Below are 55876 nucleotides of genomic sequence, written 5' to 3' on the forward strand. Positions count from 1 at the left end.
AGCACGGTGGTGATGGCAGCCGTCAGCGTCGTCTTGCCGTGGTCCACGTGACCAATGGTGCCCACGTTCACGTGCGGCTTGGTCCGCTCGAATTTCTCTTTTGCCATTGCAAATACCTCTGTGTAAAGAACAAAGCCCGTGTGGGTTTAACGTCTCCGGCACGAGCCCGCCACGGGCAGCCGGCTCACCGCAGACAGCGGCGCCGAAGACAAGACATGCCCCGCGCACCACCCTCTTCCCTTCCAGGGCTGCCAAGGGTCCGGCTTTGCCGGCCCAAAGGCAGCGTCCCCTAGAGGGGAAGCGGCGAAGCCGCGCAGGGGTGGACTCAATTACTTGGCGCGCGCCGCGATGATGGCTTCGGCCACGTTGCGCGGGGCTTCGCTGTAGTGCTTGAACTCCATGGTGTAGGTGGCGCGGCCTTGCGTCATGGAACGCAGCGTGGTGGCGTAGCCGAACATTTCGGACAGCGGCACCTCGGCCTTGATGGCTTTGCCGCCGCCAGGCAGATCGTCCATGCCTTGCACCATGCCACGACGGGAGGACAGGTCACCCATCACGGTACCGGCGTAGTCTTCCGGCGTCTCGACTTCCACGGCCATCATGGGCTCGAGGATGACCGGGTTGGCTTTCTTGCAGCCTTCCTTGAAGCCGAAGATGGCAGCCATCTTGAAGGCCTGTTCGGAGGAGTCCACGTCGTGGTACGAACCGAAGTGCAGCGTGACCTTGACGTCCACCACAGGGTAGCCGGCCAGCACGCCGGTGTTCAGCGCCTCTTCCACGCCCTTTTGCACAGCGGGGATGTACTCGCGCGGCACCACGCCACCCTTGATGGCATCGATGAACTCGAACCCTTTGCCCGGCTCGTTGGGTTCGATCTTGAACACCACGTGGCCGTACTGGCCCTTACCGCCGGACTGACGCACGAACTTGCCTTCGGCCTCTTCGACGGTGCCGCGGATGGTTTCGCGGTAGGCCACCTGCGGCTTGCCGACGTTGGCTTCCACGCCGAACTCGCGCTTCATGCGATCGACGATGATCTCCAGGTGCAGCTCGCCCATGCCGGCGATGATGGTCTGGCCAGACTCTTCGTCGGTCTTGACGCGCAGCGAGGGATCCTCGGCAGCCAGGCGCGACAAGGCGATGCCCATCTTTTCCTGGTCGGACTTGGCCTTGGGCTCGACGGCCTGGGCAATCACGGGCTCGGGGAACACCATGCGCTCCAGCACGATCGGGGCGGCAGCGTCGCACAGGGTTTCGCCGGTGGTCACTTCTTTCAGGCCCACGCAGGCAGCGATGTCACCGGCGCGAATTTCTTCCACTTCCTGGCGGTTGTTGGCGTGCATCTGCACGATACGGCCGATGCGCTCCTTTTTGCCCTTGACCGAGTTGAGCACCGTGTCGCCCTTGCGCAGCACGCCCGAGTACACACGCACGAAGGTGAGCTGGCCGACGAAGGGGTCGCTCATCAGCTTGAAGGCCAACGCAGAGAGTTTTTCCTCGTCGTCGGCTTTGCGGCTGGCGGGCTGCTCGTTGTCGTCGGTGCCGGCCACCGGCGGGATGTCCACCGGCGAGGGCAGGAACTGGATCACGGCATCCAGCATGCGCTGCACGCCCTTGTTCTTGAAGGCGGTGCCGCAGAGCATGGGCTGGATTTCCACGGCGATGGTGCGCTGACGCAGACCAGCGATGATTTCTTCCTCGGACAGTTCGCCGCTTTCGAGGTACTTGTTCATCAGTTCCTCGGAGGCCTCGGCCGCCGCCTCGACCATCTTCTCGCGCCACTCCTGGGCCTGGGCTTGCAGGTCGGCGGGGATGTCGCGGTATTCGAACTTCATGCCTTGGGAGGCTTCGTCCCAAATGATGGACTTCATCTTGATGAGGTCCACCACGCCCTGGAAGTTGTCTTCAGCGCCAATGGGGATGACGATGGGCACGGGGTTGCCCTTGAGGCGGGTCTTGATTTGCTCGTAGACCTTGAAGAAGTTGGCGCCGGTGCGGTCCATCTTGTTGACGAAGGCCAGACGGGGCACCTTGTACTTGTTGGCCTGGCGCCACACGGTTTCGGACTGGGGCTGCACGCCACCCACGGCGCAGTACACCATGCAGGCGCCGTCGAGCACGCGCATGGAGCGCTCCACCTCGATGGTGAAGTCCACGTGGCCCGGGGTGTCGATGATGTTGAAGCGGTGCTCGGGGAAGTTGAGATCCATGCCGCGCCAGTAGCAGGTGGTCGCGGCGGAGGTGATAGTGATGCCGCGCTCTTGCTCCTGCTCCATCCAGTCCATGGTGGCGGCACCGTCGTGCACCTCACCGATCTTGTGGTTCACACCGGTGTAGAACAGGATGCGCTCGGTGGTGGTGGTCTTGCCGGCGTCGATGTGGGCCGAGATACCGATGTTGCGGTAGCGCTCGATGGGCGTGGTACGTGCCATGAAAAGTTTCTCCGAAAAATACAGGCAAAGCCCGCCACCCCTTGTGAGAGTGCAGCGGGCTTGCGACGCGATAGGCGCGGCTTAGAAGCGGAAGTGGCTGAAGGCCTTGTTGGCCTCGGCCATGCGGTGCACTTCGTCACGGCGCTTCATGGCGCCGCCACGACCTTCGGTGGCTTCCAGCAGTTCGTTGGCCAGGCGCAGCGCCATGGATTTTTCGCTGCGCTTGCGGGCGGCCTGCTTGATCCAGCGCATGGCCAGCGCCTGGCGGCGCACCGGACGCACTTCCACCGGCACCTGGTAGTTGGCGCCACCGACACGGCGGGACTTGACTTCCACCAGCGGCTTGACGTTGTTGATGGCGGTGGTGAAGAGTTCCAGCGGATCCTTGCCGGTTTTCTTCTCCATGGTTTCGAGCGCGCCGTAGATGATGCGCTCGGCAACCGCCTTCTTGCCGCCCTCCATGATCACGTTCATGAACTTGGAGAGCTCGACATTGCCGTACTTGGGATCCGGCAGGATTTCACGTTTAGGGACTTCGCGACGACGTGGCATTTGAAACCTCTGTTTGCTTCAGTTGGCACCGCTTCCGGCGGCACCCCGAGAGCCATACCCGACTCTCACTTACTCGACCCACGCACGCGATGTGCGCTGAGGGTCACTACGCTTGAGCGCCTGCCAGCAGGGCATTCAAGCACCGATGTGTGTAGGCGGCATGACGACCGCCGGCACGACAAGACGAAGACGACCGATCAGGCCTTCTTGGGACGCTTGGCGCCGTACTTGGAGCGGGCCTGCTTGCGGTCTTTGACGCCCTGCAGGTCCAGCGAGCCGCGCACGATGTGGTAGCGCACACCCGGCAAGTCCTTGACACGACCGCCGCGCACCAGCACGACGCTGTGCTCTTGCAGGTTGTGGCCTTCACCGCCGATGTAGGAAATGACTTCGAACCCGTTGGTCAGGCGCACCTTGGCGACTTTACGCAGCGCGGAGTTCGGCTTCTTGGGCGTCGTGGTGTACACGCGGGTGCACACGCCACGGCGCTGGGGGCAGTTTTCCATGGCCGGGCTTTTGGATTTGGTCTTTTCGACCACCCGGCCGTGGCGCACGAGTTGGTTGATGGTTGGCATTGAAACGTCCCTAAACGTTTGAACAAGAAATACAAAACCCTTCGGAAAATTCCGAAAAGCCCTCTACTGTAGCACGGCAGGGCTTGCGCCGCAAGATGTTTGCGCGGCCTGCCGCGCCTGGCGAGCGAGGGTCAGCGCAGCCAGAGGCGAATCGCGCCCCAGAGGCGCCCGAAGAAGCCGGCTTCGCGCACCGTCTCCAGCACGAACAGCGGCACCTCGGTCACGGCTTCGCCGCTGGCGGTGGTGATGCGCAGGGTGCCCAAGGGCTGGTCTTTGAGCAAGGGGGCCACGAGCGGATCGGTGCGCAGCACCTCGGTGCGCAAGTGGGCCGCCTGGCCGGCCGGCACGGAGACCACCACCCCCTCGGGCCGCCCGAGCTTGACGGTGGCGGCCTGACCTTTCCACACCGGCGGCTCGGCCACAGGCTGCCCCGGCGCGAACAGGCGCACCGCCTCGTAAGCGGAAAAGCCCCAGTTCAGGAGTTTCTGGCTTTCGGCGGCGCGGGCGTTTTCGCTGGCCGCCCCGAGCACGATGCTGAGCAGTCGTCGCTCGCCAGCCGCCCCTTCGCCCAGGCCGCTGAACTGGCGCCGCGCGGTCGCCACCAGGCAGTACCCGGCAGCGGCGGTGTAGCCGGTCTTGAGGCCGTCGACCGTGGGGTCGCGGAACAGCAGCAGGTTGCGGTTCATGTCATTGGCCGCTGGCGTGCCCGGGTAGCGGTAGCGCTGGATGGCGTAATACGGCACGTACTCGGGGAAGTCCTTGATCAGACGTGAAGCCAGAATGGACAGGTCGCGGGCGGTGGTGACATGCCCCGGGGCGGTCAGGCCTTCAGGGTTCATGTAGCGGGTGCGGGTCATGCCCAGGGCCCGGGCCTGCTGGTTCATCAGCTCGACGAAACGCTCCACCGAACCGGCCACCCCTTCGGCCAGCGCGACGGTGGCGTCGTTGCCAGACTGCACGATCATGCCTTTGAGCAGGTCTTCCACCGGCACCTGCATGCGCGGCTCGATGAACATGCGCGAGCCGGGCATGCGCCAGGCGCGCTCGCTCACGGGGAAGGTCTGCTCCAGCGTGATGCGCCGGGCACGCAGGGCATCGAACACCAGATAGGCGGTCATGAGTTTGGTCAGCGAGGCCGGCTCGACTTCCATGTCTGGGTCGCGAGCGGCCAGCACCTGGTTGGTAGTCACGTCCAGCAACAGGTAGGCGCGAGCCGCCACCTCGGGGGGCTCGGGCAGGCGGGCCAGCACGGTGGCCGGCCAAACCAGAATCAGCAGCCATGCCCAGAACAGGCGGGAACGGGAGCAGGCAGAGGCAAAAGCAGCAAACACTTGAACGATCCGTTTCAAAGCAAGCAAAACCATGGGCAGGGAACAGAAGGCGGTATCGGGCGGCAAATCAGAGACCCGCACCGTCACAGGCGCGCAGATGCCTTTGCACCAGCGCGCGCAGCAGGGGCAGACGCCCGTGAAAGAAATGCTCGACCCCAGGAACAACCGTCACCGGCAAGGATTGGGGGCGCGCCCAGTCCATGACGGCAGACAGGGCGACGGTGTCGTCCTGCTCGCCGTGGATGACCAGCGCCCGCTCGTGAAGTTCCTCGGCCAGCGGCGGCAAGGCGAACCGGCTGGCCGCCGCGCCTACCAGGACCACGGAAGACGGCGCGCGCCCAGCCGGCAGATGCCGCAGCGCCTCGGCCGTGACGAAGGCGCCGAAGGAAAAACCGGCGACGGCCAACGGCCCCTGCGGAGCCAGGCGTTCGAGGACGGCCAGCCAATCCAGCGTCTCGCCACGGCCTTCGTCATACACGCCCTCGCTGCGGCCAACGCCGCGGAAGTTGAACCGCACTGCGGTCCAGCCACACTGGACATGGGCCCGCGCCAGGGTCTGCACCACTTTGTTGTGCAGGGTGCCCCCGTAGAGCGGGTGGGGATGGGCAATGAGCGCCACGCCCGCACCCGCACGGGGCTCGGCGGGGCGGTCGAGCGCCACTTCGAGCATGCCCGCCGGGCCGTCGATCAGCAAGGTTTCAGTGTGGGCGTTCACAGTAGATCCGCGCGCCTCGGGCATCAACGACCGACCCCGGGCGGCACGAGCAATCGCTCGACGACGACACCGTCCTTGAGGTGGCTCTGGACGATTTCGTCGATGTCGGATGCATCGACATAGGTGTACCAAACCCCTTCCGGATAGACCACGGCGACCGGACCGGCGGCGCAGCGGTCCAGGCAGCCGGCCTTGTTGACACGAACCCGCCCAGGCCCGGCCAACCCCAGCGTCTTGACCTGGGCCTTGCAGTGCTCGAAAGCCGCCTGCGCGCGGTGATCGGCGCAGCACGCTTCGCCGTTGGCGCGCTGATTGACACAGAAAAAGATGTGGCGCTGGTAGTAGCCGGCGGGGGCGGGGGCGTCGTTCATGGGTGTCGATTGTAGAAGGGCGATGGGCGGCGCAGGGTCAGACGCAGCCCCACCCCCATGGCGGCGTAGGGCCACAACCACCCCAGCCATTGCGACAGCCCATGGAAATGAATGAAGCGCCCCTGCTCCCAGATTTGCAACGTCTGGGCGAAATACGGCACTTCGGGCGCGCGGTTGAGCACGCCCAGCGCGAAACTCCAAGCCAGCAGCGAGAGCACGGCCGCGGCGCGGTGCCCAATGGCCAGGCTGAAGGCGGTCATGGCCGCGGCGAAAGTCAACCCCAAGGCCACCGGCGGCGTGAACCAGGCCCAGGCGTGGCCGGGGCCATACGTGAGGCTGGCCGACAGCACCTCGGCCCCCAGCACCACCGGCACCGACAACAGCATGAACACCAGGCGATGCAGCCGCCCCCGCAAGAGCGCGAATGCCAACAGCATCGGGGCCCACACACACAGCGCCACCACCACCGCTTCGGTCAGCGGGCTCAGGGGCGCCGTCAAGCCCGGCTGCGGCACCCAGCCCTCCAGGATGGAGTCTTGCGTCAGCCGCAACAGCGCCGCTTCCAGCCGCGACCAGACCTGCCCCAGTCCATACGGCACCGATGTCGGATAGAGCAAGGCCAACGGCCACAAGCCCAGCACCAGCACGCCGCCGTGGGTTCTGGGCACCAGCGCGGCCTCCCGAAACGCGGTCCAGGGCCCAAACCAGCGCCAGCGCAGCATGAGCAGGGCCAGCGTGGCCCCGAGCACTCCCCCGGCGGTGTTGAGCATCCAGTCCACCTGCGAGGGCACCCGCTGCAACAGATAGCTCTGCGTGGCCTCCATGGAGAAAGAGACCATACTGGGCAACGCCATGCCCGCCAGCCAGGCGCCCTCCCCCCGCCCGGTGCGGGCCACCGCCAGCGTGATCAGCCAGCCCAGCGGCATGTAGCCCAGCAAATTGCTGACCACGTCGAAGGTGGTCCAATACTGCGGCCAGGGTGCCCACAGGAAAGACCAAGGCCGGATGCCCTGCGAGCGCCAGCCGGTGAACGGATACAGGCTGGCATAGACCACCAGCGCCAGGTACGCCAGCGACAACGGCCAGGCCAGCGACCAGCGCTGGGCAGGCGGCGCAGCGACAGGCGAGGGGGCAGGCAAGGGCCTCATGCCTCGGAGGGGGCGACCGGTGGCTTCAGAACGGCTTGACGACCACCAGCACGACGGCCACCACCATCAGCACCACGGGAACCTCATTGAACCAGCGGAACCAAACGTGGGAGCGGGTGTTGCGGTCGGCCTCGAAGGCGCGCAGCAGGCGGGCGCAAGCGTGGTGATAGCCCAGCAGCAGCAGCACGACCAGCAGCTTGGCATGCATCCACCCATTGCCCGGCCCGCGCCCGATGCCATAGCCCAGCCACAGCCACAATCCCAGCGCGAGCGCCGGGATGGCCAGCAGCGTCATGAAGCGCAGCAGCTTGCGGGCCATGAGCAGCAGGCGCTGGCGCTCCGCCACGCTGCCCGGCGCCACCATCGCCAGATTGACGAAAATGCGCGGCAGATAAAAAAGCCCAGCAAACCAACTGGCGATAAAGACAATATGGAATGATTTGACCCACAGCATCCGGCTAGTGTAGCCAAGCCACCCTCCTGCATGAGCCTGTCGATGAGCACCCCGCCCCCTCCCCCCTGGCAACCCGTCGGCGAGATACTCAGCGCCTCGGGCGAGGCGCCTTTCTGGCACATGCGCGAGGAGCGGCTGTATTGGATCGACGTGCCGCTGCGCCGCATCTGGCGTTGGCATCAGCCCAGCGGCCACACGGAACACTGGGATCTGCCGCAGCCCGTCACCGGCATGGCCCCCTGCCGCAGCGGCGGCCTGCTGCTGGTGATGGGCCAGGGCCTGTGGCACGCCGCCGCCTGGGGCGACACGCCTATGCCCCTGGCCGACGCGCCGGCCGGCGCCCCCGCGGGCTCGATCCTTCGCGGCGGCCGCTGCGACCCCTGGGGACGCTTCTGGCTACAGCAGGGCACGCCACCGGCCTCGGGCCGCCCGGGTCAAGGCACTCTGCACTGTCTGCCGCCGCGCACCACGCCCCGCCCGGCCCTGCTGGCCGTGCGCCGCGGGGTGCCAGACATCCAGGGCTGGGCCTGCTCGCCCGATGGGCGCCGCGTCGTCTGGTGCCACCCGGATGGGCACGTGATCGAAGAAGCCGTGCTGGGCAACCCGGGGCGCTGGCCGCCTGAGCTGGGCATGCCGATCACGCTGGCCCGATTCGACCGCCCACGCCCGGGCGCGAACCTGCCGCTGCCTGGCAAGCCCAGCAGCGGCGCCATGGACCAGCAGGGCCGCTATTGGGTGGCGCTGGCCGATGCGGGCCGCGTGGTCTGCCTCGACGCCCAAGGCCAGTGGCTGAGCGACATCCCGGTGCCGGCCCTGCAACCCAGCGGCCTGTGTTTTGGCGGCGCCGACATGCGCACCCTGTTCCTGACCACCGCCCGCGCCCACCGCAGCGAGACGGAGCTGGTCCGCTACCCGCGCTGCGGCGGGGTGTTCGCCCTGGCGGTGGACACCCCGGGGCTGCCGACGGCGGTGTATTGGGACTGAAATGGCGTGTTAAAAAAATTCACGCCAAAGCCCTGAGGGCGCCGATACGATGGCGACCATGCCGCAAACCACCGCGCCCACCACCTCCCCATCCACTCAACGCCCCTTGGCGCCTGCCGTGGCCGACTGGATCGAGCAGATCCAACTCGCCCGCCGGGAGCGACGCCAACTCTGCATCCAGGGGGGCGGCACCAAAGCCTTTCTGGGCACCGCAGCGGCTGGCGCCGACAGGCTCGATACCCGGACACACCGCGGCATCGTGGCCTATGAGCCCACCGAACTGGTGCTGACGGCCCGTGCCGGCACCCCGCTGACCGAGATCGAAGCCGCCTTGGCCGAGCACGGTCAGCACCTGGCGTTCGAGCCGCCCCGCTTCGGGCCCGCCACGATCGGCGGGGTGGTGGCCGCGGGCCTCAGCGGCCCGGCGCGCGCCAGCGTCGGCGCGGTGCGCGATTTCGTGCTGGGCGTGCACCTGGTCAACGGACGCGGCGAGTACTTGGAATTTGGCGGACAGGTGATGAAGAACGTGGCCGGCTATGACGTCAGCCGCCTGCTGGCCGGCAGCCTGGGCACGCTGGGGGTGATGGCCCAAGTCTCCCTCAAAGTGCTACCAGTGCCACCGGCCGACGCCACCCTGCGCTTCGACATGCCCCAGGCCGAGGCCCTGCGACACCTGGCCCGCTGGCGGGGGCAGCCACTGCCGCTGCAGGCCAGCCTGTGGCAGGCTTCGCCCTCGGACGCTCCGCACGCCCCTGGCCTGTACCTACGCCTGCGCGGCGCCCGGGCGGCGGTCGAATCGGCCTGCGAACGGCTGCTGCGCGAAGCGGGGGGGCAGCGGCTCGAGACCTGGGATGGGTGGGAACGCTGCCGCGAGCAGAGCCTGGACTTTTTTGCCCATCCCGCCTCCGCGCAGTGGGCATTGTGGCGCTTGTCGGTGGCGCCGACCCACCCGCCGCTCGACTTGCCCGGGCCGACGCTGATCGAATGGCACGGCGGGCTGCGATGGGTGTGGGCGCCGGTGGCGGAAAGCACCGCCCTGCAAAGTTTGGCCGAGCGGGCCGGCGGCCACGCGACGCTGTTCCGGCCGCCGGCCACCGGCGCGGCGGCCCTGCCGCGCCATGCGCCGCTGCCACGGCCGCTGCACACCTTGCATCAGCGGCTCAAAACCGCTTTCGACCCCGACCACGTCTTTACCCCCCTGCCCTGGACCGCCCAGGCCTGAGCCCCCCGCCACGCCATGCAGACCCAACTCTCGCCCGAGTACCAAGGCACGCCCGACGGGCGCACCGCCGAAGCCATCCTGCGCAAATGCGTGCATTGCGGCTTTTGCACCTCCACCTGCCCGACCTACCAATTGCTCGGCGACGAGCTCGACGGCCCGCGTGGCCGCATCTACCTGATCAAGCAGGTGCTCGAAGGCGCCACCCCCACGCGCGCCACGCAGCAACACCTCGACCGCTGCCTGACCTGCCGCAACTGCGAATCCACCTGCCCCAGCGGGGTGGAGTATGGCCATCTGGTGGACATCGGCCGCAAGGTGGTGGAAGCCCGGGTGGAGCGGCCGCTGACCGAGCGCGCCTGGCGCTGGGTGCTGAAAGAGGGGCTGACCTCGCCGCTGTTCGCTCCGGCCATGAAACTGGGGCAGCACGTGCGCGGCCTGCTGCCCGAGACCCTGCGCGACAAAGTGCCGGCGCGACAGGAGGCCGGCCATTGGCCCACCCGCGCCCATGCCCGGCGCGTGTTGATGCTCGAAGGCTGCGTGCAGCCCGCCATGATGCCCAACATCAACACCGCCACCGCCCGGGTGCTCGATGCCGCGGGCGTGCAGGTCATCCGGGTGCCTCAGGCCGGCTGCTGCGGGGCCGTGCGCTTTCACCTGAATGATCAGAGCGGCGGGCTCACACACATGCGGGCCAACATCGACGCCTGGTGGCCTTGGGTGCGCCCAGATGCCCCCGAGCCGGTGGAAGCCATCGTGATGAACGCCTCGGGCTGTGGCGTCACGGTCAAGGAATACGGGCACCTGCTGCGACACGATCCCGCGTATGCCGACAAGGCACGGCGCGTCAGCGAACTGACGCGCGACCTCAGCGAACTGCTGCCCGATCTGCTCCCTGCCCTGCGCCGCTTGCTGACGCACCGCCGCCCTGCCTCCCCGGGGCCGCGCCTGGCCTTCCATCCGCCCTGCACGCTGCAGCACGGCCAACGCCTGCGCGGCGGGGTGGAGCAATGCCTGGCCGCATTGGGGTTTGAGGTGCAGATGGCCCGCAACGAATCGCACTTGTGCTGCGGCTCGGCCGGCACGTATTCGGTGCTCCAGCCCGATCTGGCGCGGCAGCTGCGCGATCGCAAGCTCGGACACCTGCGCGAACTGGAGCCGGCCGTCATCGTGTCGGCCAATATCGGCTGCATCACCCACCTGCAGTCGGGCACCGACACGCCGGTGCGCCACTGGATCGAAGTGCTGGACGAAGCGCTGACGGCCGTGGCCGAGGAGGCCACCAGTCCGGCCGCCTGAGGCCGCCGGCCCGGCGCGCCGTCCAGAAATCGCGCTTCAGCGACATGATTTGCGGTGCTTCATGGCGCCGCCAGCCCGGTTTTGTGCAACAGTTCCCGATGCGCGTCGGGCATTTGCCAGCGCGCGGGCTGCCCCACAGCCACCCGGTCTGCCACCCCCCATTCTTGCCATCATGCCGCGTCCCATCCTCGCCACCGTCCATCCGGCTGCTTTGCGTCACAACCTGGCCCGCGCCCGACAGGCCGCAGGTGACGCCCAGGTATGGGCCGTCGTCAAGGCCAACGCCTACGGCCACGGCATCGAGCGGGTGTTCGACGCCCTGCGGGCCGCCGACGGCTTCGCCCTGCTGGATCTGGCCGAGGCCGAGCGCCTGCGGGCGCTGGACTGGCGCGGCCCCATCCTGCTGCTGGAAGGCACGTTCGAGCCGCGCGACCTGGAGCTGTGCTCACGCCTGAACCTGTGGCACGTGGTGCACCGGGAAGAACAGATCGACTGGCTGGCTGCTCACAAAACGCACCAGCCGCACCGGGTGTTCCTCAAAATGAACTCCGGCATGAACCGGCTTGGCTTTCGCCCGGAGGCGTTCCGGGCCGCCTGGACCCGCCTCAATGCCCTGCCGCAGGTGGAAGAAATCACCCTGATGACGCACTTCAGCGACGCCGATGGCCTGCGCCAAGGGCGCGAAGGCGTGCTGTATCAGGTCGAAGCGTTCGTGCGCGCCAGCCGGGACCTGCCCGGCGAGCGCAGCCTGTGCAACAGCGCCGCCACCTTGCGGCACGCGCTGGCGCTGCGGCTGGGCGATGACGACGCCGCCCCGGCGCTGGCCGCCGATTGGGTGCGCGCCGGCATCGCGCTGTATGGCAGCGCGCCCGACCATCCTGCCCATTCGGCCGCCGACTGGGGCTTGCAACCCACCATGACCCTGTCCAGCGAACTCATCGCCGTGCAGCACGTGCCGGCCGGCGAAACCGTGGGCTACGGCTCCACCTACACCGCCGCGCAGGACATGCGCGTCGGCATCGTGGCCTGCGGCTATGCCGACGGATACCCCCGGCATGCGCCGGGAGGCCAGACGCACGGGGCGCCGGTGCTCGTGCGCGGCGTGCGCACGCGGCTGGTCGGCCGCGTGAGCATGGACATGCTGGCGGTGGACCTCGGCCCGGTGGAGGCGGCCACCGGGCCCTGCCGCCCGGGCGATGAAGTGGTGCTTTGGGGCCGAAGCGCCCACGGCACCGTGCTGCCCGTCGATGAAGTGGCGCACGCGGCCGGCACCATCAGCTACGAGCTGCTGTGCGCCGTGGCCCAGCGGGTGCCGTTCCAGATAGACCCAGCCTGAGCGATTGAATCACCCCTTGTACTCCAGGGGGTATGTTGCTATACTCGCGGGCATGGAGAGTATCGCCATGTCCGCATCAACCGTTTCCACTTCTGCATGGATGGCCTCGCCCACTGGGCAGGCGCGTCGCCGTTGGGCGTTTTGGCTGGCCGCCGGGCTGGCCAGCCTCGCCCTGTCGGGCGCCTGGGCGCAGGCGCCGCAAGTCCCCGTGGCCGAAGTGACCCTGCGCCTGGTGGGCGAAGGGCTCACGCTCGACGGCACCCTGCAGGCCGTCAAGCAAAGCACGCTGTCGGCCCAGGCCAGCGGCCGCATTCTGGAACTGCACGTGAAAGCCGGCGACCGGGTGCGCGCCGGCCAGGTGCTGGCGGTGATCGACGACCGCCTCACGCAAGCCGGCGTGGCCCAGGCCCGCGCCGGCGTGGCCCAGGCCGAAGCCGCCATCGCCCAGGCGGAGGTGGAGCTGCGCGATGCCCAGGCCCATCTGCAGCGCACCCGCGAGCTGCGGGCCCAGAACTTCGTGGCCCAAGCCGCGCTGGACATGGCCGAAGCGCGCCACCGCGCCGCCGAAGCCGGCGTGGCGCAAGCCAAGGCCGCGGCCACCCAGGCCCGCGCGGGAGAGTCGCAATCGGCGCTGGCCCAAGGCTTCACCCGCCTGACCGCGCCCTACGACGGCTACGTGCTCGCCACCCACGCCGAAGCGGGTGATCTGGCCGCCCCCGGCGTGCCGGTGCTCACGGTGTATGCGCCGCAGCCGCTGCGCGCCGTGGTGCATGTGCCGGCCTCCCGGGCGCATTTGGCCCAGCAGGCCCGCCGGGTGGAGGTGGAGCTGCCCGATCCGCAAGGCACGCAGTGGGTGGCGCCGGTGCGGCAGACCCGCCTGCCGGCCGCCGACCCGGTGTCGCAAACGGTGGAATGGCGGCTGGACCTGGCGCCGGAACATGCCGAACGGGTCGTTCCCGGGCAGCAGACCCGTGTGCGCTTCGTGGCCGGCGACCAGCAACGGCTGGTGGTGCCCGCATCGGCGGTGCTGCGCCGTGGTGAATTGACGGCCGTGTATGTGGCCGGCCCCAACGGCTTCGTGCTGCGGGCCGTGCGGCTGGGCGCCCACCATGGCGACGCGGGCGTGGAGGTGCTCACCGGCGTGAAGGCTGGCGACCGCGTGGCTCTGGACCCGGTGCGCGCCGGGCTGGCGGGTGCCCAGGCGGCCCGGTGAAGGAGGCGCCATGACCACGCCCACCCCACCCCAGGCCGAACGCCTCGGTTTCTCTGGCGCGGTGGCCCGCGCCTTCCAGGCCAACGCCATCACCCCGCTGCTGGCGCTGGTGGCGTTGCTGCTGGGTCTGTTCGCCGTGCTGGTCACCCCGCGCGAGGAAGAGCCACAGATCAACGTGACGATGGCCAACGTCATCATCCCCTTCCCCGGCGCCTCCAGCGCCGATGTGGCGAAGATGGTGGCGCAACCGGCCGAGCAGGTGCTGTCGCAAATCCACGGCATCGAGCACACCTACTCCGTATCGCGCCCCGGCGTGGCGGTGCTGACGGTGCAGTTCCAAGTCGGGGTGCCACGGACCGAAGCCCTGGTGCGGCTGTATGACGTGCTCAATGCCAACCAGGACTGGCTGCCGCCGGGCCTGGGCGTGCTGCCCCCGATCGTCAAGCCCAAAGGCATCGACGACGTGCCGGTGCTGGCCGCCACCCTGTGGTCCACAGACACCGCCAGCGCCCACGAGCTGGAGCGGGTGGCGCATTCGATCGAGACGGAACTCAAGCGCGTGCCGGGCACGCGCGAGGTGCAGACCATCGGCGGGCCCGGTCAGGCCGTGCACGTCTGGCTGGAGCCGGCGCGCCTGCGCGAGCGCGGCGTGTCGGTGCAGGCCCTGCATCAGGCCATCGCCGCGGCCAACCAGGCCATGCCCTCGGGCACCGTGGTCAACCCCTTTGGCGACGGGGCCGACATGCTGACCGTGGAAACGGGCGAGTTCCTGCGCACCGCCGACGACGTGGGCGACATCGTGGTGGGCGTGCACCAAGGCCGCCCGGTGTACCTGCGCGAAGTGGCGCGGGTAGACGCCGGGGCCCGCCTGCCGCAACGCTACGTGTGGTTCACCCCCGGCCCGGCCGCCGACGCCGTCGCGGGCGCGCAAGCGGGTCAGGCCTACCCCGCCGTGACGGTGACCGTCACCAAGAAACCGGGCGAAAACGCCGTGGACGTGGCCGCCGCCGCCCGTGCACGGCTGGAGGAACTGCGCAACACCGTCATCCCCGACGACGTGCAAGTCACCATCACCCGTGACTACGGGCAGACCGCCGCCGACAAGGCCAACACCCTGATCAAGAAGCTGGCGTTTGCCACCGGCTCGGTGATTCTGCTGGTGGGGCTGGCGCTGGGCCGGCGCGAGGCCGTCATCGTCGGCGCGGCGGTGATCCTGACGCTGACGGCCACGCTGTTCGCCTCCTGGGCCTGGGGCTTCACGCTCAACCGGGTGTCGCTGTTCGCGCTCATCTTTTCCATCGGCATTTTGGTGGACGATGCCATCGTGGTGGTCGAAAACATCCACCGACACCGCCAGCTCACGCCCGATGAGCCGCTGTCGGTGATCATCCCGCGCGCGGTCGATGAAGTGGGCGGCCCCACCATCCTGGCCACCTTCACCGTGATCGCGGCGCTGCTGCCCATGGCTTTCGTCAGCGGCCTGATGGGCCCGTACATGAGCCCGATCCCGATCAACGCCAGCATGGGCATGGCGATCTCGCTGGCCATTGCCTTCACCGTGACCCCCTGGCTCGCGCTCAAACTCACGAAGACGGGCGAGCACGCCCATCACGGCCCCAGCAAGCTCACCAGCGGCCTGCAGCGCTTCTTCACCCGCGTGCTCACGCCTTTCCTGCACAGCGCCCGCAAGCGCTGGCTGATGCTGGCCGGCGTGCTGGCTGCGCTCTTCCTCTCGGTGGGGTTGGCCGCCATTCAGGCGGTGGTGCTCAAGATGCTGCCGTTCGACAACAAGAGCGAGTTCCAGGTGGTGCTGGAAATGCCCGCCGGCAGTTCCCTCGAAAGCACGGCCGCGGCCCTGCAGGACATGACCGCCTACCTGGCCCAACAGCCCGAGGTGGCCGACGTGCAAGGCTATGCCGGCACGGCCAGCCCCATCACCTTCAACGGGCTGGTGCGGCAATACTACCTGCGGGCCGACGCCGAACAGGGCGACCTGCAAGTCAACCTCGTGGGCGCAGGCCAGCGCAAGGAAAAGAGCCACGCCATCGCCCAGCGGCTGCGCCCGGCGCTGGAGGACATCGCCACCGCGCACGGCGGTCGCATCAAGGTGGTGGAAGTGCCCCCCGGCCCGCCGGTGCTGGCGCCCATCGTCGCCGAAATTTACGGCCCCGATGCCGCCGGCCGCGCCGAACTCGCGCGCCGCGTGGCCCAGGCCTTCGCCGAGACGCCCGACATCGTCGGCATCGACACCACGCTCAAGGAAGACGCCCCCCGCGTGTTCCTGCGCATCCAGCGCGCGCGGGCCGAATCCCTGGGCATCCCGGCGCAAGTGGTGGCACAGACGGTCTACACCGCGCTGTCGGGCAGCGACGCCGCCTACCTGCACGACGGCCAGGCCAAATACCCGGTGCCGGTGCGGCTGCAATTGCCGCGCGAAGCCCAAAACGGCCTGGAGCAGGTGCTGGCCCTGCCCCTGCAAGCCGCCAATGGGCGCATGGTGCCGCTGTCCGAACTGGTGCGGGTGGAGCGGGGTGTGATCGATCAGCCCGTATTCACCAAGAACCTGCTGCCCGTCACGTATGTGCTGGGCGACATGGCCGGCAAGCTGGACTCGCCGCTGTACGGCCTGTTCGGCATCCGCAGCCGCCTTGGCGAAGCCACGCTGCCCGAGACGGGCGAGCTGGGCGAGTACTGGATCCGCCAGCCCAGCGACCCGTACCGCCAGTACGCCCTCAAGTGGGACGGCGAGTGGCAGATCACCTACGAGACCTTCCGCGACATGGGCGCCGCTTACGCGGTCGGCCTGATCCTGATCTACCTGCTGGTGGTGGCGCAGTTCCGCAGCTACCTCACGCCGCTGATCATCATGGCCCCGATCCCGCTGACCATCATCGGCGTCATGCCAGGCCATGCGCTGTTGGGCGCGCAGTTCACCGCCACCAGCATGATCGGCATGATCGCGCTGGCCGGCATCATCGTGCGCAACTCCATCCTGCTGGTGGACTTCATCGAGCTGGAAACGGCCAAGGGCGTGCCCTTTGCCGACGCCGTGGTGCAGTCGGCCGCGGTGCGCGCGCAGCCCATCGCGCTGACCGGCATCGCCGCCATGATGGGCGCCTTCTTCATCCTCGACGACCCGATCTTCAATGGCCTGGCGATTTCGCTGATCTTCGGCATCGCCGTCTCCACCCTGCTGACGCTGGTGGTGATCCCGGTGCTGTACTACGCCGTCTACCGCCAGCGTCACTTGGGCGCCGCGGCGGCGGTGTGAGGGTTGTCCGATGTGTCCCCCCGGTTGTGTCCCCTTGATTGATTGTTCCAAAGGAGTGTGAAAATGACTGTCGAGCGTTATATCCGTGTGTTTGCCGGCCTGTTCATCATGGTGTCGCTGGCGCTGGGCGTCGAAGGCAGCCCGCTGTTCGTCAGCCCCTGGTTCCTGGCGTTCACGGCGTTCGTGGGGCTGAACCTGTTCCAGTTTGGCTTCACCAACTTCTGCCCGCTGGCCATCATCCTGAAAAAGCTCGGCGTGCCTGAAAGCAAGGCCAACTGCTGCAACTGACCCCACCGCCACCCCCTATGCCCACCGCCGCCCCCGCCCCGCTGAAGTTCCTCATGCCCGGCTGGTTCGCCCTGGTGATGGGGCTGTGCGGCCTGGCGCTGGCCTGGCATGCCGCAGCCCCTTGGCTGGGCGAGTTGGCCAATGGGGTGGCGCTGGTCATTGGGGCCCTGGCGGCAGGGGCGTTTGGCGTGCTGGCACTGGCTTCGTTGTGGCGCTGGCAGCGCCACCCGGCGGCACTGGCCGACGACCTCAGGCACCCCGTGCGTCACGCCTTCGTGGCCACGGTGCCGGTGTCGCTGCTGTTGCTGGCCACGTTGGCGCATGCGCTGGGCCTGTCCGGCTGGGGGGTGCGCGGCCTGTGGTGGGCGGGCAGCTTGCTGCAATGGTGGGCCACGCTGTGGGTGTTGGGCCGCTGGCTGGCGCCGGCTGACGGAGCGGCGGCAGGCACGCCCGCCCCAGGGCTGTGGCCATCGGTCACGCCCGTGTTGTTCATCCCGGTGGTCGGCAACGTGGTAGCACCCCTGGCGGGCATCGGGCTGGGGCACGGACTTTGGGCTGCGGCCCAGTTCGGCATCGGCCTGCTTTTCTGGCCGGTGGTGTTGAGCCTGGTGCTGGCGCGGCGCATCGCCCACGGACCGCTGCCGGATCGGCTGCTGCCGGCCTGGGCCATCACCGTGGCGCCACCGGCCGTGGTGGGCATTGCACTGCTGCGCTGGAACGCCCCGCTGCCCGTGGTGAGCGCTTTGTGGGGCATGGCCTTGTTTGCCGCCCTGTGGGTGGGCGCGCAAGCGCGGCGCATCGCCAGCCAGCCCTTCGGCATCCCTTTCTGGGCCTTGTCGTTTCCGCTGGCGGCCTTGACCGTGCTCACCCTGCAACTGGGCAGCGTCACGGGCCTGGCCGGGTATCAGACCTTGGGGCTGGGGCTGCTGGCCCTGACGTCTCTGGTGGTCGTGGGCCTGTGCCTGGCCACCTGGCGCGGGCTGCGCGACGGCACCCTGCTGGCCCCAGAACCCGTCGCCACCCTCACGCCCGCCCCCTGACCGGGGGTCACGGCGCCCGCGCGCAATCGGCCAACCCGTAGCGCTCGCAGAACGGGTGGCCGAGCACCGGCAGCCACGACGGCACATGCTGGAAGCGCCGGGCCGCCTCGGCCAGCACACCGTCCCGGTAGGCCTGGTACCGAAAGCCTTCGCCGTCGAGCCAGTGGTAGGTCACGCCGTGCACCTCGAAACGGTGCGCCGAGACCCGCTCGAAATACGGCGCGTGCGCGGCCAAATCCACCGGCTGCCGCATGAACACGCGCACCCGGGCACCGTCCCATGCCCGGAAATCCACCTGCAAGTCGTCCTGCCGGGCATGATGCCGGCCCACGCCATACACCGGCACGTAATGGCCGTCGTAATACCCCAGAATGGCCGCCGGGCTGTAGGCTTCGGCCATCAGGCGAACTTCTGGTGCGCGGCCGCGATTCAGTTCGGCCAGGACGGCGGGGGCATGGCGCAGAAACACCACTTTCTCATACCAGCGGCTGCCTTGCCACACACTCAAAGGCGCCGCAACGATCGCCACCACGGCCAGCCCATGCGGCACGGACAGCGCCACGGTCCACCGCCATGCCGTGCGCCAGCGAGGCAGAGGCAGCCGCATCGCCACCCAGGCCACGAAGAAAGGCACAAAGCCCAGCACCCAGTGCAGACCCACCTCCCGGCGCATGGCCAACACGGCAAACAACAGCGCCGGAAAACCCCACAACACCGCCAGCACCCGGCCCATCCGCTCGTCACCGCCAGGGGCGGGGCGGCGATGGACATGCCCAAGCAGCCAGGGCGTGAACAGATACGTCATCATCAGCAGATACACCACCAGCGACTGCCATTGCCAGCCACCGTGAGGGTCATGCCGGTTGATGAAGTTGAAGCGGATGTTCGGCCAGCCATGCGTGGCGTTGAACCACAGGTTCAGCGCGATGCAAGGCAGCGCAAACAGGAACATCCACGGCAGTGCCCACCACCGTTGCCGCCGCCACAGCAAGATGTACACCGCATAGGCCAGACCGAGCAGCGCCGCAAAGTATTTGGATAGGAAGGCCAGCCCCACAAACACCCCGGCCAGCGCGTACCAACCGAGGCCCCGATCCGCTTGGGCCTCGGCACGCAAAAACGCCCAAGCCGATAGCGCCATGAACAGCACCAGCGGGGTATCCGTGGTCACGAGCACGAACATCCACGACCACGGCATGGCCAGATACACGGCACCGGCCCACCAGGCCGCGGCTTCATGAGAAGCCGGCAGGTAACGCCGAAGCGCGTCCACCAGCCCCAGGGCGATCAGGCTGGTCACCGACAGCGTGGCCAGCCGCAGCGCCAGCGGATGATCCCCCAGCAGCCGCAACACCGCCAACCACCAGCCAATCATGGGGGGATGGTCCGAATAGCCCCAAGCGGGATACACCCCCCACTGATAGAAAAAGGCTTCGTCCCCCGTCAGGGGGAAACCCGCGGCCAGCGCGATCTTGACCAGCAGCGTCAGCGCAAACGTCCAGACGAACACCCGGCGCGCGGCGGCCACGTCCTGCGGCGCATGGGCCCAGGCCCTCATCGGCGTCTGCGGGCCCATGTCACGCATCCTGACCCCACAGCGCGATCCGGCCAGCCATGCTCACCCCCATGAGGCCCAAGCCCCCAACACCCCCAGCCCCAGCAGCACGCCCCAGCTGAAACGGTCACGCAGGGCAAACTGCAGCGGGTCTTCGCCCTGCAGCTCGCCCCGCCCGGTCTTGAACCACAGCCGCATGACCCACCACAGCAGCAGCGGCACCGCCGCCCACAGCCATTGCGGGCGCGCATACAGGTCCTGGGCCTGGGCGCTGCCGATGTACAAGGCCAGCACCACCACGGCCACCAGGCTGCTGGTGATACCCAAGGCCCGCAGCGCGGGCAGATCATCCTGGTGGTAGCCGCGCCCAGGCGCCTGATGGCGATCGGTGTCCAGCAGCAGCTTTTCCAGTTCGGCACAGCGCTTGACCAGCGCCAGCCCCAAAAACAGGAACAGCGACATCGCCAGCAACCAGTTCGAGAGCTCCACCCCGGCCACCACCGCGCCGGCCACCAAACGCCAGGTGTACAGCCCGGAGAGAATGAGCACATCCAGCAGCGCGATGCGCTTGAGATAGAGCGAATACGCGAGTGTGATGGCGGTATACCCCAGCAACAGCGCCAGGAATGTCAGCGACAGCCAGCCCCCCAGCAACAGCCCCGCGCCGAGCAACACCCCCGACGCCCCCACGGCCGGCGCAATACTGAGGCGCCCGGCAGCCAGCGGCCGACGACGCTTGTGCGGATGCCGGCGATCGTTGGGCAGATCCAGCAAATCATTGACGAGATACGTGGCCGAAGCGCACAAGCCGAAGGCCACAAAACCCAGCCACACCTGCGCCCAGGCCTGCAGCGCCCACCCGTGAGCCGCCAGCAACGGCACGAACAGCAAAGCATTTTTGGCCCATTGCGTGAGCCGAGCCGCTTCCAGCCAGGTGCGCCAGGTGGCCGGCTGGCTCGTGAACACTTGCGGCTGGGGATGACACTGACGCAAATCACGCAGCACACCGGACGGCGCATCCACCGCCACCGCCTCCTGTGCCGCCTGCCACACCGGCAAGTCATCCCGGCTGTTGCCCGCATAGGCAAAAGCCGCCCAGCCCTGGGCCTGCGCGTGGCGCCGAATCGCATCGCGCTTGCCTTGCCGGCTCAGATTGACCGCCCCCGCCTCTGGCTGGTTGGTGGCCAGCACCGCGGAAAACAGCCCCAGGTGCTCGGCCACCGCTTCGGCAATGCGCCGGTCCGCTGCGGTGGCCAACACCAGCGGACGGCCCAAGGCATGCTGCTGGCGCAGCCAATCCAGAAACGCCGGGTGATAGGGAAGATCCCGCGGGTCTGGCACCACCCACTCGGCCAAGCGGCGCTTGAAATACGCCTTGCCTTTGAACAGCCACGCCAGCACATGCAGCACCATCCATGGGCGGCGTCGGATCAACAGCAGCAAGGACTCGTGCAGCGTATCGCTGCGCACCAGCGTGCCGTCCAGGTCCACGTACAGCGGCCAGGCCACGGCACGGATGCCAGGATCGCAGCGGGCATCGTCTGAGGCAGATGAAGAGGTGGTCTGCATGCAAGGTCCGATGTTGCGGTCATTGTAGGCATGGCCCAACGCCTGCGGTACGATGACACATCCCCACCACCCCACTGCGCATGAGTCCTGCCACGCCTGCCGACCGCCCCGGATTCGCCGTGGCGCAATTGCTGACTGAACCTGAGGGCCGTCTGGCCGGCCTGTTGTGGCGCTGGCCGACGGCCGCTCTCGCCACCGGGCCACACGCTGATGCGTGGCAGCAACTGACCGTCCACGCAGCCTGTTTCGCTTTGCGCAATGAAACACCGGCTGAAGATGTGGACACCCTGGCCACAGCCGGCTGCCGCCTCCTCAATGAGGCCAACGTGACATTGGCTTCCTCCAGCCCAACGGAGCCTGGCGCTTGGACGGCTGGCCCTTGGTATTTGAACGCCCCAGCCGCCGCAGTCGCTGGCGCACAAGCGGCCTCGCGGCAACGGGCGTTCCAACTGCTGCAACTGGTCTCGGCCGACGCCGATACCCACGACATCGAGGAAGTATTCCGGCAGGATGCGCAACTCTCCTACCAATTGCTGCGGCTGGTCAACTCGGTGGCCTTTGGCGCCAGACGCGAAATCACCAGCTTCCGCCAAGCCATCCTGCTGGTAGGCCGTCAGCCGCTCAAGCGTTGGCTCAACCTGCTGCTGTTCACTGCCCGCGACGACGATGCACGCGGCGCCTTGCTGATGACCCACGTCTCGCTACGGGCGCGCGGCATGGAACTGCTGGCCCAGGCCATCGGACACGACAAGTCCGAACAGGATCAGGCCTTCATCGTCGGCATGTTCTCGCTGCTGGGCGTGCTGTTCGGCCGCCCGCTGGCCGAAGTGTTGCGGCCCCTGCAGCTCACCGAGACACTGCGTGCCGCAGTGCTCGAACGCCACGGGCCTCTGGGGCAGCTCCTGCAGGCATGGGAAACGCTGGAAGCGGCCGACCCGCAGCGCATCGCATCGAGCTGGGGCTGCTTTCCAGTGAGTGCGTCCACCGCGCAAGGGGTGGTGATCGACGCCTGTGCATGGGCCTGGCAGCTGAGTCGAAACCAGACCAACCATGGCACGGGCCACTGAATCCTCCGAAACCGCTGCGTCCCAGCCGTGCGTGCGGCTCGACCTGGCTGGCTTCATCACCGGCTGGAACGATGCCGCAGCCCGCTTTTTCGGCTACTCGGCCGATGAGGTGTTGGGTCAGCACTTGCTGTTCCTCAACTTGCAAGAAGGCGAGGATCTGGCCGAGCTCGGGAGCCTGGGCGACGGGGCCGAGGCCATTTCCACCATCGTGTATCGCCGCACCAAGGACGGACAGGCCGCCAAAGCCCGCCTGACGCTGAGCGTGGAGCGCAATGCCGCCGGCACACCGGTGGCGCTGTGCGCCCGCTACGACCCGCTCAGCCTTGACATCCCACTGCAAGACCGCTTGCGCCTGTATGTCCACATCATTGAGGACAGCTCCCAAGGTGTGCTGGTGACCGATGAGAGCGGCCACATCGTGATGGTCAACCGGGCTTTCACCGAAATCACCGGTTACAGCGCTGAAGAAGCAATCGGGCGCACCCCGGATTTGCTGCGTTCCGGCCGCCACGACGCAGAATTCCGCGCCCAAGTGCAGGCAGCCATGAAAGGAGCAGGCCTGTGGATTGGCGAAATCATGGGCCGGCGCAAAAACGGGGAGGTGTTCCCGCAATCCGTCTGTATCAGCGCGGTGCGCAACGAGCAGGGCCAAGTCACACACGCCTTTTCCATCTTTTCTGACATCAGCCATCACCAAGAAACCGAGCAACGGCTGCAAAGGTTGGCCAACTTCGATCATGTCACCAACCTGCCCAACCGGCTGCTTCTCGGTCAGCTCATGACGCAAGCCCTGGCTCAGGCCAAACGCAGCGGCGAGTGTGGTGCGGTGCTGGTTCTGCATCTGCATCGGCTCAGCTGGGTGTATGACACCTTCGGGCACGACGTCGGGGACGAATACATCGCGCAGGCCGCACGCCGGCTCCAGGATGGCCTGCGCGAGCAGGACATCCTGGCACGCCTTGGCCACGACAAACTGGCCATCACCCTCATCAACATGCGCCAGCCAGAACACGCCGCAGTAGTGGCGCAGAAGCTGCTGACTCAGCTCGGCCGTACCCTGCCGGTGCAAGGTCACGAGCTGGATGCCCCGGCATCGATCGGCATTGCGCTGTACCCGGGCAACGGCATGGAGACGGCCGGGCTGCTGCGCTATGCCGAAATCGCCTGCCAGCGCGCCGGCACGGGCCATGACGCACCCATCGTCTTCTTCAGCGAGGACATGAATCAGAAAGCCACCGAGCGCTTCCGTCTCGAAGGCGAGCTGCGTCAGGCCATCGCGCACGGCCAGTTGGAACTGTTCCATCAACCCAAGGTCAGCCTGCGCAACGGCCGCATCGTGGGCGCCGAAGCCTTGCTGCGATGGAACCACCCGCGCCACGGCCTGCTCACCCCCGGGCATTTCATCCCCTTGGCCGAAGACACCAGCCTCATCCTCGAACTCGGTGAATGGGTACTTGCCGAAGCTTGCCGCCAGATCATGCTATGGCGCTCCACCGGCCTCGACATGCCGCCGCTGGCCATCAACCTCTCGGCCCGGCAGTTTGACCGCCACTTGCCCAAACGCATCGAGCGGCTGCTCGACAGCTTCCGGATCTCGCCGCAGCACCTCAAGCTCGAAATCACCGAAAGCCTCATGGTGCGCAACCCCGACGAGGTCATTCACATCATGAACGAGCTGGCCGCCATGGGGCTGGGGATTGCGCTGGACGATTTCGGCACCGGTTACTCCAGCCTGGCCTACCTCAAACGCTTTCCCATCACCACCCTCAAGATCGACCGATCCTTCGTCATTGGCGTACCCCACCAGCCCAATGACTGCGCCATCGCACAGGCCATCGTGACCATGGGGAAACAATTGCGACAGGAAATCGTGGCCGAAGGTGTGGAAAATCGCGAGCAGATGCATTACCTGCGCCAACTGGGTTGCGACCAACTCCAGGGTTACCTGTTCAGTCAACCGCTGCCCGCCTCCCAATACGAACGCCTGGTGCGCGACGATGTGCGCCTGGCCCTTTGACGGTTTTCTCTGATGGATGTCCTGTTCATGCCCGCCTTGCTGGCGGCAGCGGCTTTTGCGGCCGGTGTGCTCAACGCGATTGCCGGTGGCGGCAGCTTCCTGACCTTCCCGGCCCTGGTATTTGCCGGCATTCCCCCCATCGTCGCCAATGCCACCAGCGCGCTGGCCGTCAGCCCCGGCTACATGGGCAGCACCCTGGGCTTCAAGGCCGAATTGGCCCAGCTACCCGCCCGGCGCTTGCGCCACGAAACCCTGATCGCCGCGACTGGCGGCGTGGCCGGCGCCCTGTTGCTGCTCGTCACCCCGGCACACGTGTTTCGGGGCCTCGTGCCCTGGCTGCTGCTGTTTGCCACGGCGCTGTTCCTGCTGGGCCCCAAACTGGCCGGCTTGAGCCCCACCCATGAGGGGGCCGCCCACCCCTTGGAACGCTGGCGCGCCCTGGGCTTGCTGGGTGTGGCCATTTACGGGGGCTACTTCAACGGCGGCCTAGGCATCCTGCTCATGGCGCTGTACACGGTCACGGGCGAGCGCAGCCTGCACACCACCAATGCCCTGAAAAACCTGAATTCGCTGGTGCTCTCCCTCTTGTCGGTCATCACCTTTGCGGTGGCTGGCGCCATCGCCTGGGGGCCGGCCATTCTGATGATGATCGCGGCCACCGCCGGTGGCTATGCGGGCGCGCACTGGTCCAAACGCCTGCCCATCCCTTGGGTACGGGCAGTGGTGATTGCCACCGGCCTGGTGATGAGTGCCCTGTTTTTCTGGCGCGGATGACACGATGAACCCTATCGACCTGATCCCTCCGCACGCACTGCCGGCCCCGATCACCCCGGCCGAGCGGATGCCCTGGCCCGTCCACAGCCCGTTTCGCATGCGTCCGGGCCTCAGCCATCTGGCCCAGGCCGAGGCGCCGCGCCTGTTTCTGCGCGACGACCTCGCCCCGGCCTACCAGGTGGCCAAAGCCCGGGTTCTGCAGGAAGCCCGCGATGAAGCGCTGGTGGGGCAAACCGATGCCGCGATCCTGCAGGCCATCGCCGATGCGTATGGGGCGGAAACCGGCCTCTCGATCGCCCCGACACTCGATGCGCTCAGCCTGAACCTGCAGGAGGACTTCGTGGTGCTGCGCGATCGCGGGCAGATGGTGACGGAATGCCTGTCGGTCTGCTTCCCTTCCAACTGGCGGCCCCAGGAAAAACATGGGCAAGACTTCGCCACGATTCACGCGCCAGTGGCCGACAACGCATTGTTGCTGGCGGGCGCCGCGGGGCTGATGGATCTCGCTTTCCGTCGCCACCGGATGCAGCGGCATGTCTGGCTGCTCACCCCCACGCCTGCTTTGTCGCTGCCCCCCCATGCGCAGCGCAGCCGCTGGGACGCCTTGGCCGATGCCAGCGGCTCTGCGCTGCTGGAGGGCACATGGTGGCGGATCGAGCGGCAGACCACCCTGCCCCTGCCAGCCCTGCAGGCAGGGGTGTTCTTCATCCGCGTGATGGTGTGTCCATTGACGCAGGTGCTCGCAGTGGCGTCCGAGCGGGCGGCCGAACTGCGCGCCGTCCTCGCCTCGATGAGCGAGGCCGTGGTGGCCTACCGTGGCATGAGCGCGGTGCGCGACCGCCTGGTGGCCGCCCTCTGACCCCGGCGGGGCATGGCAGGGCGCCAGGCGGGCTCACGGGCGGCTCATCTGGCAAGTGTGCGGCTGCTCGGCCGCTTGTGGCGGCAATTGCCGGATGACTCTGAAGCCGTAGCCAGACCCTTCCACATCGAACGGGACCCCGGGGGTGCCCTGACGCTCCATCACCGCCACCACCAGCGATTGCTGGGCCTGATGATCGGCCGCCCGCATGGTCAGGCGCTGGCCGGCCAGCGTGACGTCGGCACGCTCCAGTTGCCGGGCAATCGCCAGCGCATCAGGCACCTGCCCCGGGGGCAGCCCCGCGCCAGCGCGCTCGATGGCCTGCGCCAACGCCTCCATCATCAGCTGCATGCGCATGTGGACGTAATCATCCTGCGGGCGCGGGAAACGCTGGCGAAATGCCTCATAGAACGCTCGCGATTCGGCGGTGGGCACATTGGGAAACCAATCGGCCACGGCAATCACCCGACCGATCCCGGCATCACCCATGGCAGCCGGTGCGCCCAGGGCATTGCCGTAAAACGTGTAGAACTTGCCTGTGTAACCCGCCTCGCGCGCGGCCTTGACGAGCAACGTCAGATCGTTGCCCCAGTTGCCGGTGATCACTGCGTCGGCACCACTGGCGCGGATCTTGGTGATGTAAGGCAGAAAATCTTTGATGCGCCCGAGCGGGTGCAACTCGTCGCCGACGATGCGCACGTCGGGGCGCTGGATGGCCAATTGCCGCCGCGCCTCGCGCAGCACGGCTTGTCCGAAGCTGTAGTCCTGCCCGAGCAAATAGACGCTGCGCACCTCGCGGTCGTCCTTGAGCACGTCCATCAGCGCGGCCATGCGCATGTCGGCATGGGCGTCGAAACGGAAGTGCCAGAAATTGCAGCGCTCGTTCGTCAGAACCGGGTCCACGGCGGCGTAGTTGAGAAACACCACGCGACGCGCTGGGTCGCGCTCGTTGTGCCGCTGAATGGCTTCGATCAACCCCGCGGCCACCGCCGATGAATTGCCCTGCATCACGATGCCGATGTGCGCATCGATGGCCGATCGCAGCGCAGACAAGGCTTCCTCGGTCTGCCCTTTGCTGTCGAAGCGCTCGATCTGCAGCGCTCTGGCGCCCCCCGGCAAGGGCACGCCACCGCGGGCGTTGACGCGCTCGGCCGCCCAGACCAGGTTGCGGAATACGGCCTCACCGGTGTTGGCCATGGGGCCAGAAAGGCCCTCGATCATGGCGATGCGGATCGGCGCCAGCTGACCCTGGCGCCCGGTGCCGGCTGGCTGCGCCATGACGGCCACGGCAGCCAGCGTCAACCCCGCCACGGCCAGACCCCGGCCCATCACCCCCATCCAGGAACGCCGCCCCAGCCGCGGCATCCCCCACACACGCGAGGTCTTGCTCATCTTCACACGCATCACTGCTCCCAACATCATGTCGCCAACCCCGAGCCAGGCGCGGGGCGCGCCAGTTTACTGCACCGCATCACGGGCGATGTAAAGCGGGCGATGTAAAGCACGCACTTCGGCGCCACTCAGGCCGAGAGTTCAGCCAGCGGCCAGCGGGGCCGCACATCAAACGCATAGGAACCGCCCACCCGGCGGTCAGCCGCGGCAAGCGGCACCAAGCCCGCTTGCAGGCGCATGCCCGCTGCCAGGGCGATCATGGCCCCGTTGTCGGTACACAGATGCAGCTCCGGGTAGTGCACCCTCACACCGGCGCGGGCGCAGGCCGCATCGAGCTGCTGCCGCAACAGCGCATTGGCCCCGACGCCACCGGCCACGACCAGGCGTCGCAGCCCGGTGCGCTGCAGGGCCGTCATGGACTTGCGAACCAGCACCTCCACGATCGCCGCCTGCGTGGCCGCTGCCAGATCGGCCTTGCGCGCCTCCAGCGCGTCACCCAGCTTGCGAACCTGCGTCAGCACCGCCGTCTTGAGACCGGCAAAAGAAAAATCCAAATCGCCACTGTGCAGCAAGGGGCGCGGCAAAGCGAAGGCCTGGGCATCGCCCTGCTGCGCCAGGCGCGACAAGGCCGGCCCACCGGGATAGCCCAGACCGAGCAGCTTGGCCGATTTGTCAAACGCCTCGCCCGCAGCATCATCGATGGTCTCGCCCAACAGCTCATAACGCCCCACGCCGTCCACGCGCATGAGCTGGGTGTGCCCCCCAGACACCAGCAAGGCCACGAAAGGAAAGGCAGGCGGATCGGCGCTGAGAAAAGGCGAGAGCAAATGCCCTTCGAGGTGGTGGACGCCCAGCGTAGGCCGTCCCAACGCCGCAGCCATCGCGCAGGCCACGCCCGCGCCCACCAGCAGGGCCCCGGCCAACCCCGGCCCGCGGGTGTAGGCGATCCAGTCCAGCGCCTGCAGCGTCGTGCCCGCCTGCCTCAACACCGCTTCGGTCAGCGGCAGCACGCGGCGGATGTGATCTCGACTGGCCAGCTCAGGCACCACCCCGCCATAGGCCCGATGCATGTCGATCTGGCTGTGCAAGGCGTGCCCCAGCAGGCGCGGCACTGCGCCCGCGCCGGTTTCCACCAGCGCCACCCCCGTCTCGTCACAGGAGGACTCGATACCCAAAATCAGCATGGCGTTAGTGTAAGGGGCCATTCTTGCCCACAACGGCATAAATGTTGCTATGCAGCATATTGAATGAATGCCCCTGCCCCCAAAACCAGCCTGTGTTTTTTGCTGGCGGCCAAACGCTGCGAGATGGCCGACCTGCAACAACTCGCACAGACCAGCGGCCTGGTTCGCCGGACCGCCGCGCTGATTCATGAATTGCAACGTGAGCGCGGGCTGTCCAACCTCTACGCCGCCTCGCTCGGGCAAGCCTTTGTCGCCGAACGCCGTTTGCAACTGGCCCGCAGCGACGCGGCCAGCACGGCCCTGCGCGCTGGCTTCGACACGCTGGACACCGCCCCCCCTCGGCATGGAGCCCGTCTGTACAGCCGAATCGCTTTTGCCCTTCACGGGCTAGAAACATTGCCGCGACTGCGCCTTGAAGTCGAAGGACTGCGCGCACCGCCTGCATCGCTGACGGCCGCCTATACCCGGCTGATCGCCAGCTTGCTCGCAGTCGTCTTCGAGGCGGCAGACACAGCCACCGATCTGGCTCTGTCGCGCCGACTGGTGGCCCTGTTCCACCTGATGCAAGGCAAAGAGCTGGCCGGACAGGAACGGGCAACCGGTTCGGCCATGCTGGCCACCGGACGGGCAGACGGGGATGCCCAGCAACGCTTGCTGCACCTCATCGAATCCCAAGACCGCTGCCTGCAGGTGTTTGAAACCTTTGCTGATGAAGAAATACTCGCTCTGTGGCAAGCAAGTCGTTCTGCGCCGTTGCAGGCCGACATCGAGCGCCTGCGTCGCCAGCTGTGCAACACCCCACCCGGACAACCGCTGGACAGCCAGCGCAGCGCCACCTGGTTCGACACCTGCAGCCAGCGCATGGATGAAATGCGCCAAGTGGAAGAGCGGCTCACCGACAGCTTGGTCGAACAATGCCAAAGCCGGCTGAGACGCGTCGCTGACGAAATGCACGAGATCCAAGCCCTCCAGGCCCGGCTCGACGGCGACGCCAGTGCGCTCGACGATCACGCTGCGGCGCCACTGTTCCACGCGCCTGATCCAGCAGCCCCCAATCCCGCGCCGCCCATAGGGCTGGCGCTGGAGAAGTCGGTCCTGGAACTGGTGCAGGATCAGGCCACGCGCTTGCAGGCGCTATCGGCCGAACTGGAAACGGTGCGCGCCAGCCTGAACGAACGCAAGCTCATCGAGCGTGCCAAAGGACTGCTGATGGCCCATCAGCAACTCAGCGAAGAAGCTGCACACAAAGCCCTGCGCGACCTGGCGATGCGCCAGAACAAACGCATGGTCGATGTGGCAGAAGCCGTGCTGTCGATGGCGTCCCTGCTCTCCCCTCGGAACTGACGCACCAAGCCCGTGCAACGTCCCGGTTTGGTTCAGGCTTTTCCCCATTCACGGGCACCGCAGATGCGTTAACCATCCTCATCTGGCCATCCGACCGCAATTTACTGCTTGGCATGAAAGCTGCTTGTGCTCTGACAGAAACTTGAGCCAACGGCGGCGCAAGTCAACAAGCAACGCAAGCACCAGGACAACGGCGTCCCCGACCCCCTCGATGGGTGTGTCGTGGACGCCGTTCGTGTTTGCACGATCCGCATCTCTCATTTGCAGGAGCAGCCATGACCGTCCTTCCAACCGCCACCGCCGCGTCCCATCCCGATCGAGCCGATGGCCTCACCCGGCGCGACGCCTTGCGCCAAGGGATCGCATTGAGCGGCGGGGCATTGTTCGCCAGCCTGGGGCACCATGGCGTGTGGGCCGCCGGCTCCGACGCCCCCGAAAAGAAAGAAGTCCGTATCGGCTTCATTCCCTTGACAGACTGCGCCAGCGTGGTGATGGCCTCTGTACTGGGTTTCGACGAAAAATACGGCGTCAAGATCATCCCGACCAAAGAAGCGAGTTGGCCCGGCGTGCGCGACAAACTCGTCAACGGCGAACTTGACCTCGCCCACGTGCTATATGGCCTGGTTTATGGCGTGCACATGGGCACCGCCGGCCCTAAAAAAGACATGGCGGTGCTCATGACGCTCAACCGCAACGGCCAGGCCATCACCCTGAGCCGACGTCTGGCCGACGCTGGTGCACGCAACGTCAACGAACTGGCCAAATTGATGGCCTCAGACCGGCGCGAATACACCTTTGCTCAGACCTTTCCCACTGGTACGCATGCCATGTGGCTGTACTACTGGCTGGCCTCGGCCGGCATCCACCCTCTGCGCGACAGCAAAGTCATCACCGTTCCCCCGCCACAGATGGTGGCCAACATGCGGGTAGGCAATATGGACGGCTTCTGTGTCGGCGAACCGTGGAACCACCGCGCCATCCTCGACGGCATTGGGGTCACGGCTGCCACCACGCAAGATGTCTGGAAGGACCACCCGGAGAAAGTGTTGGGCGCCACGGCCGAATTCGTCCAGAAGAACCCCAATACCTGTCGCGCCGTCATGGCAGCCATTCTGGAGGCCAGCCGCTGGATTGACGCCGGACTGCAGAACAAACTGCGCATGGCTGAAACCATTGCCGCTCGCGCCTATGTCAACACCAGCGTCGATGCCATCAACCAGCGCATCCTGGGACGCTACCAAAACGGGCTGGGACGCACCTGGGATGACCCTGATCACATGAAGTTCTACGACGGCGGCGCCGTCAACTTCCCCTATCTGAGCGATGGCATGTGGTTCCTCACCCAGCACAAGCGCTGGGGCCTGATCAAAGAACACCCGGACTATTTGAAGATCGCGCGGGAAATCAACCGCATCGATCTGTACCGGCAGGCCGCCACCGCCACACAGACCCCTTTGCCCCCCAGTGAAATGCGCAGCAGCAAGCTGATGGATGGCGTGGTGTGGGACGGCAAAGAGCCCGCCCGATACGCCGACAGTTTCACCGTGCGCGCCTGATCGCGCAACAGGAGCCTTCCATGGTCAGCGCCACCCTCAAAACCAGGCTGGAAGCGGTCGATGCCCCAGCCCAACCTGCAACGCTTCATCCCATCAAGGCCAGTCTCCCCACGTGCTCAGGGGAGGAACGCCATCCCCCTCCACGTCTCGATACGCCCTACCCTGAGCGTACCTACCGGGTCCAGCCCGGAGAATTGGTCAACCGGATCGTGCCACCGTTGCTCGGCCTAGCCCTGCTCGTGGGGCTATGGTATTTGGTATCGGTATCCAGCGGCAGCGGCATACCCACGCCGCTGCAGACCTGGCAACAAGCCCAGGCCATTTTTGCCGACCCTTTCTACCAAAACGGCCCCAATGACCAAGGAATAGGCTGGAACGTGCTGATGTCTCTGCAACGCGTGGGGATGGGCTTCGGGCTGGCGGCATTGGTTGGCATCCCCCTGGGCTTTGCAATCGGCCGCTTCGACTTCCTGGGCCGCATGTTCAACCCCATCATCAGCCTGTTGCGCCCGGTCTCGCCTCTGGCTTGGTTGCCCATCGGCTTGTTGGTCTTCAAAGGCGCGAACCCGGCGGCCATTTGGACCATTTTCATCTGCTCGATCTGGCCGATGGTGATCAACACCGCCGTGGGGGTACAGCGGGTTCCACAGGACTACCTCAACGTCGCCCGCGTATTGGACCTGAGCGAATGGAAAGTGATCACCCGCATCCTGCTGCCTGCCGTGCTGCCCTACATGCTTACCGGCGTCCGGCTGGCCGTCGGCACGGCCTGGCTCGTCATCGTTGCCGCCGAGATGCTGACCGGCGGCGTCGGCATCGGCTTCTGGGTATGGGACGAGTGGAACAACCTGAACGTGACCAACATCATCGTCGCCATCTTCGTGATCGGCACCGTCGGTCTGGTGCTGGAACAGGCCCTGATCAAACTCGCCACGGCATTCACATTCGAGGAAGTGAAGTCATGAATGAGGCCAAATACATCCAGCTCGAAGGCGTGGCCCAGACCTTCAAGACAAAAAATGGCCCGTTCGTGGCTCTGCGCAATATCGATCTGACGATTGCCAAAGGCGAATTCGTGGCCCTGATCGGACACTCCGGCTGTGGCAAATCCACCCTGCTCAATCTGATCGCCGGTCTGACGATCCCCACCGACGGCGTGCTGCTGTGCGCCGGCCGCGAAATCACTGGCCCCGGACCGGAACGCGCCATGGTGTTTCAGAACCACTCGCTGCTGCCCTGGCTGAGTTGTTTCGACAACGTGTTCCTGGGGGTGGAACGGGTCTTTGGCCCCACCGAACCTCTGGCCCGTTTGCAGGAGCGCACCCATGCCGCTCTGGAATTGGTGGGTCTGGCGCACGCAGCCTGGAAGCGGCCTGGCGAAATCTCGGGTGGCATGAAGCAGCGCGTAGGCATTGCCCGCGCCCTGGCCATGGCACCGAAGGTGCTGCTGATGGACGAGCCCTTTGGCGCACTGGATGCGCTGACCCGGGCCAAGCTCCAAGACGAGTTGCTCGACATCGTGGCCCGCACCCAGAGCACGGTGGTCATGGTCACACACGACGTGGACGAAGCCGTCTTGCTGGCCGACCGCATCGTGATGATGACCAATGGCCCGGCCGCCACGATCGGTGAAATCCTGCCGGTGACGCTTCCTCGTCCCCGCCATCGGGTCAGCTTGGCCGAGGACCCCACCTACCTGCATTGCCGCAAGGCAGTGATCGACTTTCTTTACACCCGCCAGGCCCACGTGGAAAAAGCGGCCTGAGCCGGCAACGCCCCGAAAGCGTTATGGCCTCAATGGCGAAATGGAGCTGATCCATGGACATGCAAGTCAAATCCCGCAACAAAATGAAACTGGTGATGGTCGGCAATGGGATGGCCGGCGTACGCACCCTGGAAGAGTTGCTCAAACTGGCCCCAGACCTTTACGACATCACTGTCTTCGGTGCCGAGCCGCACCCCAACTACAACCGCATCCTGCTTTCCCCCGTGCTGGCCGGCGAGCAGACGCTGGACGACATCATCCTCAATGACTGGGCATGGTACGCCGAGCACGGCATCACGCTGCATGCCGGTTGGACCGTCACCGAAGTGGACCGGCAGCGCCGCACCGTCAGCGCCAGCAACGCACAGGGCGAACACCTGCAGGTGAGCTACGACCGGTTGATCCTGGCCACCGGCTCCAACCCCTTCATCCTCCCCATCCCGGGCCACGACCTGCCGGGCGTGCTTGCATACCGCGACATCGCCGACACCCAAGCCATGATCGAAGCAGCCAGGAAATACCGGCACGCCGTGGTGATTGGCGGAGGTCTGCTTGGCCTGGAAGCGGCCAACGGCCTGATGACGCGGGGCATGGAGGTGACCGTGGTGCATGCCGCCCCTTGGCTGATGGAGCGCCAACTCGACGAAGCCGCCGGGCGCATGCTGCAAGCCGCGCTCGAATCCAGGGGGCTGAAGTTTCGCCTGCAGACGCAAACAGCGGCGCTTCTCCCCCATGAGGGAGGCCGCGTCGGAGCCGTGCTGTTCCAAAACGGCGATCAAATCCCTGCCGACCTGGTGGTGATGGCGGTGGGCATCCGCCCCAACACTGCACTGGCCGAGCGCATGCGACTGCACGTCAATCGGGGCATCGTCGTCAGCGACACCCTGCAAACCGTCACCGACCCACGCATCTACGCGGTGGGCGAATGCGCCAGTCACCGCGGCATCGCTTATGGCTTGGTGGCCCCCCTGTTCGAGCAGGCCAAAGTGCTGGCCAACCATCTGGCCGAATTCGGCATCGGTCGGTACGCGGGTTCACAAACATCCACCAAGCTGAAAGTCACTGGCATCGACCTGTTTTCCGCAGGCAACTTCATGGGGGGCGCCGGCTGCGAGGAAATCCTGCTGAGCGACCCTGTGGGTGGCATCTACAAAAAACTCGTCATTCAAGGCGATCGCCTCGTGGGCGCCTGTCTGTATGGTGACACCGCAGACGGTGCGTGGTACTTCAAACTGCTGCGCGAAGGCCGCCATATTGGGGACTTGCGCGACCGGCTCATGTTTGGTGAATCGAACCTTGGTGACACGGGCCACCAAGGTCACCAACAGGCCGCCGCCATGGCCGACAGCGATGAAGTCTGTGGCTGCAACGGCGTGACCAAAGGTGCCATCTGCCAAGCCATCCGTGACAAAGGGCTATTCACGCTGGAAGATGTGCGCAAACACACCAAGGCCAGCGCGTCCTGTGGCTCTTGCACCGGGCTGGTTGAGCAATTGCTCATGTTCACCGCTGGCGGCGACTACAGCGCCGCGCCCAAGAAAAAAGCCTTGTGTGGCTGTACCGACCACAGCCATCAGGAGGTGCGTGATGCCATCCGCGAGCGCCGACTGCTGACCATTGCGGACACCTTCGCCACCCTGGGCTGGAAAACCCCGAACGGCTGTGCCACCTGCCGCCCAGCGGTCAATTACTATCTGATCAGCACCTGGCCTCAGGAAGCCAAGGACGATCCCCAGAGCCGGTTCATCAACGAACGCAGCCACGCCAACATCCAGAAAGACGGCACGTACAGCGTGGTGCCTCGCATGTGGGGCGGGGAAACCAGCGCCGCCGAATTGCGCCGTATCGCCGACGTGGTGGACAAGTACCAAATCCCCACCGTCAAGGTCACCGGCGGCCAGCGCATCGACCTGTTGGGTGTGAAAAAGGAAGACCTCATCCACGTCTGGCGCGACTTGGGCATGCCCAGCGGACACGCTTACGCCAAGGCGTTGCGCACCGTCAAGACCTGCGTCGGCAGCGAATGGTGCCGTATGGGCACTCAGGACTCGACCCAGATGGGCAAAGACCTCGAGCGCGCACTGTGGCGCATGTATGCGCCCCACAAGGTCAAGCTCGCCGTCAGCGGCTGCCCCCGCAACTGTGCGGAGGCGGGCATCAAAGACGTGGGCATCATTGGTGTCGATTCGGGCTGGGAGATTTACATCGCCGGCAACGGCGGCATCAAGACCGAGGTGGCCCACTTTCTGTGCAAGGTCAAGACCGCCAGCGAAGTGCTGGAGTACACCGGTGCCTTTCTGGAGCTGTACCGTCAGGAAGGCTGGTATCTGGAGCGCACCTGTCACTACGTGGCGCGCGTGGGTCTCGCCCACATCAAGGCAAAGATCCTGGACGACCCAGCGGGCCGCAAAGGCCTCTGGGAGCGGCTGCAAGCCGCTCTTGAAGGTCAACCCGATCCCTGGGTGGAATTTGCCCAGGCCGCGGTGGACCTTCGGCAGTTTGAACCTGTGATCTGCGTCACCCCGCCCTCCACCCCAGAAACCCGTAGCCAAGGAGCCCTGGCATGACCGCCCAACCCCCCGAATGGACATACATCTGCCGGATCGACGATATTCCCGTGCTCGGGTCGCGCCGGGTAGCACGCCCCCGCGGGCTCGATATCGCCCTGTTCCGCAACGCCGACGACGAAGTCTTCGCCCTGCTCGATCGCTGCCCCCATAAAGGGGGGCCACTGAGTCAAGGCATGGTTTTTGGCCACAGCGTGGCCTGCCCGCTGCACAACTGGACCATCGGCCTGCGCGACGGACAAGCCGCTGCACCGGACGAAGGCTGTACCCCGCACTTCCGCGTTCAGATCCAAAACGGTGAAGTGTGGATGGATGCTCAGGAACTGGCCCACCATGCCACCGACCTCTCGCGCCCGGTCGCGGGCCCCCGGACACGATGCCACCCATGACCTGACGCATCCCCAGTGTCTTTTGGAAGATATCCCCGTGAGAACCCCACCCCCCTCGAACACCCTCCCCCTGCGGACCACCCGCTCCACCTGCCCCTACTGCGGCGTGGGTTGCGGGGTGCTGATCGACAGCGTGAGCGAGCGGATCGTCGGGGTGCGTGGCGACCCGGACCATCCCGCCAATCGCGGGCGGCTATGTACCAAGGGCTCCACCCTGCACCACACCGCAGACCCGGCGGTTGCCGCGCAGGTCCGCTTGCTGCAACCGATGCGCCGTGACCGACGAGGCAGCGCCCCGCAACCCTTACGCTGGGACCAGGCCCTGGACTGGGCCGCCAACCGATTGGCCGAGATCGTGTGCCGTCATGGCCCCGACGCCGTGGGCTTCTACATCAGCGGACAGCTGCTCACCGAAGACTATTACGTGTTCAACAAACTCGCCAAAGGGTTGTTAGGCACCAACAACATCGACACCAACTCCCGCTTGTGCATGAGCAGCGCCGTGGCCGCTTACAAGCTCACACTGGGAGCCGACGCCCCGCCGGCCTGCTACGCCGACATCGACCATGCCCACTGTCTATTCATCGCAGGCAGCAATACTGCCTGGGCTCATCCGGTGTTGTTTCGTCGCATCGAAACGGCCAAAGCCCGACGGCCCGAGATGCGCATCATCGTGGCCGACCCGCGCCGCACCGACACCGCCAGTCTGGCCGATCTGTATCTGCCGCTCCAACCCGGCACCGACGTGATGCTCTTTCATGGATTGCTGCACATCATGCTGACCGAAGGCTGGGTGGACAGCACCTACATCGAACAGCACACCACCGGTTTTACCGAACTGCGCCAACTGGTACAGAGCTACACCCCTGCTGCCGTGGCACAGGTCTGCGGCCTGTCCCCGGACAATCTTTACACCGCTGCCCGCTGGTTCGCGGGCGTCCCCGATGGTAAACCAGCCACCTCGCTTCCCAGCGCGCAGCGACTACCTACCCTCAGCCTCTATTGCCAGGGGCTGAACCAGTCCAGCAGCGGCACCGACAAAAACGCCTGTCTCATCAACCTGCACCTGGCCTGCGGCCAAATCGGGCGCCCGGGCGCTGGACCGTTTTCTCTGACGGGTCAACCCAACGCCATGGGCGGACGCGAAGTCGGCGGCCTGGCCAATCTGCTCAGCGCCCATCGCGATCTGTCCAACCCTGCCCACCGGGCTGAAATGGCTGCTCTATGGCAATTGCTCCCTGGCACCGATCTGCCCGCTTTGCCTGGCAAGACCGCCGTCGAGATGTTCGAAGCCGCGGCCGACGGTCAGATCAAAGCCTTGTGGATCGCCTGCACCAACCCGGCCCAGTCCATGCCTGACCAGGCCACCGTGCGCCGCGCGCTGCAACGGGCTGAACTGGTCATCGTGCAGGAGGCCTTTGCCACCTCTGCCACTTGCGACTGGGCCGACCTGCTGCTGCCCGCCACCACCTGGGGAGAAAAAGAAGGCACCGTCACCAACAGCGAACGGTGCATCAGCCGCGTAAGAGCCGCCGTCCCTCCGCCACGTGCCGCCGATGGCACAGGCCCGCGACACGACTGGCGCATCGTGGTCGATCTGGCCCGTCGGTTGGAGCAGCGTTTGCCACGGCGCAGCCATGGCACCTTGTTCCCGTACGACAACCCGCAAGCGATCTGGAACGAGCATCGGGAAAGCACCCGTGGCCGGGATCTGGACATCACCGGCCTGAGCTACACCATTTTGGAAACCGCACCTCAACAGTGGCCCTTCCCCGAAGGACGAAGCACCGGGACACCGCGCCTGTATGAAGATGGTCGCTTTCCCACTGCCGACGGCCGTGCCCGGTTTGTCGCCTCCCCTTATCGCCCACCCGCAGAGGACCGGAGTGCGCGATACCCCTATGCCATGACCACAGGTCGCCTGCGCGACCAATGGCACGGCATGAGTCGCACCGGCACGCTCGGCACCTTGTTCGGCCATATTCCCGAACCCCAATTGTGGATGCACCCGCAAGACATGGCTGAATCGGGGCTGAAACCCGGACAGCTCGTGCGCGTGCAAAGCGCGCGCGGCAGCCTCGTGCTGCCTGCCCACCCCTCCCATGAACTGCATCGCCGTCAGTGCTTCGTCCCCATGCACTGGGGCAGTGAGCACATCGGCGGACGCTCGGACGAAGGCACGGCACTGGCCGGTGTCAATGGCCTCACCACGTCAGCTTTCTGTCCGCAAGCCAAGCAGCCAGAGCTCAAACACACCGCCGTCCGCATTGACCCCGTCTATCTGCCCTGGACCGTACAAGCCCTCGCCTGGCTGCCCGCCCACAGCGCTTTGCTGACCTTGCGCCAGTTGCGCCCGCTGCTCACCCAATTCGATTACGCCGTTTGCGTTCCCTTTGCGCCCCCCTCTGCTCAAGCGCCTGCATCGAACACACCTGTTGGTTTGTGGTTCCAAGCGGCTCATGCGCAAGCCCCTGAGCCGACGTTGTCGTGGCTGGAGCCTCTGTGCGCAGCCTTGCAGCTCGATCACCCTGAAACCCTGCGCTACGACGATGCGCCGCGTCAGCAGCACCGTCGCATCCGCTTGACCGGCCCCGAAGGCCGACACCTGCAAAGCTTTCTGTTCTCAGGCGACAGTCGCTCTGCCACCTGGTTGTCACACCTGCTGCGCGACACCACCCCCTGCCCCTTCACGGGCCCCATCTTGCTGCAATCCATTCAACGCCCTCCTGGCAAGCTACCCGTCCAACGCGGCAAAACCATCTGCAATTGCCTGGGTGTGACCGAGGCCGCCATTCTCGACTGCCTGGCGGGGCTGGATTGCGCCGCCAGCGAGCATCTGCACATCCTGCAAACACGTCTGGGCTGCGGCACCCAATGCGGTTCCTGCCTGCCCGAACTCAAACGACTGACCCATCAGCAGTCAAACAATCTTTCTATATAACCTAAATTTATCAAAAAAACCTCACAATTAAGAAATGGGCATTTCGGTTTACCTCAAAGACATCGGTCGCGGCAAAGATGGCGCCCGATCTTTGGACCGCACCCAGTCCGCCGATCTGATGGGCCGCATTCTGGATGGTGAAGTCAGTGATTTGGAACTTGGCGCCTTCTGCATTGCCATGCGCGTCAAAGGCGAAACACCTCTGGAACTGGCTGGATTTCTTGATGCCATCCACGCGCGCCTACCCAGCGTCTCGGCTACCGATGTGCCGACCGTGGTACTGCCCAGCTACAACGGGGCGCGCAAATTGCCGGTGCTCACGCCGCTGCTGGCTTTGCTGCTGGCCCGCTGTGGCCTGCGCGTCCTGATTCATGGCCAGTCACAAGATCCAGACCGGATCACATCCGCCGAAATCCTGCGCAGTCTGCATGCCCAAGGCGTCAGCGGCATTCACTGGCCCAATCGCTTGCAGGAACTCCCCCCCTCGGTTGGCATTGCGTTTCTCCCGACCCACACCCTGCTCCCAGCTTTGCAAAAGCTGCTGGACGTGCGTCGCACCATTGGGTTGCGCAACAGCGCCCACAGCTTGGTCAAACTCATGCAGCCTGTACCCGCTGCTGTGCTGGTCACCAGTTACACCCACCCCGAATACCTGCACAGCATGAGCGCCCTGTTTCGCCTCAGCGGTCAGACCGCCTTGCTGCTGCGCGGAACAGAAGGCGAACCCGTCGCCGATCCTCGCCGCACTCCCCAGATGACGTTGTTTCATGCCGGCCAGAGTCGCACCGTACAACCCGCGCAAACCGGACCACTGGCCGACCTGCCTGAACTCCCCCCGGGCACCGACATTGCGCGGACGGCGGCTTACATCCGCGCTGTCCTGGATAGAACCTTGCCCACGCCTTTACCGATCGCCCTGCAAGTCCACCATTTGTGTGATGTCTGCCGGCTTTCTCCCACCCTTGCCCTGGAGTCAGCACCATGAGCACGCCGACCATCGCCCATCCGCCCTCTGCCGGTTCCGTCACCCTCGTTGGCGCCGGCCCTGGCGACCCGGAATTGCTCACCCTCAAAGCCGTGCGGGCAATCGCTTCGGCCACCGTCTTGCTGGTGGACGATCTGGTCAATGAGGCCGTCCTCGCCCACGCCCAACCCCGTGCGCGTGTCATCCCTGTGGGCAAACGCGGCGGCTGCGCGTCCACCCCGCAAGCCTTCATCGAAAAGCTGATGATCCAGCAGGCCCAGGCGGGTGAAACGGTGGTTCGCCTCAAGGGCGGCGACCCCTTCATCTTTGGCCGTGGCGGTGAGGAGGTCGAACATCTGCGCGCTGCTGGCGTGGAGGTTCGGGTGATCAATGGCATCACGGCCGGTCTGGCGGCGGCAACCAGCCTGCATGTACCGCTGACCCATCGCGACCATGCCCACGGCGTGGTGTTCGTCACCGGCCATGCCAAGCCCGGCGACCCAGGCACCGACTGGGCCACCCTGGCACACTGCGCCGCGGCCGCGCGGCTGACCCTGGTCATCTACATGGGCGTGACCAGCGTGGCACACATCCAAGACGGCCTGCTCCAAGGGCTTCCCGCCGACACCCCCGTGGCCATCGTTCAGCATGCCACGCTGCCCCAGCAGCGACACGCCGTGGCCACGCTGGACCGGCTGACCCAGACTTTGAACGATCACGCCCTCGGCAGCCCTGCCATCATCGTCGTGGGTGATGTGCTGCAAGGGCTGCAGGCCACCACCACTGCCACTGTGAGCTCGTCTGACACCACGGCGATGCCACCTTGGCCACTGGCGGCCTGAGCCAGCGCCTGAAAACGCCCGAGCGCCTGCCACGCGCACGCCGCTCCCCTGTTTTCGCTTCGTCCCAAGCACGCCCCATGCCATGCCGTGTCATCCACGGGCATGGGAAGCCGCCGGCGGCTCAACGGCATCGGTCCACAGAGGCGCCTCGAAAGCTTCGGTCAGCATCAGCCACGCCCCCTGGCGCTCGTACCAGGTGCGCCGCGTGGGCCGACAACGTTCGCCATCCTGCTGCGCCATGGGGGATGCCGGCGCTGGCGAAGTCCAGGCAAAACGCCGCTCGCCGCGAACGCCATCGCCATCCGCAAACAATCGCTCGCCCAATGGGCGGCTGCCCAACGCCCCCAACTCATGCCACGGGTTGCCAGGGTGCCAATCTGGGATCACGGTGCGGGCATGGACCAAAGGCACCCCGCGGCTGTGCAAGCACACCTCGCGCACCCAGCAAGGGGCCATCCCTCGGTCCGACAAACCCTCCCATTCATCGGCCTGGGGCTCGAGCACCCCTTCGTCGAGCACCCGGACCGTCACTTCGGCAAAGCAACGCCGCAAGCGCTGCGTGACGGAACCCGGCTCGTGCAGCCACGTCCAGGCCGCCCTGGCCCAGGGCTGCGCGGCCAATGCGGCTTCGGTCAACCAGGGTGTCTGCGGCAGCACGGAGCAATCCCCACAACGGCTTGCGCCCAGAAAAAAACCCTCTGCGCTGGCAGAGGGTTTCTGAATATGGTTGCGGAGGCAAGATTTGAACTTGCGACCTTTGGGTTATGAGCCCAACGAGCTACCAGGCTGCTCCACTCCGCGTCAAGACTGTTATTCTAGCACGATTTACTCGGCTGCTGCAACCTCTTCGGCCGGTTTTTCCTCGGCGCGGTCCACCAGCTCGATCAGGGCCATCGGGGCGTTGTCACCCACGCGGAAACCCATCTTCAGAATGCGGGTGTAGCCGCCTGGACGCGCCTTGAAGCGCGGGCCCAGCTCGTTGAACAGCTTGACGACCACATCGCGGTCGCGCAGGCGGTCGAAGGCCAGACGCTTGTTGGCCAGGGTCGGCTCTTTGGCCAGGGTGATCATGGGCTCGACGACGCGGCGCAGTTCCTTGGCCTTGGGCAGCGTGGTCTTGATGGCCTCGTGCGTCAGCAGCGAGTTCATCATGTTGCGCAGCATGGCCAGGCGGTGGCTGCTGGTGCGGTTGAGTTTGCGAAGTCCGTGTCCGTGACGCATGGTGATTTCCTTTCTAGTGTCACCCGCAGCCGTATCAGGTACTGCGGGGGGTCAGGGCAGTGAAAAAAACGCGATCAGTGCTTTTCCAGACCGGCGGGCGGCCAGTTTTCCAGCTTCATGCCCAGCGTCAAGCCGCGCGAAGCCAGCACTTCCTTGATTTCGTTGAGCGACTTGCGACCCAGGTTCGGGGTCTTGAGCAGCTCGTTCTCGGTGCGCTGGATCAGGTCACCGATGTAGTAAATGTTCTCGGCCTTGAGGCAGTTGGCCGACCGCACGGTCAGCTCCAGCTCGTCCACCGGGCGCAACAGGATCGGATCGAACTGCTGGGTGCTGCCCGTGGCCTTACCGACGCTGCCATCGGCACCCAGGCCATCGATCTGGGCAAACACGGCCAATTGCTCCACCAGAATCTTGGCCGCCGCACGCACGGCCTCTTCGGGCGTGATGGAGCCGTTGGTCTCGATATCCATCACCAGCTTGTCGAGATCGGTACGCTGCTCGACCCGGGCATTTTCCACCGCATAGCTCACGCGCTTGATCGGGGAAAACGACGCGTCCAGCACGATGCGCCCGATGGAGCGGGTGCTGTCGTCGCCGCGGCGCAGGTTGCCAGGCACATAACCACGGCCCTTTTCGACCTTGATCTGCATGTCCAGCTTGGCACCGGCGGCCAGCGTGGCGATGTGATGCTCGGGGTTGAGGATCTCCACATCGTGCGGCGTCTGGATGTCGGCTGCCGTGACGGGGCCTTCCCCGTCTTTGCGCAGGCTCAGCGTGACCTCGTCGCGGTTGTGCAGCTTGAACACCACCCCCTTGAGGTTGAGCAGGATGTTGACCACATCCTCCTGCACGCCATCGATCGAGGAGTACTCGTGCACCACCCCGGCAATCGTCACCTCCGTCGGGGCGTGACCCACCATGGAAGACAGCAGCACACGGCGCAAGGCGTTGCCCAGGGTGTGCCCGTAACCCCGCTCGAAGGGCTCGAGCGTCACCTCGGCACGGGTCGGCGAGAGGTGCTCGACATGGATGTTCTTGGGTTTGAGCAGGTTATTCAGCATTCGGACTTCCTTCAATACCCTCGGCTCGTTACACCGATAAGGCCGATGGAGCACAAAATCCCGGACCCCGCCAGCGGCAGAATCCGGGCTCTAGAGAGAGACTCGCGATCAACGCGAGTACAGTTCGACAATCAGCGATTCGTTGATGTCGGCGCCAAACTCATCGCGGTCCGGCACCTTCTTGAACGTGCCCTCGGCCTTGTCGGCAGACACCTCCACCCAGGCGGGGAAGCCGATCTGCTTGGCCAGTTCCAACGCCTCCTTGACGCGGGCCTGGTTGCGCGACTTCTCACGCACCGCCACCACGTCGCCAGCCTTCACCAGATAGGAGGGGATGTTGACGCTCTGCCCATTGACCAGAATGGCCTTGTGCGACACCAGTTGACGCGCTTCGGCGCGGGTCGAGGCAAAGCCCATGCGGAACACCACGTTGTCCAGTCGCGACTCCAGCAGGCTCAGCAGGTTGGAGCCGGTGTTGCCACGGCGGCGGTCGGCTTCGGCAAAGTAACGGCGGAACTGCCGCTCCAGCACGCCATACATGCGCTTGACCTTCTGCTTTTCGCGCAGTTGCAGGCCAAAGTCAGAGGTGCGCTGGCCGGAAGTGCGGCCATGCTGGCCGGGCTTGGAGTCGAACTTGGCCTTGTCACTGATGGAGCGGCGGGCGCTCTTGAGCAGCAGATCGGTGCCTTCACGGCGGGAGAGTTTGGCCTTGGGGCCGAGATAACGTGCCACGTGGATTTCCTTCTGGTTTCATCTGCCGCAGACGGGCTGCGGGAGCCGGCATCCATGGATGTCGGCGGTGGTCTTAACGACAACGCCACTGCGGCAAACCGCAGTGGCTTTCAACAAAAAGCTTTTCAGTATAGCGCCTGACGGAAAATTCCGTCAAGCCGTTCCATCCATCAAATACGGCGACGCTTTTGGGGACGGCAGCCGTTGTGAGGGATCGGCGTCACGTCAGAGATGGACGTGATGCGAATGCCCAGGGCACCCAACGCACGAACCGAGGACTCACGACCCGGGCCCGGGCCCTTGATCTCGACGTCCAGGTTCTTGATGCCCTGTTCCATGGCGGCGCGGCCAGCCACCTCGGAAGCCACCTGCGCGGCAAACGGGGTGGACTTGCGCGAGCCTTTGAAGCCTTGGCCGCCCGAAGAGGCCCAAGCCAGCGCATTGCCCTGGCGATCGGTGATGGTGATGATGGTGTTGTTGAACGACGCGTGCACGTGAGCAATGCCGTCGGCAATGTTTTTGCGGACTTTCTTGCGAACGCGGGCGGCGGCGCTGGATTGTTGCTTAGCCATGACTGTCCTTTAACCGATTATTTCTTCAGCGACTGAGCGGCCTTGCGCGGGCCCTTGCGGGTGCGCGCGTTCGTCTTGGTGCGCTGACCACGCACGGGCAGGCCACGGCGGTGGCGGAAGCCGCGGTAGCAGCCGATGTCCATCAGGCGCTTGATGTTCATCGTCACTTCACGGCGCAGGTCGCCCTCGATGGTGTAGGTGTTGACCTGGTCGCGCACCTTTTCCAGCTCGGCGTCCGTCAGATCCTTGATTTTCTTCGAGTAGTCGATGCCGCAGGCCTCGCAGATCTTGCGGGCGCGGGTACGACCAATGCCGTAAATGGCGGTCAGGCCAATTTCGGCGTGCTTGTGCGGCGGGATGTTGATACCTGCAATACGTGCCATGGTGGTCCTCTAAACGATTCAGCCTTGACGCTGCTTGTGTCGCGGGTCGGTGCAGATGACGCGCACGACGCCATGGCGACGGATGATCTTACAGTTGCGGCACATTTTCTTGACCGAAGCCGAAACTCTCATGACTTTCTCCTGAACAAATTCTCAAAAACTCACTTGCTGCGGAACACGATCCGGGCGCGGGTGAGATCGTAGGGCGTGAGTTCGACCTTCACCTTGTCACCCGGCAGGATGCGGATGTAATGCATCCGCATCTTCCCGGAAATGTGTCCCAGGACCACATGCCCGTTTTCCAGTTTCACACGGAACGTGGCGTTGGGGAGGTTTTCGATCACCTCGCCCTGCATCTCGATCACATCGTCCTTCGCCATGCTTCACACACCCGGGGACGCCTTGAAATTCGCCTTCTTCAGCAGCGACTCATACTGCTGCGACATCACGTAATTCTGCACCTGGGCCCAGAAGTCCATGGTGACCACCACGATGATCAGCAGCGAGGTGCCCCCGAAATAGAACGGCACGTTGTAACGCAGAATCAAAAATTCCGGCAACAGACACACCGCCGTGATGTAAATCGCGCCGGCCAGCGTCAGGCGCACCAGGATCTTGTCGATGTGGCGCGCTGTCTGGTCACCCGGGCGGATGCCCGGAATGAATGCACCGCTCTTCTTCAGGTTGTCTGCCGTTTCTCGGCTGTTGAACACCAACGCCGTGTAGAAGAAACAGAAGAAGATGATGGCAGCAGCATACAAGCCGACGTAGATCGGTTGCCCCGGCGACAAGGCCGCAGCCAGGTCGCGCAACCACCGGGTGGAGTCACCCGTGCTGACCCAACTCACCAGCGTGGTCGGCAGCAGAATGATGGACGAGGCGAAGATCGGCGGAATCACGCCAGCCATGTTCAGCTTCAAAGGCAAGTGCGATGACTGCCCGCCATACACCTTGTTGCCCACCTGGCGACGCGCATAGTTCACCAGAATCTTGCGCTGGCCGCGCTCGATGAACACCACGAAGTAGGTCACCACGATCACCAGCAGCACGATGAAGATCGCGGCCAGGATGCTCATGGCACCGGTACGCACCAACTCCAGCAAGCCGCCGATGGCACTGGGCAGGCCTGCCACAATGCCGGCGAAGATCAGCAGCGAAATGCCGTTGCCGATGCCGCGCTCGGTGATCTGTTCACCCAGCCACATCAGGAACATGGTGCCGGCCACGAGGCTCACCACCGCCGTGAAACGGAAGGTGAAGCCCGGGTCGATCACCAAGCCGGGCATCCCCTCCAGCGCCAGCGCAATGCCCAGCGACTGGAAGATCGCCAAGCCCAAGGTGCCGTAACGGGTGTACTGGGTGATCTTGCGCCGCCCGGCCTCGCCTTCCTTCTTGAGCTGGACGAGCGAGGGCACCACGTACGTCATGAGCTGCATGATGATCGATGCCGAGATGTACGGCATGATCCCCAGGGCAAACACCGCGAACCGCTCCAGCGAGCCGCCGGAGAACATGTTGAACAGGTTCAGGATGTTGCCCTGCTGGCCGCGGAAGAGCTGGCTGAGCTGGTCGGGGTCGATGCCCGGCACCGGAATGTGTGCGCCGATGCGGTACACGACCAGCGCGAGCAGCAAAAACACCAGCCGGCGACGCAAGTCACCGAACTTGCCGGTTTTCGCGAGGGAGGCTGCGTTTGTGGCCACAAGCGTTTCCGAGGTTTAGCCGATTCAGGCCAGCGAGCCGCCAGCGGCTTCGATGGCTGCCTTGGCACCCGCCGTCGCGCCAATGGCGTTGAGCTTGACGGCGATGCTGAGTTCACCGGTCTTGATGACCTTGACCTTCTTGGCGAGGGCGGGCGCGAGGCCGGCTTGCTTGAGGGTGAGCAGATCCACCTCGGCCGCACCCAGAGCCTGCAGATCGGCCAGGGTGATCTCGGCGTTGAACTTCAGGGCTTGCGACTTGAAGCCGCGCTTGGGCAGGCGGCGCTGCAGCGGCATCTGACCGCCTTCGAAGCCGACCTTGTGGTAGCCACCCGCGCGAGACTTCTGGCCCTTGTGGCCACGACCGGCGGTCTTGCCCAGACCGGAGCCGATGCCACGGCCCACGCGACGCTTGGCGTGCTTGGCGCCAGCAGCGGGCTTGAGAGTGTTGAGTTCCATCTTCAGACTCCGATCAGATCACTTGGACCAGATAGCTGACCTTGTTGATCATGCCGCGCACGGCAGGGGTGTCCTGCAGTTCGCGCACGCTGTTGAGCTTGCGCAGACCCAGCCCGCGCACGGTGGCACGATGGCTTTCTTTGCAGCCGATGGGGCTGCGCACCAGTTTCACTTTGATGGTGTTGGCAGTCGTCATGATCGCTCCAATCAACCCAGGATGTCTTCGACCGACTTGCCCCGCTTGGCAGCGACTTCGGCCGGCGTCGTCGATTTCTTCAACGCGTCCAGCGTGGCGCGAACCAGGTTGTAGGGATTGGTCGAGCCGTGGCTCTTGGCCACCACGTCGGTCACGCCCAGCACCTCGAAGACGGCACGCATCGGGCCGCCAGCGATGATGCCGGTCCCCTTGACGGCGGGCAACATCATCACGGTGGAAGCCCCGTGCTGACCATGCACCTCATGGTGCAGGGAGCCGCTCTTGAGGGAGACTTTGAACATGTTGCGGCGGGCCTCGTCCATGGCCTTCTGAACGGCCACCGGCACTTCACGCGCCTTGCCCTTGCCCATGCCCACGCGGCCATCGCCGTCGCCCACCACGGTCAACGCAGCGAAACCCATGATGCGGCCGCCTTTGACCACCTTGGTCACGCGGTTGACCGCGATCATCTTCTCGCGCAGGCCGTCGTCGTTGCCTTCGCTCTTCACATTGGCTTGCATCTTTGCCATTTGCATTTCCCCCATCAGAACTGCAGGCCGGCGGCACGCGCGGCATCTGCCAGGGCTTTGATCCGGCCGTGGTAGGCAAAGCCGGAGCGGTCGAAGGCCACTTTCTCGATGCCGGCGGCCTTGGCCTTCTCGGCAATGCGCTTGCCGATCAACTCGGCAGCGGCCTTGTTGCCACCCTTGCCGGCGCCACCCAGTTGGGCGCGCACTTCGGCCTCGACGGTGGAGGCAGACACCAGCACCTTGGCGCCGTCGCCGGAAATGACGTTGGCGTAGATATGCTGGTTGGTGCGGTTCACGCTCAGACGCACGGCGCCTTGCTGGGCAATGCGGATACGGGTCTGGCGGGCGCGACGCAAACGTTGTTCTTTCTTGGTCAACATGTTCGCTGTCCTTATTTCTTCTTGGTCTCTTTGATGACGACCTTCTCGTCCGCATAGCGGATGCCTTTGCCCTTGTAGGGCTCGGGCGGACGCACCGCACGGATTTCAGCCGCAACCTGGCCCACGCGCTGACGGTCAGCGCCCTTGACCACGATTTCGGTCGGGGCCGGCGTGGCCACCGTGATGCCTTCGGGCATCACGAAATCCACCGGATGCGAGAAACCCACGGACAGGTTGAGCTTGTTGCCCGAAGCGGCGGCCTTGTAGCCCACGCCCACGAGGGTGAGCTTCTTCTCGAAGCCCTTGCTCACTCCGTTGACCATGTTGTTGACCAACTGGCGCATCGTGCCGCGCATGGCGCTGGCTTCGGCGCTGTCGTCAGCCGCGGTGAAGGACAGCTTGCCATTGGCATTCTCGACCTTGACCAGCGGGTTGAGGCTCACGCTCAGGGCACCCAGGGCACCCTTGGCGGTGATCACGTCTTGCTTGATGGCCACTTCGACACCCTGGGGGATGGCGACCGGCGCTTTACCTACACGAGACATTTCAGGTACTCCTCAGCGCGCGTCAGGCGACGTAACACAACACTTCGCCACCGACACCGGCAGCGCGCGCTTTGCGGTCGGTCATCACGCCCTTGGGCGTGGTCACGATCGCCACGCCCAGACCGTTCATGACCTGGGGAATGGATTTGGCGCCACGGTACACACGCAGACCCGGACGGCTGACGCGCTCGATGCGCTCGATCACCGGACGGCCGGCGTAATACTTCAGCGCGATTTCGAGCTCGCTCTTGCCGCCCTCGGTCTTGACCTGGAAGCCATCGATGTAGCCTTCGTCTTTGAGCACCTGGGCAATGGCCACCTTCACTTTGGAGGAAGGCATGGAGACGGCGGCTTTTTCCACCATCTGCGCATTGCGGATGCGGGTCAGCATATCGGCGATAGGATCACTCATGCTCATTTCGTTACTCCTTCGCGGCTTACCAGCTGGCCTTGGTCACGCCGGGGATTTCGCCGGCAAAAGCCATTTCACGGATCTTCATGCGGCCCAGACCGAACTGGCGGAAGGTGCCGCGGGGACGACCGGTGATTTCGCAGCGGGCGCGCTGGCGGGTCGGGTTGGCGTTACGGGGCAGTTTCTGCAGGGCCAGACGGGCGGCGTCGCGCTCCTCGTCGGAACGCTTGGCATCCTTTGCGATGGCCTTCAACTCGTTGTACTTGTTGGCGAACTTGGCGGCGAGTTTTTCGCGCTTGAGTTCACGCTGGAGCAAAGCTTGTTTAGCCACACACCACCTCAGTTCTTGAACGGGAAACGGAAACCGGCCAGCAGCGCCTTGCACTCGGCGTCGCTCTTGGCGGTCGTCGTGATGCTGATGTTCAGACCACGCACGGCATCGACCTTGTCGTATTCGATTTCCGGGAAGATGATCTGCTCTTTGACACCGATGTTGTAGTTCCCGCGGCCATCGAAAGCCTTGCCGGAAATACCCCGGAAGTCGCGCACGCGCGGCAGGGCCACGGTGACGAAGCGGTCCAGGAATTCGTACATGCGGGCGCCACGCAGGGTGACCATGCAGCCGATGGGCTGGCCTTCACGGATCTTGAAACCGGCAATGGCTTTGCGGGCCTTGGTGGTCACCGGCTTCTGACCGGCGATCTTGGTCAGGTCGCCAACGGCGTTTTCCAGCACTTTCTTGTCGGCCACGGCCTCACCCACCCCCATGTTCAGGGTGATTTTGGTGATGCGCGGCACTTCCATGATGGACTTGTAGCCGAACTGCTCTTTCAGAGCCGGGGCGATTTTCTCGCGGTAGAGTTGTTGGAAGCGTGCCATGGTCATGCCACCTTGATTTCTTCGCCGCTGGACTTGTAGACGCGCACTTTCTTGCCGTCTGCCAGCACTTTGACCCCCACGCGATCGGCCTTGCCGGTGGCCGCGTTGAAGATGGCCACGTTGGACTGGTGGATGGGCATGGTCTTCTCGACGATGCCGCCCGTCACGCCCTTCATGGGATTGGGCTTGGTGTGCTTTTTGACGATGTTCACACCCTCGACCACCACGCGCTCTTCGTCGGCGCGGCGCAGCACCTTGCCACGCTTGCCCTTGTCGCGGCCGGCGATCACGATCACTTCGTCGCCTTTGCGGATCTTGTTCATGACAACTCCTTACAGGACCTCGGGCGCCAAGGACACGATCTTCATGAACTTCTCGGTACGCAGTTCGCGCGTGACCGGGCCGAAGATGCGGGTGCCGATGGGCTCCAGCTTGTTGTTGAGCAGCACTGCGGCGTTGCCGTCGAACTTGATCAAGGCGCCATCGGGACGGCGCAGACCTTTGGCGGTGCGCACGACCACGGCGTTGTAGACCTCGCCCTTCTTGACGCGGCCACGCGGAGCGGCTTCCTTGATGCTCACTTTGATGATGTCGCCCACATTGGCGTAACGGCGCTTGGAGCCACCCAGCACCTTGATGCACATCACGGACTTGGCACCCGTGTTGTCAGCAACATCGAGTCGAGATTGCGTTTGGATCATTTGAGTAAGTCCCAACTTGAATCCCTGCCACCACCGCGGCAGCAGGCGATCAGTCTTGGGCCCGTCGTCGTTGCGCACCCCCAGAATCTCAGCGATCCCGGATTCCACGCAACTTCGGTGGGCAGAAAATCTTCGCCCCAATACGGGCGAAGCTGCGCATTATTGCGCACCACGCAAAGGATGTCAAGCCTTTTGTACAAGGCCGCCACATTCTGGCACGCTCGACGGCGATGAGGCCGGGGCGATAGGCGTCGCCTTGGCCAACGCGCTACAGTGCGAGCACCGACGTCTCTGGCTGGATCACCCCATGACCCGATACCTGTTGGCCCTGGATCAGGGCACCACCAGCTCGCGCAGCCTCGTGTTTGACCCGCAAGGCCGTGTCGTGGCCTGTGCGCAACAGGAGCTGCGCCAGCATTACCCGCGCCCTGGCTGGGTGGAGCATGACCCGGCCGACATCTGGCACACCCAGCTCGACACCGCGCGGCAAGCCATGAGGCAGGCCGGCCTGACGCACCGCGACATCGCCGCCATCGGCATCACCAACCAGCGGGAAACGACGCTGCTGTGGGACCGGCGCACAGGCGAGCCCCTGCACCGCGCCATCGTCTGGCAGGACCGGCGCACCACGGCGCTGTGCGAACACCTACAGGCCGCGCTCGGCACCGAGGCCATCCATGCACGAACGGGCCTGCGGCCCGACCCCTACTTCTCTGGCACCAAGCTGGCCTGGCTGCTGAGCCAGGTGCCGGGAGCGCGACGCCGCGCCGAAGCGGGCGAGCTGGCTTTCGGCACGGTGGACACCTGGCTGGTGTGGCAGCTCACGGGGGGGCGCCGGCACGTCACCGACGTGAGCAACGCGTCCCGCACCCTGCTGTGGAATTTGCAGCGGGAAGCCTGGGACGACGCGCTGCTGGATGCGCTGGACATCCCCCGGGCGGTGTTGCCCGAGGTGCTGCCCTCCAGCGCGCCGTTTGGCGTCACCGACGAGCACCTGCTGGGAGGCCCGATCGCCATCGGCGGCGTGGCTGGCGACCAGCAAAGCGCGCTCCTGGGGCAGGCGTGCCTGCAACCGGGCATGGCCAAAAACACCTATGGCACGGGGTGCTTCTTGCTGATGCACACCGGCGATCGGCCCACCCCGAGCGCCAACGGCCTGCTGAGCACGGCCGCCGCACGCCATGGGGCCACGGCGGCTTACGCGTTGGAAGGCAGCGTGTTCGTGGGCGGCGCCGTGGTGCAATGGCTGCGCGATGGCTTGCGCGCCATCGCGGCCAGCCACGACGTGCAGGCCCTGGCCGCCTCGGTACCCGACAGCGATGGCGTGGTGTTCGTCCCGGCGTTCACCGGCCTGGGCGCCCCGTACTGGCAGCCCGAAGCCCGCGGCACCCTGACCGGGCTGACCCGGGGCACCACCGTCGCCCATATCGCCCGGGCCGCGCTGGACAGCATCGCCTACCAGTCCACCGCGGTGCTGCAAGCCATGAACCGCGATGCGCTGGCCCATGGCGCGGCGGCGCTGCAAGAGCTGCGGGTGGACGGGGGCGCCAGTGTCAACGACCTGCTCATGCAGATCCAGGCCGATCTGCTGGGGATCCCGGTGGTGCGCCCGGCCGTGACCGAAACCACCGCACTGGGCGCGGCCTGCCTGGCTGGCTTGCAGGCCGGGGTGTTCGACAGCCCCGAGGCATGGGGCCGGCTGTGGCGGGCCGAGCGCCGCTTCGAGCCGCAGTGCAGCGCCGCCCAGGCCGCCGAGCGCATGGCCGCCTGGGAGCGGGCCGTCAAACAAGCGACAATCACCGCATGAGTGCACACACCCCTTCCTCACCGGGCGCCTGGAGCGCCGGCATCCGCTTGGCGTTCATCGGCGGCGGCAACATGGCCAGCGCCATCGTGGGCGGCTTGTGCCAGAACGGCCTGAGCGCGCAACAGATCGACATCGTGGAACCCTATGCGCCGCAGCGCGACAAGCTCAGCGCCCAGTTCCCCGGCGTGCGGCTGCACGAGGCCGCCGGCCCGGCGCTGGCCGGCGTCGATCTGGTGGTCTGGGCCGTCAAGCCCCAGACCTTCAAAGCAGCCGCGTTGGCGTGCGCCCCCCACACAGCCGGCGCCCTGCATCTGAGCGTGGCCGCGGGCATCCGCACCGACAGCATGGCCGCTTGGCTGGGGGCGCGACGCATCGTGCGCGCCATGCCCAACACGCCTGCCCTGGTCGGGCTGGGCATGACCGGGCTGTATGCGCTCGATGCCGTCAATGCCGAGGACCGGCGACGGGTCGAAGCGGTGATCGGCACCACGGGCCGGTTCCTGTGGCTGCCGCAGGAGTCGGCGCTGGACGCGGTGACGGCCCTGTCCGGTTCTGGGCCGGCGTATGTGTTTTACTTCCTCGAAGCGATGCGCCGCGCCGGCACGGAAATGGGGTTGGACGCCGACACCGCGCTGCAACTGGCCGTGGGCACCTTCGTGGGTGCTGCGCGGCTGGCGCAGGATGCTGGCGAGCCGCCCGAGATCCTGCGTGAGCGCGTCACCTCCAAAGGCGGCACCACCCATGCCGCCCTGACGGCGATGCAGCAGGCCGGCGTGGCCGACGCCTTCGTGGCCGCGATGCATGCGGCCCATCGCCGCGCCCAGGAGCTGGGTGACGAGTTCGGGGCTTGAGGCAGCGCGGCTGGCAGCTGCTCACCCCCCCCATTGGCGCTGGGCATAGGTCAGCGCCACCCCGGCAAACAGCGTGAACCCCAGCCAGTGGTTGAGGCGAAAGGCGCGAAAGCACCCCTCGCGCGTGCGGTCGCGAATCATGGAAAAATGCCAGGCCACCTGGGCCAGCGCCAACCCCAGCGCCACCCCCAACCACCAGCCGCCCACCTCGGGCCACAACAGCAGCGCCCACAGCAGCAGGTGGATCAGGTAGAACGCCGTGACAGCGGCCACGTCGTACGTGCCCAAGGTGATGGCCGAGGTCTTCATGCCGATCTTGAGGTCGTCGTCGCGATCGACCATGGCGTATTCCGTGTCGTAGGCCAGCACCCAGAACAGATTGGCCACGAGCAGGGCCCAGGCTTGCCAGGGCACGGTGGACTGCACCGCCGCGTAAGCCATGGGGATGCCGAAGCTGAAGGCCACGCCCAGCACCGCCTGCGGCATGGCGACGAAACGCTTGGCATAGGGATAGACGATCGCCACCGCCAGCGCCGGCAAGGAAAGCCACACCGCGGTGGCCGTGGTGGTGAGCACGAGCAAGAAAGCCAACGCCGCCAAGGCCGCGCCCAACAGCAGCGCCTCTTTCACCGACACCTGCCCGCTGGTGACGGGGCGTTGCGCGGTGCGCTTGACGTGCCGGTCGAAATCGCGGTCGGCCACGTCGTTGACACAGCAGCCGGCGCTGCGCATCAAGATGGTGCCCAGCACGAAAACGGCCAGCAGATGCCAGCCGGGCCAACCCTCAGCGGCCAGCCACAGGGCCGTCAGCGTGGGCCACAGCAGCAGCAGCCAGCCGGCCGGCCGGTCCCAGCGGATGAGGTCCAGATAGAGCGACAGCTTGCTGCGGGCGGCCGCGGCAGGCGCAGGGGTATTCGTCTTCATGAGGTCAAGCGTTTGACGCCCGGCAATTCACAGGCATAGACCGCGTTGCGCAGCGCGGCAATCGCTTCATAGCGGGTGAAGCTGCGCCGCCAAGCCAGCACCACGCGGCGCGTGGGCGGGTCGCCGGCAAACGGCAGATAGCGCACGTAGGACGTGTCACCCGGCCCGGAGCCGGGGGCCGCCACTTTCGCGCCGGGAGCCAGCGCCCCCGGGGGCACGCTCAGGCGCGGCACCAGCGTGATGCCCATGCCGGCGGCCACCATGTGCTTGATGGTTTCCAGCGACGAGCCTTCGAAGCTCTTGCGGATGCCCTCGGCGTCGTTGGAAAAACGGGCGAACTCGGGGCACACCTCCAGCACATGGTCGCGGAAACAATGACCGCTGCCCAGCAGGAGCATGGTTTCCTGCTTGAGTTCCTCGGCCGTCACGGCGTCGCGCTGGGCCAAGGGGTGGTTGGCCGGCACCGCCGCGAAAAAAGGCTCGTCATACAGCGGCGCGATGGCCAGATTGGTGTCGGGGAATGGCTCGGCCAGGATGGCAGCATCGATCTCGCCCAGGCGCAGTTGCTCCAGCAGCTTGGCCGTCAGGTTTTCTTGCAGCATCAACGGCATCTGCGGCGTGTGCTCGATCACCTGTTTCACCAAATCCGGCAGCAGATAGGGGCCGATGGTGTAGATGACCCCCAAGCGCAGCGGTCCAGCCAGCGGGTCTTTGCCGCGCTTGGCGATTTCCTTGATCGCCGCGGCCTGCTCCAGCACCACCTGGGCCTGGCGCACGATTTCCTCGCCCAGCGGCGTGACCGCGACTTCGGTGGCATTGCGCTCGAAGATCTTGACTTCCAGCTCCTCCTCCAGCTTCTTGATGGCCACGCTCAAGGTGGGCTGCGAGACAAAGCAGGCCTCGGCCGCCTTGCCGAAGTGCCGCTCGCGCGCCACGGCGACGATGTATTTGAGTTCGGTCAGGGTCATGGCTGCTATCGGTTCAGGCTTTCAGATAGTCGGATTTTCCACCCAACCAGCGATCCATGTGTTTGTGCGCCAGTTCGGGCGATTGGTCAAGCAGGCGGGGCGCCCAAGCGCGCGCCCATTCGAGCAAATGGGTGTCGGTGGCGAGGTCCGCGAAGCGCAGCAGCGGCGCGCCGGACTGCCGCGCCCCCAGAAACTCGCCCGGGCCGCGGATGTCGAGGTCGCGCCGCGCGATTTCGAAGCCATCGTTGGTCTCGACCATGGCGCGCAGCCGGTCGCGGGCGCTGTCGCTCAAGCGGCCTTGCTCATTGGGGGCATACAGCAAGACGCACACCGACGCGGCCGTGCCTCGGCCCACCCGGCCGCGCAACTGGTGCAACTGGCTCAGCCCGAAGCGCTCGGCGTGCTCGATGACCATCACCGACGCGGTGGGCACGTCCACCCCCACTTCGATGACCGTGGTGCTGACCAGCACGGCCATGGCCCCGCTGGCAAACTGGGCCATGACGGCCTTCTTGTCGGCCGCGGGCATGCGGGAGTGCAAC

The 55876-nt window shown here is 65.7% G+C and carries 58 protein-coding genes and 1 tRNA gene (1 of these 59 cut by a window edge); 23 read left to right on the forward strand and 36 right to left on the reverse strand.

All coding sequences use genetic code 11. The features are described 5' to 3' along the window. The 9 genes from DFR43_RS08455 to DFR43_RS08495 form a co-directional block, all read right to left on the reverse strand. A partial coding sequence (locus DFR43_RS08455; protein ID WP_208454991.1) for a GTP-binding protein occupies positions 1-107 on the reverse strand: 107 nt, incomplete at its 3' end. A 222-nt stretch (positions 108-329) separates the two neighbouring features. Further along, positions 330-2432 carry an elongation factor G gene (gene fusA, locus DFR43_RS08460; RefSeq protein WP_133597644.1) on the reverse strand — a complete coding sequence of 701 codons (2103 nt, stop codon included), beginning with the start codon at positions 2430-2432 and terminating at the stop codon, positions 330-332. Between the two features lie 81 nt (positions 2433-2513). Beyond that, positions 2514-2984, reverse strand: coding sequence for a 30S ribosomal protein S7 (gene rpsG / locus DFR43_RS08465; protein ID WP_133597645.1), 471 nt, complete (start codon positions 2982-2984; stop codon positions 2514-2516). 197 nt (positions 2985-3181) lie between these two features. Continuing rightward, the gene (gene rpsL / locus DFR43_RS08470; protein WP_133597647.1) at positions 3182-3559 is read right to left on the reverse strand and encodes a 30S ribosomal protein S12; all 378 of its coding nucleotides are present in this window, start codon (positions 3557-3559) and stop codon (positions 3182-3184) included. A 131-nt stretch (positions 3560-3690) separates the two neighbouring features. After that, entirely contained in the window at positions 3691-4923 is a 1233-nt protein-coding gene (locus tag DFR43_RS08475) for a D-alanyl-D-alanine carboxypeptidase family protein (RefSeq protein WP_133597649.1), read from the reverse strand. A 34-nt stretch (positions 4924-4957) separates the two neighbouring features. Next, positions 4958-5605: an alpha/beta hydrolase gene (locus tag DFR43_RS08480; RefSeq protein ID WP_133597651.1), complete on the reverse strand. Its 648-nt coding sequence runs from the start codon at positions 5603-5605 to the stop codon at positions 4958-4960. A gap of 23 nt (positions 5606-5628) precedes the next feature. Beyond that, the gene (locus tag DFR43_RS08485) at positions 5629-5976 is read right to left on the reverse strand and encodes a (2Fe-2S) ferredoxin domain-containing protein (RefSeq protein ID WP_133597653.1); all 348 of its coding nucleotides are present in this window, start codon (positions 5974-5976) and stop codon (positions 5629-5631) included. Further along, positions 5973-7124 carry a VanZ family protein gene (locus DFR43_RS08490; RefSeq protein WP_133597655.1) on the reverse strand — a complete coding sequence of 384 codons (1152 nt, stop codon included), beginning with the start codon at positions 7122-7124 and terminating at the stop codon, positions 5973-5975. The genes DFR43_RS08485 and DFR43_RS08490 overlap by 4 nt, the downstream gene beginning before the upstream one ends. A 25-nt stretch (positions 7125-7149) precedes the next feature. Beyond that, positions 7150-7578: a CopD family protein gene (locus DFR43_RS08495; RefSeq protein WP_133597657.1), complete on the reverse strand. Its 429-nt coding sequence runs from the start codon at positions 7576-7578 to the stop codon at positions 7150-7152. Positions 7579-7620: 42 nt separating this feature from the next. On the opposite strand from DFR43_RS08495, the gene DFR43_RS08500 reads away from it, so the two are divergent. The 8 genes from DFR43_RS08500 (at position 7621) to DFR43_RS08535 (ending at position 18228) form a co-directional block, all read left to right on the forward strand. After that, positions 7621-8562: an SMP-30/gluconolactonase/LRE family protein gene (locus DFR43_RS08500; RefSeq protein WP_164499718.1), complete on the forward strand. Its 942-nt coding sequence runs from the start codon at positions 7621-7623 to the stop codon at positions 8560-8562. A 58-nt stretch (positions 8563-8620) separates the two neighbouring features. Next, positions 8621-9784, forward strand: coding sequence for a glycolate oxidase subunit GlcE (glcE, locus tag DFR43_RS08505; RefSeq protein WP_133597661.1), 1164 nt, complete (start codon positions 8621-8623; stop codon positions 9782-9784). Between the two features lie 15 nt (positions 9785-9799). Next, positions 9800-11080: a glycolate oxidase subunit GlcF gene (gene glcF / locus DFR43_RS08510; RefSeq protein WP_133597664.1), complete on the forward strand. Its 1281-nt coding sequence runs from the start codon at positions 9800-9802 to the stop codon at positions 11078-11080. A gap of 172 nt (positions 11081-11252) precedes the next feature. Continuing rightward, a complete protein-coding gene (alr, locus tag DFR43_RS08515; protein WP_133597665.1) occupies positions 11253-12416 on the forward strand; it encodes an alanine racemase in 1164 nt (387 codons plus the stop codon). A gap of 67 nt (positions 12417-12483) precedes the next feature. Continuing rightward, positions 12484-13629 carry an efflux RND transporter periplasmic adaptor subunit gene (locus DFR43_RS08520; RefSeq protein ID WP_245988880.1) on the forward strand — a complete coding sequence of 382 codons (1146 nt, stop codon included), beginning with the start codon at positions 12484-12486 and terminating at the stop codon, positions 13627-13629. Positions 13630-13639: 10 nt separating this feature from the next. Next, positions 13640-16900: an efflux RND transporter permease subunit gene (locus tag DFR43_RS08525; RefSeq protein WP_133597668.1), complete on the forward strand. Its 3261-nt coding sequence runs from the start codon at positions 13640-13642 to the stop codon at positions 16898-16900. Between the two features lie 63 nt (positions 16901-16963). Continuing rightward, positions 16964-17188: a YgaP family membrane protein gene (locus DFR43_RS08530; protein ID WP_133597670.1), complete on the forward strand. Its 225-nt coding sequence runs from the start codon at positions 16964-16966 to the stop codon at positions 17186-17188. Between the two features lie 17 nt (positions 17189-17205). After that, complete coding sequence (locus tag DFR43_RS08535; protein ID WP_133597672.1) at positions 17206-18228, forward strand: SLAC1 anion channel family protein; 1023 nt, start codon at positions 17206-17208, stop codon at positions 18226-18228. A 7-nt stretch (positions 18229-18235) separates the two neighbouring features. Here the strand turns inward: DFR43_RS08535 and DFR43_RS08540 are convergent, their stop codons facing one another. Next, positions 18236-19804 (reverse strand): ArnT family glycosyltransferase, encoded by a 1569-nt coding sequence (locus tag DFR43_RS08540; RefSeq protein ID WP_164499719.1) that lies wholly within the window; start codon positions 19802-19804, stop codon positions 18236-18238. A 42-nt stretch (positions 19805-19846) separates the two neighbouring features. Further along, positions 19847-21352 carry a UbiA family prenyltransferase gene (locus DFR43_RS08545; RefSeq protein ID WP_133597676.1) on the reverse strand — a complete coding sequence of 502 codons (1506 nt, stop codon included), beginning with the start codon at positions 21350-21352 and terminating at the stop codon, positions 19847-19849. Between the two features lie 80 nt (positions 21353-21432). Between DFR43_RS08545 and DFR43_RS08550 the strand changes: the two genes are divergently transcribed. The 4 genes from DFR43_RS08550 to DFR43_RS08565 are packed head-to-tail and all read left to right on the forward strand — an operon-like array spanning position 21433 to position 26069. Further along, complete coding sequence (locus tag DFR43_RS08550) at positions 21433-22419, forward strand: EAL and HDOD domain-containing protein (protein ID WP_133597678.1); 987 nt, start codon at positions 21433-21435, stop codon at positions 22417-22419. Beyond that, on the forward strand, positions 22403-24436 hold the full coding sequence (locus DFR43_RS08555) for a putative bifunctional diguanylate cyclase/phosphodiesterase (protein WP_133597680.1): 2034 nt from the start codon (positions 22403-22405) through the stop codon (positions 24434-24436). The genes DFR43_RS08550 and DFR43_RS08555 overlap by 17 nt, the downstream gene beginning before the upstream one ends. Before the next feature lie 27 nt (positions 24437-24463). Further along, on the forward strand, positions 24464-25210 hold the full coding sequence (locus tag DFR43_RS08560) for a sulfite exporter TauE/SafE family protein (RefSeq protein WP_425471083.1): 747 nt from the start codon (positions 24464-24466) through the stop codon (positions 25208-25210). Positions 25211-25214: 4 nt separating this feature from the next. Continuing rightward, positions 25215-26069 (forward strand): heme-dependent oxidative N-demethylase subunit alpha family protein, encoded by an 855-nt coding sequence (locus DFR43_RS08565; RefSeq protein ID WP_133597682.1) that lies wholly within the window; start codon positions 25215-25217, stop codon positions 26067-26069. Between the two features lie 33 nt (positions 26070-26102). On the opposite strand, the gene DFR43_RS08570 is transcribed toward DFR43_RS08565, so the two are convergent. Together DFR43_RS08570 and tsaD are read right to left on the reverse strand one after the other, a co-directional pair. Next, positions 26103-27347, reverse strand: a complete 1245-nt coding sequence (locus DFR43_RS08570) for a branched-chain amino acid ABC transporter substrate-binding protein (RefSeq protein ID WP_245988887.1) — start codon at positions 27345-27347, stop codon at positions 26103-26105. A gap of 242 nt (positions 27348-27589) precedes the next feature. After that, positions 27590-28645, reverse strand: coding sequence for a tRNA (adenosine(37)-N6)-threonylcarbamoyltransferase complex transferase subunit TsaD (gene tsaD / locus DFR43_RS08575; RefSeq protein WP_133597684.1), 1056 nt, complete (start codon positions 28643-28645; stop codon positions 27590-27592). Between the two features lie 63 nt (positions 28646-28708). Here tsaD and DFR43_RS08580 point away from each other — a divergent pair, with 63 nt between their 5' ends. From DFR43_RS08580 to cobA, 9 genes are all read left to right on the forward strand, one after another. Continuing rightward, positions 28709-29989, forward strand: coding sequence for a nitrate regulatory protein (locus DFR43_RS08580; RefSeq protein WP_133597686.1), 1281 nt, complete (start codon positions 28709-28711; stop codon positions 29987-29989). A gap of 275 nt (positions 29990-30264) precedes the next feature. Further along, positions 30265-31545, forward strand: coding sequence for a CmpA/NrtA family ABC transporter substrate-binding protein (locus DFR43_RS08585; protein ID WP_133597688.1), 1281 nt, complete (start codon positions 30265-30267; stop codon positions 31543-31545). A 20-nt stretch (positions 31546-31565) separates the two neighbouring features. Then, positions 31566-32510 carry a nitrate ABC transporter permease gene (gene ntrB, locus DFR43_RS08590; protein ID WP_133597690.1) on the forward strand — a complete coding sequence of 315 codons (945 nt, stop codon included), beginning with the start codon at positions 31566-31568 and terminating at the stop codon, positions 32508-32510. Continuing rightward, the gene (locus DFR43_RS08595; protein WP_133597692.1) at positions 32507-33310 is read left to right on the forward strand and encodes an ABC transporter ATP-binding protein; all 804 of its coding nucleotides are present in this window, start codon (positions 32507-32509) and stop codon (positions 33308-33310) included. The genes ntrB and DFR43_RS08595 overlap by 4 nt, the downstream gene beginning before the upstream one ends. A 53-nt stretch (positions 33311-33363) precedes the next feature. Then, a complete protein-coding gene (gene nirB / locus DFR43_RS08600; protein WP_133597694.1) occupies positions 33364-35877 on the forward strand; it encodes a nitrite reductase large subunit NirB in 2514 nt (837 codons plus the stop codon). Next, the gene (nirD, locus tag DFR43_RS08605) at positions 35874-36266 is read left to right on the forward strand and encodes a nitrite reductase small subunit NirD (protein WP_133597696.1); all 393 of its coding nucleotides are present in this window, start codon (positions 35874-35876) and stop codon (positions 36264-36266) included. The genes nirB and nirD overlap by 4 nt, the downstream gene beginning before the upstream one ends. Before the next feature lie 70 nt (positions 36267-36336). Next, positions 36337-39207 carry a nitrate reductase gene (locus DFR43_RS08610; RefSeq protein WP_133597862.1) on the forward strand — a complete coding sequence of 957 codons (2871 nt, stop codon included), beginning with the start codon at positions 36337-36339 and terminating at the stop codon, positions 39205-39207. Between the two features lie 34 nt (positions 39208-39241). Continuing rightward, positions 39242-40192, forward strand: coding sequence for a DNA-binding protein YbiB (gene ybiB / locus DFR43_RS08615; RefSeq protein ID WP_133597699.1), 951 nt, complete (start codon positions 39242-39244; stop codon positions 40190-40192). Continuing rightward, positions 40189-41013 carry a uroporphyrinogen-III C-methyltransferase gene (gene cobA / locus DFR43_RS08620; RefSeq protein ID WP_133597701.1) on the forward strand — a complete coding sequence of 275 codons (825 nt, stop codon included), beginning with the start codon at positions 40189-40191 and terminating at the stop codon, positions 41011-41013. The genes ybiB and cobA overlap by 4 nt, the downstream gene beginning before the upstream one ends. A gap of 90 nt (positions 41014-41103) precedes the next feature. On the opposite strand, the gene DFR43_RS08625 is transcribed toward cobA, so the two are convergent. The 20 genes from DFR43_RS08625 to rplN form a co-directional block, all read right to left on the reverse strand. Beyond that, positions 41104-41670 (reverse strand): chorismate--pyruvate lyase family protein, encoded by a 567-nt coding sequence (locus tag DFR43_RS08625; RefSeq protein ID WP_164499720.1) that lies wholly within the window; start codon positions 41668-41670, stop codon positions 41104-41106. 67 nt (positions 41671-41737) lie between these two features. Further along, positions 41738-41814, reverse strand: a tRNA-Met gene (locus DFR43_RS08630). A gap of 24 nt (positions 41815-41838) precedes the next feature. Next, positions 41839-42234, reverse strand: coding sequence for a 50S ribosomal protein L17 (gene rplQ / locus DFR43_RS08635; RefSeq protein ID WP_133597705.1), 396 nt, complete (start codon positions 42232-42234; stop codon positions 41839-41841). Positions 42235-42308: 74 nt separating this feature from the next. After that, positions 42309-43295 carry a DNA-directed RNA polymerase subunit alpha gene (locus tag DFR43_RS08640; RefSeq protein ID WP_133597707.1) on the reverse strand — a complete coding sequence of 329 codons (987 nt, stop codon included), beginning with the start codon at positions 43293-43295 and terminating at the stop codon, positions 42309-42311. A 108-nt stretch (positions 43296-43403) separates the two neighbouring features. Then, positions 43404-44027 carry a 30S ribosomal protein S4 gene (gene rpsD / locus DFR43_RS08645; RefSeq protein WP_133597709.1) on the reverse strand — a complete coding sequence of 208 codons (624 nt, stop codon included), beginning with the start codon at positions 44025-44027 and terminating at the stop codon, positions 43404-43406. Between the two features lie 170 nt (positions 44028-44197). Beyond that, positions 44198-44599: a 30S ribosomal protein S11 gene (gene rpsK, locus DFR43_RS08650; protein ID WP_133597711.1), complete on the reverse strand. Its 402-nt coding sequence runs from the start codon at positions 44597-44599 to the stop codon at positions 44198-44200. Positions 44600-44616: 17 nt separating this feature from the next. Then, positions 44617-44982: a 30S ribosomal protein S13 gene (gene rpsM / locus DFR43_RS08655; protein ID WP_133597713.1), complete on the reverse strand. Its 366-nt coding sequence runs from the start codon at positions 44980-44982 to the stop codon at positions 44617-44619. Between the two features lie 18 nt (positions 44983-45000). Further along, on the reverse strand, positions 45001-45114 hold the full coding sequence (rpmJ, locus tag DFR43_RS08660; protein WP_072242940.1) for a 50S ribosomal protein L36: 114 nt from the start codon (positions 45112-45114) through the stop codon (positions 45001-45003). Positions 45115-45143: 29 nt separating this feature from the next. Next, positions 45144-45362, reverse strand: coding sequence for a translation initiation factor IF-1 (infA, locus tag DFR43_RS08665; RefSeq protein ID WP_086118896.1), 219 nt, complete (start codon positions 45360-45362; stop codon positions 45144-45146). A 3-nt stretch (positions 45363-45365) separates the two neighbouring features. Continuing rightward, on the reverse strand, positions 45366-46685 hold the full coding sequence (gene secY, locus DFR43_RS08670) for a preprotein translocase subunit SecY (RefSeq protein WP_133597715.1): 1320 nt from the start codon (positions 46683-46685) through the stop codon (positions 45366-45368). A gap of 24 nt (positions 46686-46709) precedes the next feature. Continuing rightward, positions 46710-47141 carry a 50S ribosomal protein L15 gene (gene rplO / locus DFR43_RS08675; protein ID WP_133597717.1) on the reverse strand — a complete coding sequence of 144 codons (432 nt, stop codon included), beginning with the start codon at positions 47139-47141 and terminating at the stop codon, positions 46710-46712. 13 nt (positions 47142-47154) lie between these two features. Next, positions 47155-47337 (reverse strand): 50S ribosomal protein L30, encoded by a 183-nt coding sequence (gene rpmD / locus DFR43_RS08680; protein WP_133597719.1) that lies wholly within the window; start codon positions 47335-47337, stop codon positions 47155-47157. Between the two features lie 11 nt (positions 47338-47348). Next, positions 47349-47867, reverse strand: a complete 519-nt coding sequence (gene rpsE, locus DFR43_RS08685; RefSeq protein ID WP_133597722.1) for a 30S ribosomal protein S5 — start codon at positions 47865-47867, stop codon at positions 47349-47351. 14 nt (positions 47868-47881) lie between these two features. Next, a complete protein-coding gene (gene rplR / locus DFR43_RS08690; RefSeq protein WP_133597724.1) occupies positions 47882-48247 on the reverse strand; it encodes a 50S ribosomal protein L18 in 366 nt (121 codons plus the stop codon). 11 nt (positions 48248-48258) lie between these two features. Beyond that, entirely contained in the window at positions 48259-48792 is a 534-nt protein-coding gene (gene rplF, locus DFR43_RS08695) for a 50S ribosomal protein L6 (protein ID WP_133597726.1), read from the reverse strand. Between the two features lie 22 nt (positions 48793-48814). Beyond that, on the reverse strand, positions 48815-49210 hold the full coding sequence (gene rpsH, locus DFR43_RS08700) for a 30S ribosomal protein S8 (protein WP_133597728.1): 396 nt from the start codon (positions 49208-49210) through the stop codon (positions 48815-48817). Between the two features lie 19 nt (positions 49211-49229). Further along, on the reverse strand, positions 49230-49535 hold the full coding sequence (gene rpsN, locus DFR43_RS08705; protein ID WP_133597730.1) for a 30S ribosomal protein S14: 306 nt from the start codon (positions 49533-49535) through the stop codon (positions 49230-49232). A gap of 8 nt (positions 49536-49543) precedes the next feature. Next, a complete protein-coding gene (gene rplE / locus DFR43_RS08710) occupies positions 49544-50083 on the reverse strand; it encodes a 50S ribosomal protein L5 (RefSeq protein ID WP_133597732.1) in 540 nt (179 codons plus the stop codon). A gap of 2 nt (positions 50084-50085) precedes the next feature. Beyond that, entirely contained in the window at positions 50086-50406 is a 321-nt protein-coding gene (gene rplX / locus DFR43_RS08715) for a 50S ribosomal protein L24 (protein ID WP_133597734.1), read from the reverse strand. Between the two features lie 9 nt (positions 50407-50415). Next, positions 50416-50784 carry a 50S ribosomal protein L14 gene (gene rplN, locus DFR43_RS08720; protein WP_133597736.1) on the reverse strand — a complete coding sequence of 123 codons (369 nt, stop codon included), beginning with the start codon at positions 50782-50784 and terminating at the stop codon, positions 50416-50418. 307 nt (positions 50785-51091) lie between these two features. Here rplN and glpK point away from each other — a divergent pair, with 307 nt between their 5' ends. Together glpK and proC are read left to right on the forward strand one after the other, a co-directional pair. Beyond that, positions 51092-52591, forward strand: a complete 1500-nt coding sequence (glpK, locus tag DFR43_RS08725; protein ID WP_133597738.1) for a glycerol kinase GlpK — start codon at positions 51092-51094, stop codon at positions 52589-52591. After that, positions 52588-53442: a pyrroline-5-carboxylate reductase gene (proC, locus tag DFR43_RS08730; protein WP_133597740.1), complete on the forward strand. Its 855-nt coding sequence runs from the start codon at positions 52588-52590 to the stop codon at positions 53440-53442. Before glpK ends, proC begins: the two co-directional genes overlap by 4 nt. 21 nt (positions 53443-53463) lie before the next feature. Here proC and ubiA read toward each other — a convergent pair whose 3' ends face one another. The 3 genes in view from ubiA to recG are tightly spaced (at most 13 nt apart) and all read right to left on the reverse strand, a layout consistent with a single transcriptional unit that may run on beyond the window. Continuing rightward, on the reverse strand, positions 53464-54366 hold the full coding sequence (gene ubiA, locus DFR43_RS08735; protein ID WP_133597742.1) for a 4-hydroxybenzoate octaprenyltransferase: 903 nt from the start codon (positions 54364-54366) through the stop codon (positions 53464-53466). After that, positions 54363-55334, reverse strand: a complete 972-nt coding sequence (locus tag DFR43_RS08740; RefSeq protein ID WP_133597744.1) for a hydrogen peroxide-inducible genes activator — start codon at positions 55332-55334, stop codon at positions 54363-54365. Before DFR43_RS08740 ends, ubiA begins: the two co-directional genes overlap by 4 nt. Before the next feature lie 13 nt (positions 55335-55347). Further along, positions 55348-55876 carry the final stretch of an ATP-dependent DNA helicase RecG gene (recG, locus tag DFR43_RS08745; protein ID WP_133597746.1) on the reverse strand. The gene runs 1619 nt beyond the window's last position, so the window shows 529 of its 2148 coding nt (coding positions 1620-2148); its start codon lies off the right edge, out of view; the stop codon is at positions 55348-55350.

Origin of the sequence: Tepidicella xavieri (assembly GCF_004363315.1) — a bacterium.
GTDB classification, from domain to species: Bacteria; Pseudomonadota; Gammaproteobacteria; order Burkholderiales; family Burkholderiaceae_C; genus Tepidicella; species Tepidicella xavieri.

What these genes read in the sequence shown, in the direction of transcription:
- fusA (WP_133597644.1), bottom strand. Translation starts at nt 2,432, where the DNA reads ATGGCACGTACCACGCCCATCGAGCGCTACCGCAACATCGGTATCTCG.
- rpsG (WP_133597645.1), bottom strand. Translation starts at nt 2,984, where the DNA reads ATGCCACGTCGTCGCGAAGTCCCTAAACGTGAAATCCTGCCGGATCCC.
- rpsL (WP_133597647.1), bottom strand. Translation starts at nt 3,559, where the DNA reads ATGCCAACCATCAACCAACTCGTGCGCCACGGCCGGGTGGTCGAAAAG.
- DFR43_RS08475 (WP_133597649.1), bottom strand. Translation starts at nt 4,923, where the DNA reads ATGGTTTTGCTTGCTTTGAAACGGATCGTTCAAGTGTTTGCTGCTTTT.
- DFR43_RS08485 (WP_133597653.1), bottom strand. Translation starts at nt 5,976, where the DNA reads ATGAACGACGCCCCCGCCCCCGCCGGCTACTACCAGCGCCACATCTTT.
- DFR43_RS08490 (WP_133597655.1), bottom strand. Translation starts at nt 7,124, where the DNA reads ATGAGGCCCTTGCCTGCCCCCTCGCCTGTCGCTGCGCCGCCTGCCCAG.
- DFR43_RS08495 (WP_133597657.1), bottom strand. Translation starts at nt 7,578, where the DNA reads ATGCTGTGGGTCAAATCATTCCATATTGTCTTTATCGCCAGTTGGTTT.
- DFR43_RS08500 (WP_164499718.1), top strand. Translation starts at nt 7,621, where the DNA reads ATGAGCACCCCGCCCCCTCCCCCCTGGCAACCCGTCGGCGAGATACTC.
- glcE (WP_133597661.1), top strand. Translation starts at nt 8,621, where the DNA reads ATGCCGCAAACCACCGCGCCCACCACCTCCCCATCCACTCAACGCCCC.
- glcF (WP_133597664.1), top strand. Translation starts at nt 9,800, where the DNA reads ATGCAGACCCAACTCTCGCCCGAGTACCAAGGCACGCCCGACGGGCGC.
- alr (WP_133597665.1), top strand. Translation starts at nt 11,253, where the DNA reads ATGCCGCGTCCCATCCTCGCCACCGTCCATCCGGCTGCTTTGCGTCAC.
- DFR43_RS08520 (WP_245988880.1), top strand. Translation starts at nt 12,484, where the DNA reads ATGTCCGCATCAACCGTTTCCACTTCTGCATGGATGGCCTCGCCCACT.
- DFR43_RS08525 (WP_133597668.1), top strand. Translation starts at nt 13,640, where the DNA reads ATGACCACGCCCACCCCACCCCAGGCCGAACGCCTCGGTTTCTCTGGC.
- DFR43_RS08530 (WP_133597670.1), top strand. Translation starts at nt 16,964, where the DNA reads ATGACTGTCGAGCGTTATATCCGTGTGTTTGCCGGCCTGTTCATCATG.
- DFR43_RS08535 (WP_133597672.1), top strand. Translation starts at nt 17,206, where the DNA reads ATGCCCACCGCCGCCCCCGCCCCGCTGAAGTTCCTCATGCCCGGCTGG.
- DFR43_RS08540 (WP_164499719.1), bottom strand. Translation starts at nt 19,804, where the DNA reads ATGGGCCCGCAGACGCCGATGAGGGCCTGGGCCCATGCGCCGCAGGAC.
- DFR43_RS08545 (WP_133597676.1), bottom strand. Translation starts at nt 21,352, where the DNA reads ATGCAGACCACCTCTTCATCTGCCTCAGACGATGCCCGCTGCGATCCT.
- DFR43_RS08550 (WP_133597678.1), top strand. Translation starts at nt 21,433, where the DNA reads ATGAGTCCTGCCACGCCTGCCGACCGCCCCGGATTCGCCGTGGCGCAA.
- DFR43_RS08555 (WP_133597680.1), top strand. Translation starts at nt 22,403, where the DNA reads ATGGCACGGGCCACTGAATCCTCCGAAACCGCTGCGTCCCAGCCGTGC.
- DFR43_RS08560 (WP_425471083.1), top strand. Translation starts at nt 24,464, where the DNA reads ATGCCCGCCTTGCTGGCGGCAGCGGCTTTTGCGGCCGGTGTGCTCAAC.
- DFR43_RS08565 (WP_133597682.1), top strand. Translation starts at nt 25,215, where the DNA reads ATGAACCCTATCGACCTGATCCCTCCGCACGCACTGCCGGCCCCGATC.
- DFR43_RS08570 (WP_245988887.1), bottom strand. Translation starts at nt 27,347, where the DNA reads ATGGCGCAGCCAGCCGGCACCGGGCGCCAGGGTCAGCTGGCGCCGATC.
- tsaD (WP_133597684.1), bottom strand. Translation starts at nt 28,645, where the DNA reads ATGCTGATTTTGGGTATCGAGTCCTCCTGTGACGAGACGGGGGTGGCG.
- DFR43_RS08580 (WP_133597686.1), top strand. Translation starts at nt 28,709, where the DNA reads ATGAATGCCCCTGCCCCCAAAACCAGCCTGTGTTTTTTGCTGGCGGCC.
- DFR43_RS08585 (WP_133597688.1), top strand. Translation starts at nt 30,265, where the DNA reads ATGACCGTCCTTCCAACCGCCACCGCCGCGTCCCATCCCGATCGAGCC.
- ntrB (WP_133597690.1), top strand. Translation starts at nt 31,566, where the DNA reads ATGGTCAGCGCCACCCTCAAAACCAGGCTGGAAGCGGTCGATGCCCCA.
- DFR43_RS08595 (WP_133597692.1), top strand. Translation starts at nt 32,507, where the DNA reads ATGAATGAGGCCAAATACATCCAGCTCGAAGGCGTGGCCCAGACCTTC.
- nirB (WP_133597694.1), top strand. Translation starts at nt 33,364, where the DNA reads ATGGACATGCAAGTCAAATCCCGCAACAAAATGAAACTGGTGATGGTC.
- nirD (WP_133597696.1), top strand. Translation starts at nt 35,874, where the DNA reads ATGACCGCCCAACCCCCCGAATGGACATACATCTGCCGGATCGACGAT.
- ybiB (WP_133597699.1), top strand. Translation starts at nt 39,242, where the DNA reads ATGGGCATTTCGGTTTACCTCAAAGACATCGGTCGCGGCAAAGATGGC.
- cobA (WP_133597701.1), top strand. Translation starts at nt 40,189, where the DNA reads ATGAGCACGCCGACCATCGCCCATCCGCCCTCTGCCGGTTCCGTCACC.
- rplQ (WP_133597705.1), bottom strand. Translation starts at nt 42,234, where the DNA reads ATGCGTCACGGACACGGACTTCGCAAACTCAACCGCACCAGCAGCCAC.
- DFR43_RS08640 (WP_133597707.1), bottom strand. Translation starts at nt 43,295, where the DNA reads ATGCTGAATAACCTGCTCAAACCCAAGAACATCCATGTCGAGCACCTC.
- rpsK (WP_133597711.1), bottom strand. Translation starts at nt 44,599, where the DNA reads ATGGCTAAGCAACAATCCAGCGCCGCCGCCCGCGTTCGCAAGAAAGTC.
- rpsM (WP_133597713.1), bottom strand. Translation starts at nt 44,982, where the DNA reads ATGGCACGTATTGCAGGTATCAACATCCCGCCGCACAAGCACGCCGAA.
- rpmJ (WP_072242940.1), bottom strand. Translation starts at nt 45,114, where the DNA reads ATGAGAGTTTCGGCTTCGGTCAAGAAAATGTGCCGCAACTGTAAGATC.
- infA (WP_086118896.1), bottom strand. Translation starts at nt 45,362, where the DNA reads ATGGCGAAGGACGATGTGATCGAGATGCAGGGCGAGGTGATCGAAAAC.
- rplO (WP_133597717.1), bottom strand. Translation starts at nt 47,141, where the DNA reads ATGGAACTCAACACTCTCAAGCCCGCTGCTGGCGCCAAGCACGCCAAG.
- rpmD (WP_133597719.1), bottom strand. Translation starts at nt 47,337, where the DNA reads ATGACGACTGCCAACACCATCAAAGTGAAACTGGTGCGCAGCCCCATC.
- rpsE (WP_133597722.1), bottom strand. Translation starts at nt 47,867, where the DNA reads ATGGCAAAGATGCAAGCCAATGTGAAGAGCGAAGGCAACGACGACGGC.
- rplR (WP_133597724.1), bottom strand. Translation starts at nt 48,247, where the DNA reads ATGTTGACCAAGAAAGAACAACGTTTGCGTCGCGCCCGCCAGACCCGT.
- rplF (WP_133597726.1), bottom strand. Translation starts at nt 48,792, where the DNA reads ATGTCTCGTGTAGGTAAAGCGCCGGTCGCCATCCCCCAGGGTGTCGAA.
- rpsH (WP_133597728.1), bottom strand. Translation starts at nt 49,210, where the DNA reads ATGAGCATGAGTGATCCTATCGCCGATATGCTGACCCGCATCCGCAAT.
- rplE (WP_133597732.1), bottom strand. Translation starts at nt 50,083, where the DNA reads ATGGCACGCTTCCAACAACTCTACCGCGAGAAAATCGCCCCGGCTCTG.
- rplX (WP_133597734.1), bottom strand. Translation starts at nt 50,406, where the DNA reads ATGAACAAGATCCGCAAAGGCGACGAAGTGATCGTGATCGCCGGCCGC.
- rplN (WP_133597736.1), bottom strand. Translation starts at nt 50,784, where the DNA reads ATGATCCAAACGCAATCTCGACTCGATGTTGCTGACAACACGGGTGCC.
- glpK (WP_133597738.1), top strand. Translation starts at nt 51,092, where the DNA reads ATGACCCGATACCTGTTGGCCCTGGATCAGGGCACCACCAGCTCGCGC.
- proC (WP_133597740.1), top strand. Translation starts at nt 52,588, where the DNA reads ATGAGTGCACACACCCCTTCCTCACCGGGCGCCTGGAGCGCCGGCATC.
- ubiA (WP_133597742.1), bottom strand. Translation starts at nt 54,366, where the DNA reads ATGAAGACGAATACCCCTGCGCCTGCCGCGGCCGCCCGCAGCAAGCTG.
- DFR43_RS08740 (WP_133597744.1), bottom strand. Translation starts at nt 55,334, where the DNA reads ATGACCCTGACCGAACTCAAATACATCGTCGCCGTGGCGCGCGAGCGG.